The sequence below is a fragment of the Rhizobium sp. 25PS6 genome (assembly GCF_032464655.1).
Classification (GTDB): Bacteria; Pseudomonadota; Alphaproteobacteria; order Rhizobiales; family Rhizobiaceae; genus Rhizobium; species Rhizobium laguerreae.
In genome coordinates, this window is record NZ_JAWDIV010000015.1 from 54,210 (window position 1) to 111,880 (window position 57,671).

At 61.6% G+C, this 57,671-nt stretch carries 49 protein-coding genes and 1 other RNA gene (1 of these 50 only partly in view); 35 read left to right on the top strand and 15 right to left on the bottom strand.

Annotated features, from left to right (window positions below):
- Nucleotides 1-111: 111 nt before the first annotated feature.
- From RWK44_RS21650 to RWK44_RS21670, 5 genes are all read left to right on the top strand, one after another.
- The gene (locus RWK44_RS21650; protein WP_131666315.1) at nt 112-1,662 is read left to right on the top strand and encodes an amino acid permease; all 1,551 of its coding nucleotides are present in this window, start codon (nt 112-114) and stop codon (nt 1,660-1,662) included.
- Between the two features lie 145 nt (nt 1,663-1,807).
- Complete coding sequence (locus RWK44_RS21655; protein ID WP_168284622.1) at nt 1,808-3,172, top strand: glutamine synthetase family protein; 1,365 nt, start codon at nt 1,808-1,810, stop codon at nt 3,170-3,172.
- Nucleotides 3,173-3,413: 241 nt separating this feature from the next.
- Nucleotides 3,414-4,799, top strand: a complete 1,386-nt coding sequence (locus RWK44_RS21660) for an aldehyde dehydrogenase family protein (protein ID WP_316029363.1) — start codon at nt 3,414-3,416, stop codon at nt 4,797-4,799.
- Nucleotides 4,796-5,947, top strand: coding sequence for an iron-containing alcohol dehydrogenase (locus RWK44_RS21665; RefSeq protein ID WP_077978819.1), 1,152 nt, complete (start codon nt 4,796-4,798; stop codon nt 5,945-5,947). Before RWK44_RS21660 ends, RWK44_RS21665 begins: the two co-directional genes overlap by 4 nt.
- Nucleotides 5,948-6,176: 229 nt before the next feature.
- Complete coding sequence (locus RWK44_RS21670; protein WP_221999376.1) at nt 6,177-6,890, top strand: ParA family protein; 714 nt, start codon at nt 6,177-6,179, stop codon at nt 6,888-6,890.
- A gap of 73 nt (nt 6,891-6,963) precedes the next feature.
- Here RWK44_RS21670 and RWK44_RS21675 read toward each other — a convergent pair whose 3' ends face one another.
- A complete protein-coding gene (locus tag RWK44_RS21675; RefSeq protein WP_221999375.1) occupies nt 6,964-8,364 on the bottom strand; it encodes a L,D-transpeptidase in 1,401 nt (466 codons plus the stop codon).
- A gap of 362 nt (nt 8,365-8,726) precedes the next feature.
- Here RWK44_RS21675 and RWK44_RS21680 point away from each other — a divergent pair, with 362 nt between their 5' ends.
- From RWK44_RS21680 to RWK44_RS21690, 3 genes are all read left to right on the top strand, one after another.
- Entirely contained in the window at nt 8,727-9,566 is an 840-nt protein-coding gene (locus RWK44_RS21680) for an aldose 1-epimerase family protein (protein ID WP_221999374.1), read from the top strand.
- Between the two features lie 71 nt (nt 9,567-9,637).
- Nucleotides 9,638-9,976 carry a TIGR01244 family sulfur transferase gene (locus RWK44_RS21685; RefSeq protein WP_017961334.1) on the top strand — a complete coding sequence of 113 codons (339 nt, stop codon included), beginning with the start codon at nt 9,638-9,640 and terminating at the stop codon, nt 9,974-9,976.
- Between the two features lie 73 nt (nt 9,977-10,049).
- Nucleotides 10,050-10,394 carry a RidA family protein gene (locus RWK44_RS21690; RefSeq protein ID WP_168284626.1) on the top strand — a complete coding sequence of 115 codons (345 nt, stop codon included), beginning with the start codon at nt 10,050-10,052 and terminating at the stop codon, nt 10,392-10,394.
- Nucleotides 10,395-10,433: 39 nt separating this feature from the next.
- Here RWK44_RS21690 and RWK44_RS21695 read toward each other — a convergent pair whose 3' ends face one another.
- The 4 genes from RWK44_RS21695 to RWK44_RS21710 are packed head-to-tail and all read right to left on the bottom strand — an operon-like array spanning nt 10,434 to nt 15,269.
- On the bottom strand, nt 10,434-12,092 hold the full coding sequence (locus tag RWK44_RS21695) for a thiamine pyrophosphate-binding protein (protein WP_221999373.1): 1,659 nt from the start codon (nt 12,090-12,092) through the stop codon (nt 10,434-10,436).
- 13 nt (nt 12,093-12,105) lie between these two features.
- Entirely contained in the window at nt 12,106-13,308 is a 1,203-nt protein-coding gene (locus RWK44_RS21700) for a CaiB/BaiF CoA transferase family protein (protein WP_168284628.1), read from the bottom strand.
- 26 nt (nt 13,309-13,334) lie between these two features.
- Nucleotides 13,335-14,291 (bottom strand): DMT family transporter, encoded by a 957-nt coding sequence (locus RWK44_RS21705; protein WP_316029364.1) that lies wholly within the window; start codon nt 14,289-14,291, stop codon nt 13,335-13,337.
- A 48-nt stretch (nt 14,292-14,339) separates the two neighbouring features.
- The gene (locus tag RWK44_RS21710; RefSeq protein ID WP_027664231.1) at nt 14,340-15,269 is read right to left on the bottom strand and encodes an alpha/beta fold hydrolase; all 930 of its coding nucleotides are present in this window, start codon (nt 15,267-15,269) and stop codon (nt 14,340-14,342) included.
- A 158-nt stretch (nt 15,270-15,427) separates the two neighbouring features.
- Between RWK44_RS21710 and RWK44_RS21715 the strand changes: the two genes are divergently transcribed.
- The 4 genes from RWK44_RS21715 to metF all read left to right on the top strand — a co-directional run bounded on the left by RWK44_RS21715 (nt 15,428) and on the right by metF (nt 20,012).
- Entirely contained in the window at nt 15,428-16,168 is a 741-nt protein-coding gene (locus tag RWK44_RS21715; protein WP_168284630.1) for a ribonuclease T2 family protein, read from the top strand.
- Between the two features lie 98 nt (nt 16,169-16,266).
- Nucleotides 16,267-17,916, top strand: coding sequence for an energy-dependent translational throttle protein EttA (gene ettA / locus RWK44_RS21720; RefSeq protein ID WP_011652822.1), 1,650 nt, complete (start codon nt 16,267-16,269; stop codon nt 17,914-17,916).
- Nucleotides 17,917-18,079: 163 nt separating this feature from the next.
- Nucleotides 18,080-19,105, top strand: coding sequence for an ArsR/SmtB family transcription factor (locus tag RWK44_RS21725; protein WP_168284631.1), 1,026 nt, complete (start codon nt 18,080-18,082; stop codon nt 19,103-19,105).
- A 1-nt stretch (nt 19,106) separates the two neighbouring features.
- On the top strand, nt 19,107-20,012 hold the full coding sequence (gene metF / locus RWK44_RS21730) for a methylenetetrahydrofolate reductase [NAD(P)H] (protein ID WP_221942387.1): 906 nt from the start codon (nt 19,107-19,109) through the stop codon (nt 20,010-20,012).
- Nucleotides 20,013-20,525: 513 nt separating this feature from the next.
- On the opposite strand, the gene RWK44_RS21735 is transcribed toward metF, so the two are convergent.
- The 5 genes from RWK44_RS21735 to RWK44_RS21755 form a co-directional block, all read right to left on the bottom strand.
- The gene (locus tag RWK44_RS21735; RefSeq protein ID WP_077979246.1) at nt 20,526-21,431 is read right to left on the bottom strand and encodes a DMT family transporter; all 906 of its coding nucleotides are present in this window, start codon (nt 21,429-21,431) and stop codon (nt 20,526-20,528) included.
- A 122-nt stretch (nt 21,432-21,553) separates the two neighbouring features.
- Entirely contained in the window at nt 21,554-22,771 is a 1,218-nt protein-coding gene (locus tag RWK44_RS21740; RefSeq protein ID WP_131666305.1) for a lytic murein transglycosylase, read from the bottom strand.
- A gap of 81 nt (nt 22,772-22,852) precedes the next feature.
- The gene (locus RWK44_RS21745) at nt 22,853-23,650 is read right to left on the bottom strand and encodes a glycoside hydrolase family 25 protein (protein ID WP_168272121.1); all 798 of its coding nucleotides are present in this window, start codon (nt 23,648-23,650) and stop codon (nt 22,853-22,855) included.
- Between the two features lie 125 nt (nt 23,651-23,775).
- Nucleotides 23,776-24,450 carry a class I SAM-dependent methyltransferase gene (locus RWK44_RS21750; protein WP_316029365.1) on the bottom strand — a complete coding sequence of 225 codons (675 nt, stop codon included), beginning with the start codon at nt 24,448-24,450 and terminating at the stop codon, nt 23,776-23,778.
- A complete protein-coding gene (locus RWK44_RS21755) occupies nt 24,447-25,691 on the bottom strand; it encodes a DUF3419 family protein (RefSeq protein WP_316029366.1) in 1,245 nt (414 codons plus the stop codon). Before RWK44_RS21755 ends, RWK44_RS21750 begins: the two co-directional genes overlap by 4 nt.
- 193 nt (nt 25,692-25,884) lie before the next feature.
- Between RWK44_RS21755 and RWK44_RS21760 the strand changes: the two genes are divergently transcribed.
- Nucleotides 25,885-27,303 (top strand): serine hydrolase domain-containing protein, encoded by a 1,419-nt coding sequence (locus tag RWK44_RS21760; RefSeq protein ID WP_316029367.1) that lies wholly within the window; start codon nt 25,885-25,887, stop codon nt 27,301-27,303.
- Between the two features lie 50 nt (nt 27,304-27,353).
- On the opposite strand, the gene RWK44_RS21765 is transcribed toward RWK44_RS21760, so the two are convergent.
- From RWK44_RS21765 to RWK44_RS21775, 3 genes are all read right to left on the bottom strand, one after another.
- Complete coding sequence (locus RWK44_RS21765; protein WP_316029368.1) at nt 27,354-28,295, bottom strand: transglycosylase SLT domain-containing protein; 942 nt, start codon at nt 28,293-28,295, stop codon at nt 27,354-27,356.
- A gap of 125 nt (nt 28,296-28,420) precedes the next feature.
- The gene (locus tag RWK44_RS21770; RefSeq protein WP_131666299.1) at nt 28,421-29,056 is read right to left on the bottom strand and encodes a LysE family translocator; all 636 of its coding nucleotides are present in this window, start codon (nt 29,054-29,056) and stop codon (nt 28,421-28,423) included.
- 57 nt (nt 29,057-29,113) lie between these two features.
- Nucleotides 29,114-30,325 carry a pyrophosphate--fructose-6-phosphate 1-phosphotransferase gene (locus tag RWK44_RS21775; protein WP_168284636.1) on the bottom strand — a complete coding sequence of 404 codons (1,212 nt, stop codon included), beginning with the start codon at nt 30,323-30,325 and terminating at the stop codon, nt 29,114-29,116.
- Nucleotides 30,326-30,735: 410 nt separating this feature from the next.
- On the opposite strand from RWK44_RS21775, the gene RWK44_RS21780 reads away from it, so the two are divergent.
- The 17 genes from RWK44_RS21780 (at nt 30,736) to murB (ending at nt 49,120) form a co-directional block, all read left to right on the top strand.
- On the top strand, nt 30,736-31,443 hold the full coding sequence (locus RWK44_RS21780; RefSeq protein ID WP_017961314.1) for a J domain-containing protein: 708 nt from the start codon (nt 30,736-30,738) through the stop codon (nt 31,441-31,443).
- Nucleotides 31,440-32,201 (top strand): N-acetylmuramoyl-L-alanine amidase, encoded by a 762-nt coding sequence (locus RWK44_RS21785; RefSeq protein ID WP_168284637.1) that lies wholly within the window; start codon nt 31,440-31,442, stop codon nt 32,199-32,201. Before RWK44_RS21780 ends, RWK44_RS21785 begins: the two co-directional genes overlap by 4 nt.
- Nucleotides 32,202-32,463: 262 nt before the next feature.
- A complete protein-coding gene (locus RWK44_RS21790; RefSeq protein WP_062945306.1) occupies nt 32,464-33,084 on the top strand; it encodes a lytic transglycosylase domain-containing protein in 621 nt (206 codons plus the stop codon).
- A gap of 81 nt (nt 33,085-33,165) precedes the next feature.
- Nucleotides 33,166-34,341, top strand: a complete 1,176-nt coding sequence (locus RWK44_RS21795) for an NAD(P)/FAD-dependent oxidoreductase (protein WP_316029369.1) — start codon at nt 33,166-33,168, stop codon at nt 34,339-34,341.
- A gap of 53 nt (nt 34,342-34,394) precedes the next feature.
- Nucleotides 34,395-34,792, top strand: an RNA gene (gene rnpB / locus RWK44_RS21800) — RNase P RNA component class A.
- Between the two features lie 415 nt (nt 34,793-35,207).
- Nucleotides 35,208-35,645, top strand: coding sequence for a division/cell wall cluster transcriptional repressor MraZ (gene mraZ, locus RWK44_RS21805; protein WP_025395324.1), 438 nt, complete (start codon nt 35,208-35,210; stop codon nt 35,643-35,645).
- Between the two features lie 17 nt (nt 35,646-35,662).
- On the top strand, nt 35,663-36,688 hold the full coding sequence (gene rsmH, locus RWK44_RS21810; RefSeq protein ID WP_168284639.1) for a 16S rRNA (cytosine(1402)-N(4))-methyltransferase RsmH: 1,026 nt from the start codon (nt 35,663-35,665) through the stop codon (nt 36,686-36,688).
- Nucleotide 36,689: 1 nt separating this feature from the next.
- Nucleotides 36,690-37,190 carry a cell division protein FtsL gene (gene ftsL / locus RWK44_RS21815; protein ID WP_168284640.1) on the top strand — a complete coding sequence of 167 codons (501 nt, stop codon included), beginning with the start codon at nt 36,690-36,692 and terminating at the stop codon, nt 37,188-37,190.
- On the top strand, nt 37,190-38,950 hold the full coding sequence (locus RWK44_RS21820; RefSeq protein ID WP_316029370.1) for a peptidoglycan D,D-transpeptidase FtsI family protein: 1,761 nt from the start codon (nt 37,190-37,192) through the stop codon (nt 38,948-38,950). The genes ftsL and RWK44_RS21820 overlap by 1 nt, the downstream gene beginning before the upstream one ends.
- A gap of 6 nt (nt 38,951-38,956) precedes the next feature.
- On the top strand, nt 38,957-40,477 hold the full coding sequence (locus tag RWK44_RS21825; protein ID WP_222060627.1) for a UDP-N-acetylmuramoyl-L-alanyl-D-glutamate--2,6-diaminopimelate ligase: 1,521 nt from the start codon (nt 38,957-38,959) through the stop codon (nt 40,475-40,477).
- Nucleotides 40,474-41,907, top strand: coding sequence for a UDP-N-acetylmuramoylalanyl-D-glutamyl-2,6-diaminopimelate--D-alanyl-D-alanine ligase (locus RWK44_RS21830; RefSeq protein ID WP_222060628.1), 1,434 nt, complete (start codon nt 40,474-40,476; stop codon nt 41,905-41,907). The genes RWK44_RS21825 and RWK44_RS21830 overlap by 4 nt, the downstream gene beginning before the upstream one ends.
- Before the next feature lie 22 nt (nt 41,908-41,929).
- Nucleotides 41,930-43,030, top strand: a complete 1,101-nt coding sequence (mraY, locus tag RWK44_RS21835) for a phospho-N-acetylmuramoyl-pentapeptide-transferase (protein ID WP_131666291.1) — start codon at nt 41,930-41,932, stop codon at nt 43,028-43,030.
- A 7-nt stretch (nt 43,031-43,037) separates the two neighbouring features.
- Nucleotides 43,038-44,450, top strand: a complete 1,413-nt coding sequence (gene murD, locus RWK44_RS21840) for a UDP-N-acetylmuramoyl-L-alanine--D-glutamate ligase (RefSeq protein ID WP_316029371.1) — start codon at nt 43,038-43,040, stop codon at nt 44,448-44,450.
- Between the two features lies 1 nt (nt 44,451).
- On the top strand, nt 44,452-45,606 hold the full coding sequence (gene ftsW / locus RWK44_RS21845) for a putative lipid II flippase FtsW (protein WP_168288037.1): 1,155 nt from the start codon (nt 44,452-44,454) through the stop codon (nt 45,604-45,606).
- A gap of 6 nt (nt 45,607-45,612) precedes the next feature.
- Nucleotides 45,613-46,737, top strand: a complete 1,125-nt coding sequence (murG, locus tag RWK44_RS21850; RefSeq protein ID WP_222060630.1) for an undecaprenyldiphospho-muramoylpentapeptide beta-N-acetylglucosaminyltransferase — start codon at nt 45,613-45,615, stop codon at nt 46,735-46,737.
- Complete coding sequence (gene murC / locus RWK44_RS21855) at nt 46,734-48,149, top strand: UDP-N-acetylmuramate--L-alanine ligase (RefSeq protein WP_077978792.1); 1,416 nt, start codon at nt 46,734-46,736, stop codon at nt 48,147-48,149. The genes murG and murC overlap by 4 nt, the downstream gene beginning before the upstream one ends.
- Entirely contained in the window at nt 48,146-49,120 is a 975-nt protein-coding gene (gene murB, locus RWK44_RS21860; RefSeq protein WP_168287799.1) for a UDP-N-acetylmuramate dehydrogenase, read from the top strand. The genes murC and murB overlap by 4 nt, the downstream gene beginning before the upstream one ends.
- A gap of 4 nt (nt 49,121-49,124) precedes the next feature.
- Here the strand turns inward: murB and RWK44_RS21865 are convergent, their stop codons facing one another.
- Both RWK44_RS21865 and RWK44_RS21870 read right to left on the bottom strand, forming a co-directional pair.
- Nucleotides 49,125-50,054, bottom strand: coding sequence for a UDP-glucose 4-epimerase family protein (locus RWK44_RS21865; RefSeq protein ID WP_168287798.1), 930 nt, complete (start codon nt 50,052-50,054; stop codon nt 49,125-49,127).
- A 154-nt stretch (nt 50,055-50,208) separates the two neighbouring features.
- Nucleotides 50,209-51,522, bottom strand: a complete 1,314-nt coding sequence (locus RWK44_RS21870; RefSeq protein WP_168284650.1) for an MFS transporter — start codon at nt 51,520-51,522, stop codon at nt 50,209-50,211.
- 200 nt (nt 51,523-51,722) lie between these two features.
- On the opposite strand from RWK44_RS21870, the gene aqpZ reads away from it, so the two are divergent.
- The 5 genes from aqpZ to ftsZ all read left to right on the top strand — a co-directional run.
- Complete coding sequence (aqpZ, locus tag RWK44_RS21875) at nt 51,723-52,430, top strand: aquaporin Z (protein WP_348647226.1); 708 nt, start codon at nt 51,723-51,725, stop codon at nt 52,428-52,430.
- A 273-nt stretch (nt 52,431-52,703) separates the two neighbouring features.
- A complete protein-coding gene (locus tag RWK44_RS21880) occupies nt 52,704-53,630 on the top strand; it encodes a D-alanine--D-alanine ligase (RefSeq protein WP_017961294.1) in 927 nt (308 codons plus the stop codon).
- Complete coding sequence (locus RWK44_RS21885; protein ID WP_131628500.1) at nt 53,618-54,550, top strand: cell division protein FtsQ/DivIB; 933 nt, start codon at nt 53,618-53,620, stop codon at nt 54,548-54,550. The genes RWK44_RS21880 and RWK44_RS21885 overlap by 13 nt, the downstream gene beginning before the upstream one ends.
- Entirely contained in the window at nt 54,547-55,878 is a 1,332-nt protein-coding gene (gene ftsA, locus RWK44_RS21890; protein WP_003561012.1) for a cell division protein FtsA, read from the top strand. Before RWK44_RS21885 ends, ftsA begins: the two co-directional genes overlap by 4 nt.
- Nucleotides 55,879-55,933: 55 nt before the next feature.
- Nucleotides 55,934-57,671: the 5' portion of a cell division protein FtsZ gene (gene ftsZ, locus RWK44_RS21895; RefSeq protein WP_168323546.1), read on the top strand. It continues 5 nt past the right edge of the window; the window shows 1,738 of its 1,743 coding nt (coding positions 1-1,738); the start codon lies at nt 55,934-55,936; its stop codon lies beyond the right edge, outside the window.

A 57,671-nucleotide genomic window follows, 5' to 3' on the forward strand; every position in this document is an offset into this window, starting at 1 on the left:
AAGACCCGAGGGAGCAGTTTAACTGCGAACGTCTGCATGGCGCAAATGCCGCGGGCAATTGGCACTGAATCGGCCCGCAATCCCGCGGCCGATCGTGAACAGGGGGAAGTCATGTCGGACTATACCGAACTGGACAAGAAGCAGGATGTGCACATCCTGCATTCCATGGGTTATGCCCAGGAACTCGAACGACGCATGAGCTCGTTCTCGAACTTCGCAATCTCGTTTTCGATCATTTGCATCCTTTCCGGCGGCATCAATTCGCTCGGGCAGGCGACTTCGGGCGCCGGTGGTGCTGCGATCGGTATCGGCTGGCCGCTCGGCTGCCTAATATCGTTCATCTTCGCCCTCGGCCTCGCACAGATCGGCTCCGCTTATCCGACGGCCGGCGGGCTTTATCACTGGGGCTCGATCCTCGGCAATCGCTTCACCGGCTGGCTGTCTGCCTGGCTCAACCTGCTCGGTCTCGTCACCGTGCTCGGTGCCATCAATGTCGGCACTTTCTACTTCTTCTTCGGCGCCTTCGGTCCGCAGTTTGGCATCGAGGACACGCTTCTTCACCGAGTCGTCTTCGTGGCGATCATCACGGCGCTGCAGGCCGGCATCAACCATTTCGGCATTGGTCTCACCGCCAAGCTCACCGATTTTTCCGGGTATCTGATCTTCGCGACGGCGCTGCTGCTGACGATCGTCTGCCTGGCGGCTGCTCCTAGCTGGGATATTTCGCGCCTGTTCACCTTTGCTAATTATACCGGCACCGAAGGCGCATCGCTGGTTTGGCCGGGCACCGTCTCGACCGGCATGGCATTCCTGCTCGGCCTGCTGCTGCCGATCTACACCATCACCGGCTACGATGCCTCGGCGCATACCTCGGAAGAGACCGTCAAGGCCGCCGTCTCCGTACCGCGCGGCATGGTTTCGGCGGTACTCTGGTCGGCGCTTTTCGGTTACATCATGTTGTGCGCCTTCGTGCTGATGATCCCGAACATGGACGATGCGGCAAAGCAGGGCTGGAACGTGTTCTTCTGGGCGATGGACGCGCAGACGAACCCAGCGATCAAGAGCATCCTCTACTTCCTGATCTTCGTCTCGCAGTTCCTCTGCGGGCTTGCGACCGTCACCTCGGTTTCGCGCATGATCTTCGCCTTCTCGCGCGACAAGGGCCTTCCGGCATCGTCTGCCCTCGCCAAGGTCAGCCCAAATTTCCGCACGCCGGTCGCCGCCATCTGGACGGGCTCGATCCTTTCGGTCCTCTTCGTTTGGTTCACCTCGGCAATCACCATTGCCGGCACGCCGGCCTATTCGATCGTCGTGTCGTGCACGGTCATCTTCCTGTTCCTGTCCTTCGCGGTGCCGATTGCGCTCGGCCTTGTTTCGATCGGAACGGCGAAATGGCCGACGATGGGGCCGTGGAATATGGGAATCGGGCTGTACAAGGTGATCGCAGTTCTTGCCATTATTTCGATGATCTTGATCTTTTATATCGGTATCCAGCCGCCGAACGACTGGGCGCTGGAGATTACCGTCGGCTTCCTCGTGCTGACAGGCATCGTCTGGTTCGCATTTGAAAACCGCCGCTTCAAGGGCCCGCCGATCGGCGCCGATATCGCGAAGCGTCAGGCTGAAATCGCCGCGGCTGAAGCGGCGGTCGGCGAAGCCTGAGAAACAAGCTTCCCTCTCAAATGGCGGGGCCGCATCCTGCGGCCCCATCACCGGTTCAACGAAAAGGCATCGGGCCGCAAAGTCCGGCCGAGCGCATGCGATTTCGTTGCCCCGATTTTTCAATCCCAGTTCAGGCGGATCAATCATGAGCAGCTACACAATCGACGATCTCAGAAAGGATGTTGCCGAAGGGCGCATCGACACGGTTCTGGCCTGCCAGGTGGATATGCAGGGCCGGCTGATGGGCAAGCGTTTCCAGGCGGAATATTTCGTCGAGAGTGCGTGGAAGGAAACGCACAGCTGCAACTACCTGATCGCCACCGACATGGAGATGGAGACCGTTTCCGGCTACAAGGCGACGAGCTGGGAGAAGGGTTACGGCGACTACACGATGAAGCCGGATCTTTCGACGTTGCGTCGCATTCCCTGGCTCGAAGGCACGGCGCTGGTGCTGTGCGACATGCTCGATCATCACACGCATGAGGAGGTCGCCCATTCTCCACGCGCGATCCTGAAGAAGCAGGTGAAGCGCCTCGAGGATATGGGCATGAAGGCCTATATGGCCTCCGAGCTCGAATTCTTCCTGTTCGACCAGACTTACGAGTCGGCGCAGGCTTCTGGCTACCGCAATCTTAAGCTCGCCAGCGCCTATAATGAGGACTACCACATCTTCCAGACCACCAAGGAGGAAGAGGTGATGCGGGCGATCCGCACCGGGCTGCAGGGCGCCGGCATTCCGGTCGAGAACTCCAAGGGCGAGGCTTCGGCCGGCCAGGAGGAGATCAACGTGCGCTACGCCGATGCGCTGGCCATGGCCGACCGGCACGCGATCATCAAGAACGGCTGCAAGGAGATTGCCTGGTCGAAGGGCAAGGCCATCACATTCCTCGCCAAGTGGAATTACAATGCCGCTGGCAGTTCCTCGCATATCCACCAGTCGCTCTGGAGCCTGGAGGAAAAGCCGCTATTCTTCGATCATACCGGCAAATACGGCATGTCGCCGCTGATGCACAATTACGTCGCCGGACTTCTCGCCCATGCGAGCGAGATCACCTATTTCCTTGCGCCCTACATCAATTCTTACAAACGCTTCATGGCCGGCACGTTTGCGCCGACCAAGGCGATCTGGAGCAAAGACAACCGCACTGCCGGCTACCGGCTCTGCGGCGAGGAGACCAAGGGAATCCGTATCGAGTGCCGCGTCGGCGGTTCCGATCTCAATCCCTATCTCGCCTTCGCCGCGCTGCTTGCCGCCGGCATTGACGGGATCGAAAACAAGCTCGAACTCGAAGCGCCCTTCGTCGGCGACGCCTATGGCGGCAAGGGCGTTCGCGAGATCCCGCGCACGCTACGCGCGGCCACGACTGAAATGACGGAATCGGCAATGCTGCGCAAAGCCTTTGGCGACGACGTGATCGACCATTACACCCGCGCCGCCGAATGGGAGCAGGAAGAATACGACCGCCGCATCACCGACTGGGAAGTGGCGCGCGGTTTCGAAAGAGCTTAATAGGCATTTGCGATTTGCTTGCCCCTCACCCTAACCTTGCCGGGGTCGAGCCACTGGTCTCGACCCGTCCTACGGACCCCCGTAAAAACGGGGAGAGGGGACGTGCCAAACGCAGCGTCGATGTTGGGAAAGCCGGTGCGGCATATCCCCTTCGCCCCGTTTACGGGGAGAAGGTGCCGGCAGGCGGATGAGGGGCCACGGCCTCACTCAAATTTTGAAGATACGAGGACAGGAACAGATCATGGCAATGATCCAATGCATTTCACCGGTTGACGGGTCGGTCTATGCCGAGCGCGCAGCCCTTTCTCTCGATGCCGCCAAGGATGTCGTGGCGCGCGCCCGCAAGGCGCAGAAGGCCTGGGCGAAACGGCCGCTCGAAGGGCGTGTGCAGCTGGTGCTGAAGGGTGCTGCGCGGCTGAACGAAATGTCCGACGTCGTCGTGCCGGAGCTTGGCTGGCAGATGGGCCGGCCGGTCAAGTATGGCGGCGAATACAAGGGCTTCAACGAGCGTTCCAACTATGTCGCTTCGATCGCGGCGGATGCGCTGGCGCCTGTTGTCGTCGAGGAGAGCGATCGTTTCGAGCGGCGCATCGAGCGCGAAGCGCATGGCGTCGTCTTCGTCGTCGCGCCGTGGAACTATCCGTATATGACGGCGATCAATACGATCGCGCCGGCACTGATGGCCGGCAATACGGTGGTGCTGAAACATGCCTCGCAGACGCTGCTGGTCGGCGAGCGGCTGGTGCAGGCCTTCACCGAGGCCGGCGTTCCCGAGGATGTGTTCCAGAACGTCTTCCTCGATCATGAAACGACATCGGCGCTGATTGCCGCCGGCAGCTTCAATTTCGTCAACTTCACCGGATCGGTCGAGGGCGGGCGCTCGATGGAGCGGGCGGCTGCCGGCACCTTCACCGGCCTCGGCCTCGAACTTGGCGGCAAGGATCCGGGTTATGTCATGGAGGACGCCGATCTCGAGGCGGCCGTCGACACGCTGATGGACGGCGCGACCTATAATTCCGGCCAGTGCTGCTGCGGCATCGAGCGCATCTACGTGCATGAATCGCTCTATGACGCCTTCGTCGAAAAATCGGTTGCCTGGGTGTCGAACTACAAGCTCGGCAATCCGCTCGATCCGGAAACCTCGCTCGGGCCGATGGCGCATAAGCGCTTCGCGAAGGTGGTGCGCGAGCAGATCGCCGATGCGATTTCGAAGGGCGCCAAAGCGCTTGTCGATCCCAAACTTTTCCCCCAGGATGACGGCGGCGCCTATCTCGCACCGCAGATTCTTGTCGATGTCGACCATTCCATGGCCTTCATGCGCGAAGAGACTTTCGGTCCGGCGGTCGGCATCATGAAGGTGAAGAGCGACGAGGAGGCACTCGCTTTGATGAACGACAGCCAGTACGGGCTGACGGCCTCGCTATGGACCAGGGATGCCGAGCGGGCAGGGCGGCTCGGCCGCGAGATCGAAACCGGCACCGTTTTCATGAACCGCGCCGACTATCTCGACCCGGCGCTGTGCTGGACCGGTGTCAAGGAAACCGGCCGCGGTGGCTCGCTGTCGATCATCGGCTTCCACAATCTGACGCGTCCGAAATCCTTCCATCTGAAGAAAGTCACAGCATGAGCAGCAACATCACCGCAAACTGGAGCTATCCGACATCGGTCAAGCTCGGTCGGGGCCGCATCGCGGAAGTGGCCGACGCCTGCAAAAGCCTCGGCATCAAGAAGCCGCTGCTCGTCACTGACCGTGGCCTTGCCTCGATGGCGATCACCAAGACTGCGCTCGATATCCTCGAAGATGCCGGTCTCGGCCGCGCAATCTTTGCCGATGTCGATCCGAACCCGAACGAGAAGAACCTCGAAGCCGGCGTCAGGGCCTTCAAGGACGGCGGCCATGACGGCGTCGTCGCCTTCGGCGGCGGCTCCGGCCTCGATCTCGGCAAGTGCGTCGCCTTCATGGCCGGCCAGACGCGGCCGGTCTGGGACTTCGAAGATATCGGCGACTGGTGGACACGTGCGAGCCTTGAGGGCATCGCCCCGATCGTGGCGGTGCCGACAACGGCAGGCACCGGTTCGGAAGTCGGGCGCGCCAGCGTCATCACCAATTCCGAAACGCATGTGAAGAAGATCATCTTCCATCCGAGGTTCCTGCCTGGTGTCGTCATTTCAGATCCGGAACTGACGGTCGGCATGCCGAAGATCATCACCGCCGGCACCGGCATGGATGCCTTCGCCCATTGCCTGGAGGCCTATTCCTCGCCCTTCTATCACCCGATGTCAGCCGGCATCGCGCTGGAAGGCATGCGGCTCGTGAAGGAATTCCTGCCGCGCGCCTATCGGGAAGGCACAGATCTCGAAGCCCGGGCCAACATGATGGCGGCGGCTGCCATGGGCGCGGTCGCCTTCCAGAAGGGGCTCGGCGCCATTCACGCGCTGTCGCACCCGATCGGCGCGGTCTACAACACCCATCACGGCATGACCAATGCGGTGGTGATGCCGGCGGTGCTGCGTTTTAACCGGAAGGCGATCGAGGAGAAGATCGGCCGTGCCGCGGCCTATCTCGGCATTTCGGGCGGTTTTGACGGGTTCTACGATTATGTGCTGAAGCTCCGCTCCGAACTCGGCGTGCCGGAGACGCTGTCGGCGATGGGAATCGCTGACGACCGCATCGACGAATTGTCGGCCATGGCGATCGAAGATCCGAGCGCCGGCGGCAACCCGGTTGCAATGACACTCGAAAATACCAAGGCCCTGTTCAGGGATTGTTTCTGACAACATAAGAGCGGACCTACAGACTGGCCCGGAAAACCATGGTTTTCCGGGCTTTTTACGTTTCGGTGGCATCCCTATTTTTAGGGATGTGAAAAATACCGGCTGCAATTTCGCCGCGCGTGTTTCGAATTTGTTAACCATGATTAGAAAGGATGCATTAACCGCACGATGCTCCGACGGTGCGTAAAAGAGCGATTCCAGCTCGCACCATCCCTTCTGAGGACCGAACATGCCTGTCATCACATTCGCAAATACCAAGGGCGGCGCCGGCAAAACGACCGCTGTTCTGCTGCTCGCGACCGAGCTTGCCCGCAAAGGTTATCGCGTCACCATTCTCGACGCCGACCCGCAGCACTGGATTTCACGCTGGCACGAAATATCAGGTCATGTGCTCAATGTTTCGGTGATCGATTTCGTGACGACTGCGTCGCTGCCGCTGCATATCAGCGAGAACAAGCACAATACCGACTATTTCATCGTCGACCTGCCGGGTGCGCGCAATCCGCTGCTTGCCACCGCCGTCGGCCTTTCCGACCATGTGCTGATCCCCATTCAGGGCTGTGCGATGGATGCGCGCGGCGGCGCGCAGGTACTCGAACTGCTGCAGTATCTGGACGAGAAGGCTGGCATCAAGATCGGCCATTCGGTGGTGCTCACCCGCGTCAATTCGATGGTAACGACGCGGGCGCTGCAAGTCGTCAAGTCACTACTCAGCGAGCGGCATGTGCCGGTGCTCGATACCGCTATTATCGAACGCTCCGCCTTCCGCGACATCTTCGACTGTGGCGGTACGCTGCACACGATCGATCCCACACGCGTCAGCAATCTCGACAAGGCCCGGGAAAACGCTACCTGTTTTGCCGAGGAAATGATGCGCAAGCTGCCGGTGAGGCTGACGGCATCCGCCCGCGTGACGAGCCCGATGGTCCGCTCCGCCGCCTGAATATATTCCGTATGAAACGACAAGGCCGCCGGAGCGATTCGGCGGCCTTGTCGTTGTTATCGCGAGAATGACTTCAGTCGACGAATTCGACCGTCACTCCCGGCTTGACCATCTTGGCAAGCTCTGTCGCATCCCAGTTGGTCAGACGGATGCAGCCGTGGCTCTGGGTGCGGCCGATCTTCGAGGGCTCGGGCGTGCCATGGATGCCGTAGGTCGGCCTGGAAAGCGCCATCCAGACGGTGCCGACGGGACCGTTCGGGCCGGGCGGAATATTGAGGATCTTGTCATTGGCGCCCTGCTGGAAATTGATCTTCGGATTGTAGGTGTAGCCGGGATTGAATGCGACCCGCTCGACGTTGACCGTGCCTGACGGAGAGGGGGTATCGGTGGAGCCGATCGACGCCGGATAGGCGGCAAGCAGATTGCCGGCGCCGTCATAAGCGAAGACCTGCTTACGGCCCTTGTCGGCGATGATGCGAGCGACTGCGCCGCTCTTCGGCTCGCCTGGATTGACGACCTTGATGACGGTGCCGGGAACGGTGAAGTCGGCGCCGGGGTTCATCTCCTTAAGGAAAGCCTCATCCATGTGGAAACGCTCGGCGAGCATCTCGGTGGTCGAGGTGTAAGCCAGCGACGGCAGCAGCGCCTTATGCGAATAGTCTTCCGGAATCGCGGCGACGAAGGGGCCGGCCGCATCGGCCGGCGTGATCGTATAGCTGACGACGGGCAGCCCGCCGGTCATGCGCAGCTCTTCCAGAATGGCGTCGGTGTTGTTCGGATCGAGCTTCGAGCCGGTCATCTGATCGTAGGCTAAGATCGCCTTGGTGACGTTCGAACCCATATGGCCGTCGATGACGCCGGGGGAGACGCCGGCGCGGTCGAGGAAGACCTGCAATGCGACGATCTCCGGCTTCGATTTGTTGTTCAGCGTGATGACAGGTTCATCGGGTGGGGCCATCGGCTGATCGGCGGGCGGGATCTGCTGGTCGGGATCGATCGAGGCATAATCGTCGCCGGGCTGCGGATTGCCGATGCTGTTATCCTCGGGATAGGGCTGGTCGCCGAGCGGCTGGCGCTCGATCGCGGCATCGCGCGGTATGCCGCCGGTGACAGCGCCGCGCTCGGAATAACGCGTATCGCCATAGGGATTGTTGTCGGAATAATAGGGGTCGTTGCCGTACTGGTCATTATAGACCTCGCGCGGGCCGGGCCGCGGCGGATAGTAGCCGCGGGCGCGCATCTCGGTGGCGACGACGTTGCCATAGTCGTCGATCAACACACGATTGCCGCTACGGTCGCGTGCGTAGATATAACCGGCTGGAATATAGTCGAGGATTTCGCCGCTCGGCGTCACAAGCACGATATCGCTCTGGCGGCGATCGCGGAACTGCTGCGCGCCTGCCTCTGGCGCGGTAACCGCAATGGCGGCCACGACGGCCGCGAGGCAAAATGCCGACTTCAAAAAGCGATCCACGTATCATACCTCGAACAGTGACTGGGCAGACACACACCTGCGAATTTTGACGCTAGTGTGGAATTTATGAAAGCGTGCTGAACAAAATATGAAAATCACTAAGATTTCCTTTTACTCATAAACGTTTGCGTCCTTGTGTCAGTTCCGCAAAGTCCACGGTTGCGGCAAAAACACAAGATGCGGGCGACGCGGATTGACGAATGGCGGCGCGAAACCTAACGCTAGCGCATCATGCATTTCGAAAGGCGGAATCGATTTTCGGAAAGCAAGATGCGTCAATTCAAAGTGTTAGAGCGTCCTTTTGTGCGTCCGAAAGTACGCACGGCGCTCTAAGGGGCCGACAGTTCCCCGAGGAGATCGTGATGATCGAATTTGCCGCCGCAAGCGGGCCGCGCCTGATGCTGGACGAAACATCGGTACTGGATATCGGCGGATGCATCGTCGAAGGCGTCGACATCGCTCCGAAACGCGCCATTCCCGACGATGGCGATCCGCGAATCGATCACTCGCTCGAAGGCTTCCTGTTCACCTGCGGGCCGGACCATATCCGCCACCGCCAGCCGATCCCCGGCCGAGACGACGGTAAGGTCTATCCGCTGCACGGATCGGCCTCCGGTCATGCGGCAAAGGTGCTGTGGACGAAGTTCGAGAACGGCAATGCCGAATGCCGGGCCGATATCGACATCACCACCGTCGAGGGACTGCCGCGGCGCATCGAGCGGCTGTGGCGGATCGATGGGGCAACCGGCGAAGTGCGGCTCGAGGACCGGGTCGTCAATACGAGCGATCGGACGGTTCCGACCTTCCTGATGTACCACATGAACACCGGCGGCAAATGGCTGGACGACGGCACGCGGCTCGAAGGCCGGATGCTGGAAAGTGGCGGTTTCCCCTGGGCCTTCGGCGAGGAGCCGGGCGGCATCTTCTGCGTCGCGGCGCCGGCGACGGAGGAGGGGTTCGCGGAGATCCGCCTCGGACCGATCGCCGCAATCGGCGGCAGGACGCTGCGGGTGCGTTTCCGTGCCGACACGCTGCCCCATCTGCAGGTCTGGCGGAACCAGAAGGCGCCCGCCCATATCATCGGCATCGAGCCGGTTTCGCATCGCTGGATATCGCGCGACGAGCTTGAGGCAGCTGGTGAGTTCAACATGCTGGCGCCCGGCGAGAGCCGCCGCTATGCGCTGACCTTTGCCTTCCTGTGAGCGAAGTGTTGTTGACGCTGGCAGACCTCCGTCGTAGACCTTCAGCCCAAGATTTTTGAGGAGACAAGACGATGGATATTCGCCAGATCGACGATGAATATTCGGTTTCGGGCCAGATCACGCTTGAGGAGCTCGACGAGATCAAGGCGCTGGGCTTCAAATCGATCGTCTGCCACCGTCCCGACCACGAAAGTCCCGACCAGACGTCGTTCTCCGTCATCGAGGCGCGCGCGAGGGAGCTAGGTCTCGAAATTGCCCATGTGCCTGTTGGGCCGATGGGCGTGACCGAGGAAGCCGTGCAGGGCATGGTCGACGCGCTCGACGAATTTCCGCGGCCGATGCTTGGCTATTGCCGTTCCGGCGCACGCTCGACGGCGATCTACCAGAAGACACACCACATCCGCAATTGAGCCCCGTTCCAGGTGCAAATTTTCCGGCGCTGAACCTCAGCGCCGCCACCTTCCATTCACTCAGGAGACTATGATGAGCATCAAGCGTATCGACGTCGGCGCGCGCATGAGCGGCGCCGTCATTCACGGCAATACAGTCTATCTCGCGGGCCAGGTCGGCGAGGGCGAAAGCGTCACCGATCAGTGCAAGTCCTCGCTTGCCGAAGTCGACCGCCTGCTGGCTGCATCAGGCAGCAGCAAGTCGAAGATCCTGCAGACGATCATCTACCTCGCCGATATCGCCGATTTCGCCGAGATGAACGCCGTCTGGGAAGGCTGGATCGATCCGGCCAATCCGCCGGCCCGCGCCACCAGCGAAGCCAAGCTTGCTGCGCCGAAATACAAGGTCGAGTTCATCATCACGGCCGCACTCGATTAAGGTCGCAGCGTCCCTATCCTTCAAGGCCGGTGAGTTTTCTCACCGGCTTTTTGTTTGCGCGATTTCCGAGAGCGTGCGCGTCGGCGTAATCGCTTCGGGATCGAGCTTGATTTCGATGATCGCAGGTTTGCCACTGGCGCGCGCCCGCTCGAAGGCCGGGGAGAAATCCGCCGTCGTCTCCACCGTCTCGCCGTGGCCGCCATAGGCGCGGGCAAGGGCTGCGAAGTCGGGATTGGTCAGATCGGTGCTGCTGACGCGGCCTGGATACTCGCGCTCCTGATGCATGCGGATCGTGCCGTAGATGCCGTTGTTGACGACGACCGCGATGATCGGCAGGCCGTAGCGGATGGCGGTGGCGAATTCCTGGCCGTGCATCAGGAAGCAGCCGTCGCCGGCAAAGCAGATGACCTCGCGCTCGGGAAAGAGCCGCTTGGCAGCGACCGCTGCCGGCAGGCCGTAACCCATCGAGCCGGAGGTGGGGGCGGCTTGGGTGTTGAAGCGGCGGAAACGATGGAAGCGGTGCACCCAGGTGGCGTAGTTGCCCGCACCATTGGTGAAGATCGTCTGCGGTCCGGTATTGGCCTCCAGCCATTCCATGATCGGCCCCATATGGACGGCGCCCGGACCTGTCGATGGTGGCGTCGACCAGGCGAGATAGCCTTGGTGCAGTCGCGCGGTGCGCTCGGTCCAGTGCGGTTCGGCCGGCGCTTCCAGATCGGCGAGTGCTGCGACGAAATCGGCAGGTGCCGCGCAGATGGCAAGATCCGGGCGATAGATGCGGCCGAGCTCCGAAGGGTCGGGATAGATGTGCACCAGCGATTGCTGGGGGTAGGGGATGTCGATCAGCGTATAGAACGAGGACGGCATTTCCGACATGCGGCTGCCAAGCAGGATCAGCAGGTCGCTCTCCTTGATCTCCTTTGCTAGTGCCGGATTGATGCCGATGCCGACATCGCCGGCATAGCAGGGATGGAGATGATCGAACAGCATCTGCCGGCGGAAGGAGCAGCCGACGGGGAGCTGGAAACGCTCGGCGAAGCTCTGAAAATCGGCGACGGCATCAGCATCCCAGCGTGTGCCGCCAAGGATTACCATCGGCCGCTCGGCTTTTAGCAGGCGGAGATAGAAATCGTCGATCTGGCGGCGGCCGGGATGGGCCTCGACATTGGCATAGTGCCTGGCGCGGGGTGCCTCGACCTCATCGCGCAGCATGTCCTCAGGCAGCGTTAGCACGACAGGGCCGGGACGGCCGGAGGTTGCGACCGCAAAGGCGCGGGTGACGAACTCGGGAATGCGGGCGGCATCGTCGATCTCGCCCACCCATTTGGCGAATTCGGTGAAGGCGCGGCGGAACTCGACTTCCTGGAAGGCCTCGCGCTCACGCGCTTCCCGCTGTACCTGGCCGATGAACAGGATCATCGGTATCGAGTCCTGCTTGGCGATATGCAGGCCGGCGGAGGCGTTGGTGGCGCCGGGGCCACGGGTCACCATGCAAATGCCGGGTTCGCCGGTCAGCCTGCCCCAGCAATCCGCCATCATCGCCGCTCCGCCCTCCTGGCGGCAGACGAGGACGTCGATATCGCTGTCGCGCAACGCGTCGAGCACGGCGAGGAAGCTCTCGCCGGGCACGCAGGAGAGACGCTTGACGCCGTTCGCCTTCAGCGCCTCGACGATCAGTTCCCCGCCAGTCTTCTTCATGACAATGCCTTCTTCATGACGATGCCTTCCTCTCGCGCTCGGCGAGTTCCGCCAGAATTTCTGCCTGGTGTTCGCCGAGACGCGGGCTCGGCCTGATATAACGCAGCGGCGTCTCCGACAGCACCACAGGCGTCCTGACACCGGGGATCACGGTGCCGGCGGCATCCGCAAGGTCAATGCGCAGGCCGCGAGCCTGTACCTGCGGATGGGCGAACATTTCCTCAATCGTGTTGATTGCGCCCGATGGAACCGCGTTCTCTTCACAGGCCTTTAGCAGATCCGCCTTCTGCCATTTCAACGTCTCGGTCGAGACGAGGCGGCGCACTTCGCCGCGATTGCCGACGCGGGCCTTGTTGGTGGCGAAACGCTCGTCGCCGGCGATCGCCTCCAGGCCGAGGAGGGTGCAGAGGCGACGGAACTGGCCGTCGTTGCCAACCGCGAGAATGAGGTACCCGTCCGCCGTCGGTACGACCTCATAGGGCGAGATATTGGGATGGGCATTGCCGAGGCGGGTCGGTGCCTCACCGGAAACCAGGTAATTCATGTTCTGATTGGCGAGCACGGCCGATTGTACATCGAGCAGGGCCATGTCGACCAACTGGCCTTCGCCTGACTTCAGGGCGTGGATCAGGGCGGCTTCGATCGCCGAGACGGCATAGATGCCGGTGAAGATATCGGCGATGGCGACGCCTGCCTTCATCGGCTGGCCGTCCGGCTCACCGGTGATCGACATGAAGCCGGACATGCCCTGGACGATATAATCGTAGCCGGCGAGGCTGGCATAAGGGCCGTTCTGGCCGAAGCCGGTGATCGAGCAATAGACGAGCTTCGGGTTGACCTTGCGTAGGCTGTCATAATCGAGCCCGTATTTGACGAGGCCGCCGAGCTTGAAATTCTCGATGACCACGTCGGCGGTGGAGACGAGGCGGCGAACGAGATCCTGGCCTTCGGCGCTCTTCAGGTCGGCGGTGACGGAGCGCTTGCCGCGATTGGCGGCGTGATAATAGGCAGCCGAGAGATTCTCGCCGTCGGCGCCCTCGACGAAGGGTGGCCCCCACTGGCGTGTATCGTCGCCGCCGTCGGGATTTTCGACCTTGATGACGTCGGCGCCGAGATCGGCGAGCATCTGTCCCGCCCAAGGGCCGGCGAGCACACGGGCAAGCTCGATCACACGGATGCCGGCCAGCGGCGGTTTTTTCGTCACGGTCTCCGTCATGTTCCTCCGGGCTCTCGTTCTTATATCTAGGGCGCCAGCGTCGCCTCTGATGTACCGGATACCGGTTTCGATGCAAAGCGGCGCTCGCGCCAAACAATGTAGAAGCCCGACGCCATGATAATCATGATGCCGAGCCATTTGATCGCATCCGGGAAGTCGCCGAAGACCAGCCAGGCGAAGATCGTCGCCGAGACGATCTCGAAATATTGCAGCGGTGCGAGCGTCGAGGCTGGTGCTGCGCGATAGGCATAGACGCCGAGGATGCCCGATATCGCGGCCATGGCGCCGACGCCGGCGACATAGAACCAGGCGCGGCCATTCGGCATGACCGGATCGAAGAGATCGGAGCCGGTTCCCTGGCCCAGGAAAAGCAGGACGGCGCAGAAGAGCAGGCCCCAGATGCTCATCTGGAATTGCATCGCCCAAGGGTCCTCCCTGTGCGAGAGGACGCGGGTCATCAGCACGAAGATGGCGATGCAGAGCGCGCTGACGACGGGCAGAAGCGCGATGTAGCCGACCTCTTCGAAACTCGGCTGGATGATCAGCATCGCCCCGAAAAAGCCGACGCCGCAGGCGCTATAACGCCGCCAGCCAATCGTCTCCTTCAGGAAAATGCCGCCGAGGATCGTCAGCATGATCGGCTCGACGAAGAAGATCGCAATCGCGTCGGCGACCGCCATGTATTTCAGAGTGGTGACGAAGGAGATCATCGAGACGGTGATGATCGCGCCGCGGATGGCATGGAACAGGTTCTGGCGCCAGGAAAAATCGGCGAAGCTGCGCCGCCATATTACAATCGGCAGCATGCAGACGGCCTGTACGGCGAAGCGGCCGGCGGTGATCTCCGCGGACGGGACTGTGACGATGGCAAGCTTGGCGAAAATATCGATGAGCGGCGAGAACATCACCGAGATAAACATCAGCACAAGCCCCATCGTCACGTCGGAGGCGGACGAAACGGGGCGGGCGGACGTGCTGTTCATGATGAAATCCCCGTACTCAGGATATTGGTCGCTCAGGATATTGGTCGCTCAGGATCTTGCGACGGCCCTGTCGCACCAGTCCGCAAAGGCTGCGATCGCCGCATCCGCGCCGATCTCATTCAGTGTTTCGTGCCGCATGTCCTGATATATCTCAGTGCTGATACGGGAGAAGCCTTGACCTTTCAAATGGTTTGACAGCCAGAGCACGGCTTTTCCACGTTCCGTCGCCGGGTCCTCTCCGCCACCGACGAGACGGATCGGCATGTCCCGGGGCAGCCGGTCGAGGTGGATTTTGTGTGGCGCGCGGAAAGTCAGTTCGAAGAGATCGAGCCAGAGAGAGATCGAGGCGTCGAAGCCGCAGAGCGGATCGGCGACATATTTGTCGACTTCATCAGGTCTGCGCGACAGCCAGTCGAACTCGGTGCGGCAGCCGGGAATGGATTTGCCCCAGGCGCCGAAGGTGAGCTTCGGCAGCAAGCCGCTCGGCACGTCGGAGCCCTTCAACATGCGCTCGGCAAGCAGGATCGCCTGGGCGGCGCGGCCGGCAAGGCCGACGGCGAAATTCGAATTCCAGACGGCGACGGCGTCGAAATCGGCCGGAGCCGTGACGGCAGCGTTGAGGGCGATGAGGCCGCCCATCGAATGGCCGAAAAGGATCACCGGCAAGCCGGGATGGCGGGAGGCCGCATGGCCGCGCATGGCGACGACGTCGCCGATCACCCTTTCGACGCCACTGCGTCGGGCGAAGCGGCCGATCGGCGCATCGGGCGCCGTCGTCTCGCCGTGGCCGCGGTGATCATGGGCGTAGACGTAATAACCGCGTGCCGCCATGGCCTCGGCAAAGGAGCGGTATCGTTTCGAATGTTCGGCCAAGCCATGGGATATCAACAGGATGCCGCGTGGAGGGGTGATGGCCTCAGCATGGTGATAGGCCAACGATGCCCCTGGCACGGCGAGCCTTTGCGTTTCAGAAAACATGTGGGTCCTCCCGGCGGCAACAGACCAGATCGCCGGGTAATTGCAACATGGTCATTTGATTATCCGATAACAAATTGCGGCCGTGTTGCGATTCAGGGTTGCGGTCTTTTGATTTTGATGCTTATTTGTTCCTGTATTGTTCTTTTTTGGGGGTTGAAATGAGCAGCATGCAGTTGCGTACCTTGACGTTTGCCGTGTCGATGATTGTTGCCGGCGCCGGCGTGGCGCAGGAGGCCGGCGGGCGCACCCGCTTCATTCTGGCGGCGAGCTGGCAGCCGGCCTTTTGCCAGACGAACCAGAAGAAGGCCGAGTGTGCGAGCCAGACCGGCGAGCGCCCGGACGCGACGAACTTTTCGTTGCACGGACTTTGGCCGATGCGGCAAGATTATTGCGGCGTGAGCGCCGAGCAGAAGGCCGCCGACAAGGATGGCGACTGGAACAAGCTGCCTGAGGTCACCCTTGCGGCCGAGACGAAGACGGCGCTGGCAAAGGCGATGCCCGGCACGCAATCCGGCCTGGAACGGCATGAATGGGTGAAGCATGGCACCTGCACGAAGATGAGCGCCGACGACTATTTCGGCGTCGGTGTGCATCTCGTGGGCGCGCTCAACGCGTCGGCGGTACGCGATCTCTTCGCTGCCAATATCGGCAAGCCGGTCAAAGCCGACGCGATCAAGGCGGCTTTCGACAAGAGCTTCGGGCCGGGTGCCGGCGACCGCATCAAGATGAGCTGCCGGCGGGCCGGCAATGTCAGGATGATCAGCGAGCTGACGATCGGGCTTTCGGAAGCCGCCGGGACAGCATCGGCGAAAAGTGCCGGCCTCGCCGATCTGATCCAGGGCGCTGGAAAAACGTCGTTCGGTTGTGACGAGGGCGTCGTCGACGCTGCGGGCTTTTGACCGGAAATCCTGAGTAAACCGGGTTTCGGCGTTGCCCGCAGGCGCTGTTTCGCCTACATAGCGGCACAATCGAAGTTTCCCGCCCGGAGCAGCGCAGCATGGCACGTCAGTTCATCTATCATATGTCCGGCCTCAACAAGGCCTATGGCAACAAGAAGATCCTGGAGAATATCCACCTTTCGTTCTACCCGGATGCCAAGATCGGTATCCTTGGTCCGAACGGCGCGGGTAAATCCACCGTGCTGCGCATCATCGCAGGCCAGGACAAGGAGTATACCGGCGAAGCCTGGCTCGCCGAAGGTGCGACGGTCGGCTATCTGGAGCAGGAGCCGCATCTCGATCCCAACAAGACGGTGTTCGAGAATGTCATGGAAGGTGTCGCCTCGAAGACGGCCGTCCTCGATCGTTACAATGAATTGATGATGAACTATTCCGATGAGACGGCGGAAGAGGGTGCCAAGCTTCAAGACGTCATCGACAGCCAGAACCTCTGGGATCTGGAAAGCCAGGTCGAGATGGCGATGGAAGCCCTGCGCTGCCCGCCGCGCGACGCCGAAGTCACCAGCCTTTCCGGTGGTGAGCGCCGCCGTGTCGCGCTCTGCCGCCTGCTGCTTTCGCAGCCGGATCTGCTGCTGCTCGACGAACCGACCAACCACCTGGACGCTGAAACCATCGCCTGGCTCGAAAAACATCTGCGCGACTATCCGGGCGCCGTGATGATGATTACCCACGATCGCTACTTCCTGGACAACGTCACCGGCTGGATCCTCGAACTCGACCGCGGCCGTGGCATCCCCTACGAAGGCAACTATTCGGCCTACCTGCAGGCGAAAGCCAAGCGTATGCTGCAGGAAAGCCGCGAAGACGCATCGCGCCAGAAGGCGATCAGCCGCGAACAGGAATGGATCGCTTCCAGCCCGAAGGCCCGTCAGGCCAAATCCAAGGCGCGTATCAAATCCTATGAGCAACTGGTGGATGCCGCCGAGAAGCAGCGTCCCGGCGACGCGCAGATTATCATCCCGGTCAGCGAGCGCCTCGGCCAGGTGGTCATCGAGATGGACGGTATTACCAAGGGCTTCGAGGGCCGCACGCTGATCAACGACTTGTCGATCAAGCTGCCGCCGGGCGGCATTGTCGGCATCATCGGCCCGAACGGCGCCGGTAAGACGACGCTATTCAGGATGATCACCGGCCAGGAAACGCCGGATGGCGGTTCGATCCGCATCGGCGAGACCGTGCATCTCGGTTATGTCGACCAGAGCCGTGACACCCTTGCGGCCGACAAGACGGTCTGGGAGGAAATCTCCGGCGGCGCCGAAATTATCAAGCTTGGCAAGTTCGACATGAACTCCCGTGCCTATTGCGGCGCCTTCAACTTCAAGGGTGGCGATCAGCAGCAGAAGGTCGGCAATCTCTCTGGTGGTCAGCGCAACCGTGTTCACCTTGCCAAGATGCTGAAGGCCGGCGGCAATGTTTTGCTGCTCGACGAACCGACCAACGACCTCGATACGGAAACGCTGGGTGCCTTGGAGAACGCGCTGGAGAACTTCGCTGGCTGCGCCATCATCATCAGCCACGATCGCATGTTCCTCGACCGCCTGGCGACGCACATCCTCGCTTTCGAAGGCGACGGCCATGTCGAATGGTTCGAAGGCAACTTCGAGGATTATGAACAGGACAAGGTGCGCCGCCTCGGCCCCGATGCCCTCAACCCGGGTAGCCAGGCCCATAAGCGCCTGACACGCTGATTTCACTCATTGTTGCTTGCGGAAGCCCCGGTTCGGCCGGGGCTTTTTCATATCACGCCTTTGTCGCAATCTGAGCAGCCAATTTCGCGGAGAGTGCGAATTGCCGCTTGCCACCGCTTTTCAAATCACATAAAGATATCTTTATATCTTGATTGGATCAAAGATGAGCGAACCCTTGAAGCTTGGACTGGATGCGCTGGTGGACGTCTTGAAGGCGGCCGGCGAGCCCACGCGCCTGCGTCTTCTGGCGCTTCTTGACGGCGGCGATCTGACGGTGACCGATCTTACCGAAATTCTCGGCCAATCCCAACCCCGCATCTCCCGCCACCTGAAGCTGCTCGGCGAGGCCGAACTGATCGAACGCTACCAGGAGGGCGCTTGGGCCTATTTCCGCCTCAAGCAGGACGGTAAGGCCGCCATGCTGGTGCGGGCGTTGCTGAAGCATGTTTCCGAGAACGATCCGACCATCCTTCGTGACGGCGAGCGGCTGTCGCAGGTCAAACGCCAGCGCGCCGAGCGGGCACAGGCCTATTTCAGCCGCAACGCGGCCGAATGGGACGAGCTTCGCCGCCTGCATGCGGCCGATGAAGAGGTCGATGCCGCCGTCATCCGGCTGCTCGGCAGCCAGCCGATCGACTCGCTGCTCGATCTCGGCACCGGCACCGGCCGCATCCTCGAACTCCTGTCCGGGCTCTACCGCCGGGCGACCGGCGTCGATGCCAGCCGCGACATGCTGAGTGTGGCGCGCGCCAATCTCGACAAGTCCCGCATCACCAAGGCCACCGTGCGCCACGCCGATATCCTGAACCTGCCTTTCGAGGGACAGGATTTCGATCTGGTGACGATCCATCAGGTGCTGCATTTCTTCGATCAGCCGGAGATTGCGATCGCGGAAGCGGCGCGCATGCTCCGGCCGGGCGGCCGGCTCGTGGTCATCGACCTTGCGCCGCACACGCTCGAATATCTCCGCGACGAGCATGCGCATGTCCGTCTCGGTTTTTCGCACCAGGCGATGTCCGACTGGTTGCGCAAAGCCAGGCTCGACGTCGAGCAGGTTGTCGATCTTCATCCGGGTCAGCAAAGCGGGCAGGGGTTGACGGTCACCGTCTGGCTCGCGCGCGATCCGAGGCGCCTCATGGCTTCGCAGACGAGCGAAGGCGCCGAACCTACATTTGCCGGGAGGGTATGACATGGCTTTGAAAAACGAAGCACGCGGCCGCAACGACATTAGAGTCTCTTTCGAATTCTTCCCGCCGAAATCGGAGGAGATGGAAGGCCAGCTCTGGCACGCCGTCGGCCAGTTGCAGGATTGGGACCCGGATTTCGTCTCGGTGACCTATGGCGCCGGCGGCACCACCAAGGCACCGACACTCTCCACCGTTACGCGCTTCCTCTCGCAGACGCCGCTTGCCACCGCTTCGCATCTCACCTGCGTCGGTGCAACGAAGGAGGAGACCCATCAGGTGGTCGACACCTTCCGCAAGGCCGGCGTGACGCATTTCGTGGCGCTGCGCGGCGATGCGCCCGGCGGTGCCGGCGCGCCCTACCAGCCGCATCCCGGCGGTTATGCCAATGCAGCGGAGCTGGTGGCCGGCCTCAAAGAAATCGGCGATTTCGAGATTTCGGTTTCCGCCTATCCGGAAAAACACCCGGAAAGCCGTGATACGGCGGCTGATATCGACATGCTGAAGCGCAAGGCCGACAATGGCGCCGACCGGGCACTGACGCAGTTCTTCTTCGATAACGACAATTTCGAGCGCTACCTGGAACGGGTGCGCGGCGCCGGCATCTCGATCCCTGTCGTGCCCGGCATTATGCCGATCCAGAACCTGACGCAGCTGAAGCGTTTCGCCGGGGCCTGCGGCACTGTTATCCCCGCCTTCCTCGATGAGCGCTTCGCAGGCTTCGACGACAAGCCCGAGGAGCGGGCGAAGGTCGCCGCCGAAGTCGCCGCCGAACAGATCGAAGATCTCGTCCGGCGCGGTATCCACGACTTCCATCTCTATACAATGAACCGTGCGCCGCTGGTTTCCGCCGTGCTCGACAATCTCGGCTTCTCTCGCCGGGCGGCAAAAAGTGCGGGCGCGGCCGCCTGATCCTTTCAGCCAATCAACGCGTCTACAGCGCCCTTTGCGGCTCTCGAAAAGACGCGCGGCGCTGCAAAAGTGAAAAGCGCATGTCGGGCGGGACATGCGCTTTTTCGTTGGCGGATTGATCAGCTATTCAGGAGTTTAGGCACTATCAGTCATTACACTTTCGTCGGCCAACTCAGATGAAGAGCATGGACAAGACGAAAGCAAACGCTGCACTGACCAACAGAACATTCAAGGATTGCGTGAGTCCCATGTCTGTCTCCTCGCGTTAACCGGCCAATAATATGTCTGAAATATGTCGGTTGGGAAGCAGATCTTATGCTGCGCTGCAGAAGGGTTCAGTGGATAAGTCGAATAGCGTTTCGGCAAACGTTTGAAATTATTTGTTAATTCTCAACAAATTTTTGTTCACAGATTTTATCATGCCGTTAAATCGGGCGATTGCGCATTTACCTATGCGCCCAAAACATGGCGGGATCGCAACCGGTTGAAAACATGTGGAATTCGCAACCAGTTTCAGGCGGCCTTGGCCAGCAGGCGATAGGCGCGGCCATCGAGAATGACGAGGCCGAAACCGATCAGCGCCATGCCGGCAAACTCGCTCAGTGCCAGCCTTTCTCCGAGGAAGAGCACGCCGAGAAGGATGGCGCTCGGCGGCACCAGCAGGGTGACGAGCGAGGCATTGGTGGCGCCGGCCGTCGCCATGATCCGGAAATAGAGGATGTAGCCGAAGGCGGTCGACAGCAGCGCCAATGCCAGGATGGCGAGGAGGGCATCGAGCGGCGGTGCGGCAAGCGCCCAAGGACGATCGGCCAGCAGCGACAGCGGCAGTGCAATCAGCGAAGAGGCGGTCAACTGGCCGGCTGCGGTAACAGGGGCGGGAACATTCTTGAAGCGTTTTCCGTAAGTGGCGGCGAAACCATAGGAGATGGCAGCAAGCACGGGAAGAAGCAGCGCCCAGAGCGGGGCTTCGCGACCGGCCGAAATGCCGGGGCCGATCAGCACGATCGTTCCGGCCAGGCCGACGAGGCAGCCGGCGATCTTTGCCGGCGACAGCTTTTCGTCTGAGGTGAAGTAGTTGGCGATCAGCACGGTCCAGATCGGTGTCGTCGCATTCAGGATCGCCGCAAGACCGGCGCCGATGCGGGTCTGGCCGAAGAAGATCAGCGCATGCGGCAGGGCATTGTTGATGAGGCCGAGGATCAGGAACTCACGCCAGCGGGCCTTGAAGATCGCATAGAAATCGAAACGGCCGGCGATATAGATATGCAGCGCCAGCGCCGCGAGCAGCAGCCTGAAGAAGACCAGGGTCAGCGGCGGCACGTGCTGGACGGCAATGCGGGCAAAGAAGAAGGAGCCGCCCCAGATCAGGCCGAGCAGGACCAGCAGAGCCCAGGTCCAGGCATTCATTCTGCTGTCCATGCCGATTCCTCCACCGCAAGCCGTTTTGCCGAAAACAGTTTTCGGTTTCATGCTTTAGCGCAGGCGGCGGATCGCGCCACCCGTTTCTTGCGAAGCGGATGGCGGTGCAATGTTAGCAGGGATCAAAGGGCGTTAAGAAGGGCAGGCGTTGCCCAGCCGTCGGCCGGCATGCCGAGGCGCTTCTGTTCCTTCTGGATCGCGACTCGCGTGCCGGAGCCGAGGATGCCGTCGATCTCGCCGACATCATGGCCGAGCGACTGCAGCTTGGTCTGCAGCGCCTTCATCTGGTCGCTGGCAAGCCCCTGTTCCGGCACACCCTTGAGGTACGGCTCGGCGCCCGAAAGGCGCGTTCCGAAATAGGCGGCCGAGGTCGTGTAGATGAACGACTTGTTCCATTCGAGATAGATCTTGAAATTGGGATAGGCGATGAAAGCGGGTCCCATGCGGCCCTGCGGCAGCACGAGGTCTCCTTCCAGGTTACCGAAGGCGGTATTGCCGTCGCGCGGTTTGACGCCGAGCGCGAACCATTCGGCGGCCTTCATCGTGCCGCCAAGTCCGGATTTTTCGAAGGGCAGGTTATCCGGCAGGGTCACTTCCTGCAGCCAGGGCTGGCCGCGCTCGAAGCCGAGATGCTGGATGAATTTCGCCGCCGTCAGGATGGCGTCCGGGCTGCTTTGCTTCAGGCGGACATGGCCGTCGCCGTCGCCGTCCATGCCATAGGCGATGATGTCGCGCGGCAGCATCTGCACCTGGCCGATCTCGCCGGCCCAGGCGCCGGTATTGGTGGCGGGGTCGAGGTCGCCATGCTCGACCATCTCAATAAGGGCGATCAGCTGCGGGCGGAAGAGTTCCGGGCGGCGGCAGTCATGCGACAGCGTCACCAGAGCGTTGCGGGTGTTGAAATCGCCCTGGACGGCGCCGAAATCGGTTTCCATCGCCCAGAAGGCGGTGATGACGCCTGGGGGCACGCCGAATTCCTGCTCGGCGCGAGCAAAGACGTCGGCATATTGCTTCATCTTCTGGCGGCCGATGTCGAGGCGGGCCTGGCTGACGGTGCGCTGGGAGAATTCGAGGAAGGTTTGCTTGAAGACGCCCTGCGCGCGATCGCGACTCAGGACCTTGGGATCGATCTCGGCGCCGGCGAAGGCCTCGTCGGCGGCTGCCGCACTGGCGCCGGCTGCGACAGCATCTTTCTTGACGCCTTCGAGGAAGGCGGACAGATCGCCGCCACAGGGCGCTGCCGGGGCTGCGCCCGGCGCCTGCTGGGCGGCCGCGCCGCCTGCGAGGGCGAAGGCAAACAGAAGGGCGAGTGCAGAGCGGCTTGCGAGCGAGCGGTGCATGGATGCGGTCCTTATATCAAACAGATTTCCGTCGCTTTCACAGACGAATGTGACGGAAGCAAGAAACATCGCAAGACGTTACTAAGAATTTCTATCCTTGGAAACGGTGGCGACCCAATTGTTCCAGTTCTTTGCGCTGCCGCCAAAGACATTGATGTCGGTCGGCCCACTAATGCCAGGAATAACGCCGGTCGAGGTATATTGCCAGAAGGCCCAGCGGCGGTCGGAATAGGTCGCCTCGGGGTGTTTTGCCACCGAACGGACCCAGAAATGATAATCCTGGAAGTAGCCGACGAGATTTTCGCGGTGGAAATCGACCGAGGTGTAGATGATCGGGCGCTTGCCGTAATAGGCCTCCAGCCGGTCCATGAAACGCTGCATTTCGGCGCGCACCGTTTCAGCGTCGGGACGGTAGCGGCAGGTCTTCGATTCGCCGTTCCATTCGACGTCAAGCACCGGCGGCAGCCGCATGGCCGCCTTCGGCACGTTGCGGATGAACCAGTCGGCCTGCTGATCGGCGGAGGAGCAGAAATAGTAGAAATGATAGGGAGCGTGCGGGATGCCGGCGGCGCCAGCCTCTCGCCAGTATTCGTCGAAGCGCGGATCGACCCTGTCCTTGCCTTCGGTGGCTTTGATGAAGGCGAAGGAGACGCCTGAATTCTTCACCGTGCCCCAGTCGATATCGCCCTGCCATTTGGAAATATCGATGCCGTGCACCGGATTCTGCTGCGGATGCTTTGCTCCGAAATCCTGGGGATCGGTGTCCTTGAAGCGCGTCTTCGGCTTGATCGACGCCGTTTCGAGATAGTCATAACCCGAGGAACTGCAGCCGGCCAAAAGGACGGCCAAGGGCAAAACGCAAAACAATAGCCGGCGCATGGGCGTCCCGTCGTAGCTCGAATGATCTCTTTGCCCCACAACCTGACCTTCGAAAAAGACGAGTCAGCAGAGGATAACCCTCTATTCGCCATATCAACGTAAAAAATCGGTTAGTTTCAAGCGAATTATGAGCGCTCGCTGATAATAGCTGCCCGCCAGGCATAACCGCCGCCGACGGTATCGAACAACAATGTCGCGTTGTTTTCATGGGCTTGCGCTTCCAGGACCTCGCGCAGATCGGGGCGCGGGGTGACGTGGAATTTTGCAAGCCAGGACTGCAGCATGCGCCGGGACCAGCCCGGCAAGCCTTCCTGCTGGCCGAAATCGACGATGTGCAGCTGGCCGCCGGGATTGAGGGCGGCAATCGATGCATCAACGGCGCGCTGCCAGTCCGGGATCATCGACAGGGCATAGGAAATCAGGATGCGATCGAAGCCGCTGACGCCGAATTCGCGCGGTGTGAACGCCGTGGCGTCGGCGACGCGGAACTCCGGGATCGTCGCCTTGGTGGCAAAGGTCTTGCGCGCCGAAATCAGCATCTCCTGGGAAATGTCGAGGCCGAACAGCTTGGCGGTCGGGAAATGTCTGTGGGCGAAAGCCATGTTGCGCCCCGTGCCGCAGCCGACTTCAAGCAGCGTGCCGCCTTCGGGCACGTCGAGATTGCGGATCGTGCTGTCGCGGCCGAGAAGATAATATTTGCGGGTCAGGTCGTAGATATGGCGCTGATAGCGGTACATGCCATCCATGAGGCTGGCATGTTCATCGCTCTGTCCTGCCGTCTCGGTGCCGACCTTACTCACGCCTTCTTCCCGTAAATGTGGAAGCCGCCGTAGATTGCCGAGCGATCGAGCGCAGTCAGTTCACGCGACTTCTCTTCGAAATAATCCCATTGGTCGCGGATCGCCGGAGCCAGGCGGCCTTCGATGATGCTTTTTTCGGCGGCGGTGCGGAAGATCACGCGGGCGCCTTCGCGCGCCGTGCGGGTGATTTCCGTCCAGACGTCGTTCAACTGCTCGTCCGTCATCCAGTCCTGCGCGTCGAGCAGGATGTAGCGGTCGCGTGAGGCGGCCGGCTCGCGGGCCAGAAGCTCGGTGAAGCTTGCGTGGTGAACGTTGACGCGATCGACATTGGCGCGGATTACCTGATAGTGGTCCGACCTCAGATAGGTCGGCAGCGGGCCTTCCGCTTCGGTGCCGTAGCGGCGGCCGAAGGCCTGCCAGGCAAAATAGTTGTCGCTCATCGGGAAATGACAGGCAAGCTTTTCCAAGCGGTGCTTCAGCACTGGCGCGATCGAATGATCGGCGGCAAGGCTTGCAAGTTCGTCATATTGCTGCGGCGGAATGCCGAGGCCAAAGAGCGAACTCTTGCGGCCGGTGATCCAGCGCACGACCGGCTTTTCGAAGAGCGGCGCGATCTGCTCGTCGAAGAACTGGCGCTGCTCGCGGATCGAGCGGGTCTTGGTCATCTCGTGCAGCTTGACGCCATGCAGGCGGGCAAGAAGGTGGGCGGCGCCGATGAAGCGACCGAGCAGGCCCGTTTCGTAAATGTTGCGGTCGAAGACTGTGACGCGGCGACGGCCGAACTTACGGCCGTTCCAGTAGCTGCGGGTCGCCTCATCGAGACGGGCGGCGAGATGCTGGTCGTAGGCGCGGCTGTTCGACTTCTCGTTCGGGATTGCCAGGAAGCGGACGAGATCGGCATGGCCGGGAAGGTGCTTGAAGGCGGCAAGCTTCAGGCGGTTCAGCGCGATGTGGTGCGGGTTGAGATCGACGACGTCGATCGAGGCCGGCGCTTTGGAGAGATAGGCGAGCATGTTGCAGCCGCCGGAGCCGATGGTGACGATGCGATGGTTCGGCTTCAGTTCCATCGCCTGCATGTCGAGATCCGGATCCTCCCAGATCTGCGGATAGACGAGGCCGGAGAAGAGAAGGCCGAAGAGACGCTCGGAAAAGCCATCCTTCGAAAAAGCCTTATGGCGAAGAAGGGCGTCCTTGAGTTTCCGGTTCTTGCGGAAGCCGGCATCCGGTGCAAATTCTGACATGAGTCTGTCACCTTTTTAGCGTTCAGGGCGTGTAGCGCGCCACTGCTACAGTTTGATGACGCGGGCTGTGGGCGCGCGCCGTTCGAAAACATCAAGCTCCTCGGAAAGTGATCGAGGCGACGGATCTTCTTCGCGCCGCCCCCTTTCCGGCAGACGCAATTCCTGCTTCTCTCCGGGCATTCGGAGGAATGCCATGCGATTTGTCCTGCGTGTCTTGAAGGCGCTTGCTCTCCTTCTCGTTCTCTTCGTCGTTGCCGGCGCCGCCTGGTTGTTCGTCAGTCCGCCGGAGCTCCTGCGTGTCGGGGACGGCTATGCCGCCAAGATTGTCTGTTCCAACGTCTTCATCGCCGGGCGCAACGCCGAGGACGTGCTGGAGGACGATGTGCAGGCGCCGGGAAACCCGCTGCTGCGGCTTGTGCGCGTCAGTGTCGACCGTGACAATGGCCGAGTGACGGCTCGCTTCATGGGGCTGTTTGCATCGAGTTATGCGCTCTATCGCGGTGGGCTCGGCTGCACGAGTGTGCCGGATGGCGATTTCGAGGCGGCAGCGAATGCCGTCCCCTTCGACGCGCCGGCCAAGATGGAAACGAACCCTGCTTTATGGCCGCAGGGCGAGGACGTCGGCGATCCCGACACGAAAGTTGCCGCTGTGCTGGCCGATTCCGGGCTTGCCGGCCCGGCCATGCGAGCGGTCGTGGTAGTGCGGGATGGTCGCATCGTCGCGGAGGCCTATGCCCCCGGATTCTCGGCGAAGACGCCGCTGATCGGATGGTCGATGACGAAGACCGTGAATGCGGCGATCCTCGGTCGCCTGATGCTCGACGGCAAGATCTCCTTCGACGACGATCATCTGCTGGCGCAGTGGAAGGACGATGCTCGCGCCAAAATAAAGGTTTCCGACCTGCTTGGCATGGAAAGCGGCCTTGCCTTCAACGAGAACTATGGCGATGTCGCCGACGTAACGCGCATGCTCTATCTCGATCCCGACATGGTATCGCTGCCGGCCAATGCGCCGATGGAGGCGGCCCCCGGCAAGCGATTCCGCTATTCGAGTGGCACGGCGGTGCTTTTGTCGCGCATCTGGATGGACAGGGTCGGCAATGCTCAGGCGGCTTTTTCCTATCCGCGCGACGCGTTGTTTTCCCCGCTCGGCATGACGAGCGCCGTGTTCGAACTCGATGCGCGCGGCACGTTCGCCGGAAGCTCCTATCTTTATGCGACTGCACATGACTGGGCGCGCTTCGGGCAGTTCCTGCTGCAGGATGGCGTGTGGAACGGCCAGCGTCTATTGCCGGAGGGTTTTGTCGGCGCCATGCGCACCCCGACGGCTGCTTCGAACGGCCGGTACACGCAGGGCCAGGCCTGGCTTGCCCCCGGCGGCGGCTCGAGCGCCGCGTTTGGGCTGCCGGAGGATACGTTCTGGCTGACGGGGCATGACGGGCAGAGCATGGCGATCGTGCCGTCCGCCAATCTGGTCGTGGTTCGGTTCGGACTGACGCCGAGCTGGTTCGGCTACCAGCCGCGGACGCTTCTCAAGGCGATCCTGGCGGCTTTGCCGCAATCGGGAGCGCCGGAGCAGCAGGCCGGATCGCAACGGCAAGCCCAGCCGTAGCCATAGGCCACCGTTTCACCCGTCATCCCTGTTTCAACAATTGCCGGGTTTCAGTAGTTACCGTGGGCGATGTCGGTCATGCCCTTGCGCTTGGCGTCGTAATAATAGCCGCGGGCGTAGAGGCGAACGGCATCGTCTTCCTTGCTGTCGGAGACGAGCCAGGCGCCGCGCAGATATTTCGCAGCATATTTGATGTTGGTTTCGGCATCGAAGAGGCCGCCCGGGGCACCGTCATAGCCCATCGACTTGGCGGTGTTGTACTTGATCTGCATGAGGCCGAAATAGCCGCGCTTGTTGTAGGCCTTCGCATTATAGCGGCTCTCGCGATGGACGACGCGATGGAGCAGGGTCTCGGGAATTTCGTAGATTTTCGAATATTTCTGGATGAGCTTGGTGACAAAGCTCTTCTCGACGGTCGGCGCATCGTTTTTGTCGTCGTCGCTGAACATCGGGGGGGCGGTCGGGGGATCGATTGGCCTGGATTCGTCGAAACCGTAGTCCATGCTGGCACGCGGCGTGGTGTCGACTGCGGCAAGTGCTGCAAGCGCGCTGTTTTGCGGTGTCGCGGCAAAGGCAAGCTGCGTCGTCGGCTGTGCCGGCGTTCCCGGACGCGGCGTCGGTACCACGGACTGAATCGCCGTCATCTCGGGCGTCAGCGGGATCTGCGCATAGGCTGCCGGCTGCATGCCTGCCTGTATGGTAAGATCGCCAGGCTGGGAGGCTGTCACGGCCGGCATCGCCGTTGCGGTCAGGGAGGGGGATGTCTGTGGAATGGTGGCGCCTGAAAACGACTGACCGGCTGCGCCTTCGGCTGTCGGGATCGCGGCGAGTGTTGCATCTTCGCCGGGTTTCGGCATGGGCACGACGGTCTGGGCGGCTGTCAGTTCGGCCTGGGACGTGTATTCGACGCTCGTACATCCCGTCATCACGCCGCAGAGTATCGTCGAGACGACAAGACTGCGTTTCAGGCCGGATAATCCGATCGCTACCATTCCGCCACTTTCGTGAAATCGCGCCGCCCCGGCAGCGTATAAAAGTTACCAAAAGCCTTAAGCCCTGGTGACCCCATTAACCTATTCGTGACATTCCGGCAACCACGGAATATTTCGGAATATTTCTACGCTGCAATACGGCGATACCCGGCCGTTACGGCGCCTGCAGCGATCAGCAGAGTGCCTCCGGTTCGGTTTACGGCGCGCTGGATGCTCGCCTTGCGAATCAGTCCGCGTGCGCTATGGGCGAGAAAGGCGTAGGTGGAAGCGTTGAGGATCGCCAGCACGAGGAAGGTGGCTTCCATGATCGCCATCTGCCCGACGAAGGGCAGGGCCGGATTGAGGAACTGCGGCACGAAGGCGACGAAGAAGATGATGCTCTTCGGATTGAGGGCGGTGACGACATAGGCGTGGAGGAAGATCTTGACCGACTTTTCCTCCGGCAGGTTGTCGTTGTCGGCAATCGGTTCGCCGATGATGGGAGCCCGCCAGAGCTTGATTCCCAGCCAGATCAGGTAGGCGCCGCCGATCCACTTCAAGACGGTGAAGAGGGTCGCCGAGGCGGCCAGGACGGCGCCGAGACCGAAGAGAGAGGCCGTCATCGCCGTGAAGTCACCAAGCGCCACGCCGCCCACCGTCGCGAACGCCGTCCGGCGCCCATGACCGAGCGCATAGGAAACGACGAGCAGTATCGTCGGCCCCGGTATGGCCAGCATGATGGCGGATGCGGCCGCAAAAGCGAGCCAAGCTTCAAGTGACATGGTGTCTCCTCCTATTCCTCAGGAACAAGCAAAGACATCATATTAACCATCCGTCAATCACGCTTCTTTGTATTTCTGGCCTATATTGTCCATGACTTCGGCAAACCATGCCGTCGAAAGGTCAAAAGCCTTGCCGCCCTTGATGCGCGGGAATTCTATAGTGCGCAATTTACCGTTCTGGCTTTCATCATGGCCGGTGACGCCGGAGACTTTGTTGAGCGCGCTTTCGACGGCGAGATCGACCATGCTCTGGATCAGCCTGAGATCATCGCCGTTGGCGGGCGCCGAGCGGGCGAAATAACCTGATTTCTGCACCAGGGAACGCTCGGCGTCGAGCAGATTGGCGAACTGCTTCTGGAACCAGGCGCCGACATTGATCGTGTCGATTTTCACATGGCCGAAAGCATCGCGCTTGACGGTCTCGCCGGCGGCTTCGCGCTCGGCGACGATGGCATCGAGGCAGGCGCCTTCCGAGACGAAGACCGTGGCGTGGCCGTTGCGGTCCATGCTTTCCTTCAGCCGGGCGGCCTCGGCGTCGAGGTCGAAGGCCATCTCAGGCAGGTAGACGGCGTCGATACTCTTCAGGTGCGCGTCCATCATCAGGCCGTCGACATACTGGTTGCGGCTGGTGCGCTGCAGATAGGCGCGGGCGGTGGCGGCCGTCAGCCAGCCGCAATGGCGGCCCATGACTTCATGGATGACGAGGGTGCGGGGGGCGGCGGTCTGCTCGTTGCCGACATTGTCGAAGAAATGCGCGCCGACTTCGGCGGCCGTCCAGGCGCCGAGAGACTGGCGGATCGGCACGACGTCATTGTCGACAGTCTTCGGCAGGCCGACGACGGTGAGATCGTAGCCGTTGGCGGCGAGGTAGGCGGCAAGGTCGGCGGCCGTGGTGTTGGTGTCGTCGCCGCCGATCGTGTGGAGAATGGTGATGCCGTCATTGGCGAGGCGTTCGGCGGCGACCCGCAGCGGATTCTCGCCCTCCTTGACCAGGCCGCGCTTGACGCAGTCGGCGGCATTGGTGAGCTTGACGCGGCTGTTGCCGATCGGCGAGCCACCGTAGCGGTGCAGCAGCGGCGCCTTTTCGCGCATCGCGCGGCTGATCTCGATGCTGTCGCCGAGGAGCACACCCTGGTAGCCCGACTTGTAAGCGACGATTTCGAGTTCGGGCGCGACGTCGCTATAGCGTTCGATAAGGCCGCCGACGGCGGACGAAAGACAGGGCGCCAGGCCTCCGGCGGTCAGCATTGCGACTTTCTGTTTGGCCATGATCCCTCCTACGGTGTTTCGGTGCGGCAGCGTTAGCTAGCGCATGGATGCGGCAGGGAAAGGGCCCTGTAAAGTAAAGAATTTACGAAAAATGCACGTTTCTGCCATGTTGGACTGCAAAGGCGACGCGAAGTGCTGATATAATCGTTTCAACCAGGTCTGCGGTCGGGAACTGCCCGTGGAAATTTCCGCCGCGCGTTCCGGAATCCACGTGCCCTGGCAATGCCGGCGACCGCCGTCCATGCCCTCATGCGAGATGAAAGCGGGCGTGATGAATCGTTTGTTGCGGTGCGACAATTACCAAATCGTGAAAACTGTGTTCGGCCCTACGACGAATAGTCGCCTTGCAAAGGCTGCGATTCTTTGGTCAAGCTGTTTCTCTATAAGTTGACAAGTGTGTGAGATTTTCGATGTCCTTCTGGGAAAAACTGTTGAATGCCATTGGCAATACTGCAGGCAATGCGCTGTCTGCGGTGGTCGAGGCTATCCGCACGGTTTTTGAAGGCGATCCCGAGACCCGGCGTAAGGTGGCTTTCTCGGTGGCGATTATCGCGCTGTCGGCCAAGATGGCCAAGGCTGACGGCATCGTCAGCGAGAAGGAGGTCGAAGCCTTTCGCGAAATCTTCGAGTTTCCGCAGGATCAGGCGAAGAATGTCGCCAGGCTCTACAATCTCGCGCGCCAGGACGTCGCCGGCTACGAAGCCTATGCCGAACGGCTCTCGACGCTGTGCGTAACCTGTGCGGCCAATTGCCCGGTGCTGGAAGACGTGCTCGACGGCCTCTTCCACATCGCCAAGGCCGACGGGCTGATCCATGAGAAGGAACTGAATTTCCTGCGCCATATCGGCGAGATCTTCCAGATGAGCGAGATCCGCTTCGAGCAGATCGCCGCCCGCCACGTGTCGTCCGGCGGCGATCCCTACAAGGTGCTCGGCGTCTCGCCTTCCGATGATTTCCCGACCATCCGCCGCCGTTACCACGGCCTCGTCAGCGAACATCATCCCGACCGGCTGATTTCGCGCGGCGTGCCGAAGGAATTCCATGTGATCGCCAATGAGCGCATGGCGGCGCTGAACGCGGCCTATGAGGCGATCGAGAAGGAACGCCGCGCCGCATGACCTCTTTCGAGGCCGACTGCAGAAGCGCCCGCGTGCAACCTTCGCCGAACCATGGCGAACGGGCGGACGGGCGCCGTCCCGATATGATCCTGCTGCACTATACCGGCATGCCGACGGCAGATGGTGCGCTCGACTGGCTCTGTCGCGCCGAAAGTCAGGTTTCCAGCCATTATTTCGTGCATGAGAATGGCGAGGTCGTGCAGCTCGTGCCGGAAATGCGGCGTGCCTGGCATGCGGGAAAAAGCAGCTGGCACGGCGAGACCGATATCAATTCGCTGTCGATCGGCATCGAGATCGCCAATGCCGGCCATCCGGGCGGGCTTCCTGATTATCCGAAAGAGCAGATCGCCGCGGTGATCGAATTGTGTCGCGACTGTGTCAAACGTTGGTCGATCACGCCGGAACGGGTCCTCGGGCATTCCGATGTCGCTCCGATCCGCAAGGTCGATCCGGGCGAGAAATTCCCCTGGGCCGCGCTCCACCAAGCAGGCATCGGGCACTGGGTCGAGCCGGCAACGATCACCGGTGGGCGCTTCTTCCAACGCGGCGATACCGGTCAACCTGTGGAAGCGCTGCAGTCAATGCTGTCGCTTTATGGTTACGGCACTGAAATCACAGGCAAATTCTCGGAAAAAACGGCGGGTGACGTCGAAGCTTTCCAGCGCCATTTTCGGCCCGAACGGATAGATGGTATCGCCGATTTCTCGACGATCGACACGCTGCACCGGCTGCTGTCGGCTTTGCCGCATTATTCCTGATTCCTCGACAATTACTGAAACGCCGAATTTCGCACTGCAGCGCGAAATTCGGTCTGCCACATCATTTCCCTATTATCTCCTCATTGCGATGGTCTAAGAACCTCCGCCAAGCGGTGCTCGGGGTTGTTTTCGAGTTAAACCAAGGGCGTTATGTGAAACGATAAGAATTACCGTGAATCCCGATCGGTCCTTGATCTGGTATTCATTATGACAGCGAGGCGCGCCGTCCGGAAATTCTTTGGGTCGGAGTGTTCAAGACTACATGAGAAAACTGATTGTTGTTGCTGCAACATGCGTTGGCATGGTGCTGGCGGGAAATAGCTTTGCCTTTGCGAATGATTGGGGTGTGCGAGCCGATGCGCCGGTGAAGAAGGTCGAGCGTCCTTCGAAGAAGACAGAGCGTCCGTTGAAGAAAGCGGAGCGTTCGGTCAAGCCGGCGAAGCGTCCGCTCAAGACGGCGGAACGCCCGCTGAAGACGGTCGAGCGCCAGAGCGGTTATCCCGTCGCCAATGTTTCCGGCAATTCCTATTCCGCACTGATCAGCAAATATGCGAACCAATATGATGTACCGGTTGCGCTTGCGACCGCGGTCATCCGCATCGAAAGCAATTTCAATCCGAATGCGCGCGGCAGCCACGGTGAAATCGGCCTGATGCAGATAAAGCCTGCAACTGCCCGCATGATGGGCTATTCCGGCAGCGCCAAGGGCCTGTTCGATCCCGAAACCAACATCAAGTACGGCATGAAATATCTGGCTGCGGCCCATGATCTCGGTGGTGGCGAGACTTGCAACACCATCCTCAAATACAATGCCGGCCATGGCGCCACGCGCATGAACCCGGTGTCCAAGTCCTATTGCGGCAAGGTTCTGGCAATGCTCTGAGCCTGAAGCGCTTATCCCTGAAAAGAGCTGGATGATTCAAGACGATTGCCATGGTATCGCTGGCATTTAGCGAGGTGCGATATGGCAGTCGGTTTCAGGTTCATCGTTATCGGCCGCGGCATGATGGGTGCCGCGGCCGCAAAATATCTGGCACGCCAAGCGGACGGTGTCGCGGTGATTGGCCCGGACGAGCCTGTTGACCGCAAGACGCATCAGGGTGTCTTCGCCAGCCATTATGATGAGGGGCGCATCACTCGCACCATCGATCCCGACCGCAATTGGGCGCTGCTCGCCAACCGCTCGATCGACCGCTATGGTGAGATCGCCCGCGACAGCGGCATCGATTTCTATCGCGAAGTCGGCTGCGTCGTCGTCGCGCCGACCGGGGGCGATTATCTCGAGAAAACCCGACGGGCCGCCGTTTCGCTCGGCGTCGAGACCAGCCTGCTCGACGAGCAGGGGCTGAAAGCTGCCTTTCCCTTCTTCGCCTTTCCCGATGGGGGCGCGGGCGTCTTCGAGGCGAGGGGCGCCGGCCACATCAGTCCGCGAAAGCTTGTGAAAGCCCAATCGTTGCTGGCGGAACAGGCTGGTGCGGCCGTCATTCGCGATCATGTCGTTTCGATCCGCAGCGAAGGTGGATCGGCTGCCGTCGAGACATCAGGTGGCCTGATCTATCGTGCTGAAAAGGTGCTGCTGGCAGCAGGCGGATTTTCCATTTCGGAGAATCTGTTGCCGCAGCCCGTTGCCATGACGGTTTATGCCCGGACCGTGACGCTTTTCGAGGTAAGCGATGCCGACGCGGCACGCCTGGTCGCGATGCCATCGCTCATTCTCCGGGCGCCTGGCATCGATATCTACCTGCTGCCGCCGATCCGGTATCCCGACGGCAAATTCTACCTGAAGATCGGTGGCGATCCTGACGATCTGACGCTCAGCGACGACACGGAAATGCGCGCCTGGTTCAAGACCGAGGGGCGCGATACAGTGCGCGCGCATCTCAAGCGCATCGTTGAAGGTCTTGTGCCCGATATGGTGCCGCTTTCGATTTCGACGGCCGCCTGCGTCGTGTCGCATACGGAAAGCGGCTATCCGATGATTGGCTATAGCTCATCGCCCGAGATCGCGGTGTTGACGGGCTGCGCCGGGACGTCGGCCAAGAGCTCGGACGAAATCGGTCGGCTTGGGGCCGAGCTGCTTTTGTCAGGCGGAATCAGCGAACAGGGCTATTCCACGGATTTCACACCGCAATTTCGGTAAGTAAATTTTGATTTCGATAGCAATTGCGATCTCTCTCGTTTATGGGAGCCCTGCCAGTTGGCTGGGCAGCCGCGCTTTACCAATGCCGAAAGGCGGTAGGGTGAGGAAAGTCCGGGCTCCACGGAAACACGGTGCCGGATAACGTCCGGCGAGGGTGACCTCAGGGAAAGTGCCACAGAAAGCAAACCGCCTGTCATGACAGGTAAGGGTGAAAGGGTGGGGTAAGAGCCCACCGCATCTCCGGCAACGGAAATGGCACGGTAAACCCCACCGGGAGCAAGACCGAATAGGGATGACGCGGTAGGCCGAAAGGCCTTCCGGCTGGTTTCCAGGCCAGTCATCCGGGTGGGTTGCGTGAGGCAGCGTGCGAACGCTGTCCCAGAGGAATGGCTGCCACGTTCCGGTTCACGCCGGAGCCATACAGAACCCGGCTTACAGGCCAACTGGCGATTATCATCTTAACGGCGCGGCAGCCGGATTTTCAGCGTAAGTCGCTGAAACCGGCTGTTTTCAAGCAGATGTTTACGCATCCATCGGATGGATTTTTCCTGAAGGGATACCAATGCGTGTCATTTGTAAGATGACTCCGCTAACCCTTTGTTAAACTTAACGGCTTATAAATTTTTGATCATGCGTCTATTGCAAAATAGGCGTATCCCATTGACGCCCATATGGTCCCATGCTATCCCAAATGCGCACTGCATCAGGGCAATTATCTGCCCATTTATCGCAAAGCAAAGGCGTCTTCCTCTCCGGAAGCGTCGGAGGGGTTTTGGCTCATCCGGCTTGCGAAGCTGTGCCTGATATCGGGAGTTTCGGGCGTCTTTTGGTCGTCCGGATCCCTGCGGGAACGGATGTTTCGTGTCATGAGCCGCTTCCTTTCGAATGCGACCAACAGGATCGACGCCAAGGGCAGGGTTTCCGTGCCTTCGGCTTTCCGTTCCGTGCTGGCGCAGCGCAACGTCCAGGAGCTCTACTGCTTCCAGGACTTTGTGTTTCCGGCGATCAGCATCGGCGGTCCGGATCTTCTCGAAAGATTCGAACGGCAGATTGCTGCGGAGGATCCGTTTTCGCCGGATGCGAACGAGATGTCGCTTCTCATTCATGGAGGCGGGGTCTTCATGAAGCTCGACGCCGAGGGGCGGTTGATGGTCACGGATTTCATTCGTGGCTTTACCGGCATCTCGGACGAAGTGACCTTCGTCGGTCGGGCGGATCATTTTCAGCTCTGGCAGCCGCAGGCTTTTGTGGCCGCACAGGCGCAGGCACGAGGGGAGCGCAAGCTGGCGGGCAAGCGTTCCTGAAACAACGAGGGAACGGAATGGTGGCGAATCCTGGCGGAGGTTCAACTGATGCCGGTGGCGGACCGGTTCGTCACATTCCTGTTCTTCTCGCTGAAGTTCTTGCGGCATTGGCGCCCGCGCCCGGCAAACTCATCCTCGACGGTACGTTCGGCGCGGGCGGTTACAGTTCAGCCATCCTTGCTGCCGGCGCCGAGGTGATCGCGCTCGATCGTGATCCGACGGCGATTGCGGCCGGCCAAGCGATGGTTGCCGCCCATGGCGGTCGTCTCAGGCTCGTTCATTCGCAATTCTCGCATCTTGCCGATCATGCGCCGCAAGGCGGGCTCGATGGCGTCGTGCTCGATATCGGCGTCTCCTCCATGCAGATCGACGAGGCCGAACGTGGCTTCTCCTTCCAGAAGAACGGGCCGCTCGATATGCGCATGTCGGCCGAAGGCGTTTCGGCCGCCGATGTCGTCAACCGCGCCAAGGTCGCCGATCTCATCCGCATCTTCCATTTTCTCGGCGAGGAAAGCCAGGCACCGCGTATCGCCCATGCGATCGAGAAGCGACGCGAGGAAAAACCGTTCGAAACGACACGCGATCTCGCCGGTCTCATTGAAGTCGTCACGCCACGCAAGATGAAAGACAAGATCCATCCTGCAACGCGCGTCTTCCAGGCCTTGCGTATCTTCGTCAACGACGAGCTCGGCGAACTGGCGCAGGCGCTGTTTGCGGCGGAGACGGTACTGAAGCCCGGTGGGCGGCTTGTCGTCGTCACCTTTCATTCGCTCGAAGACCGCATCGTCAAGAAGTTCTTCTCCGATCGCGCCGGCAAGGCTTCGGGTTCGCGGCATCTGCCGGTCGCGCATGAGCGGGCGGCAACCTTTGCGGCGGTCGGCAAGCCATTGGTTTCGGCAAGCGAGGCGGAGGCGGAGATCAATCCGCGCGCCCGCTCCGCGAAGCTGCGCGCCGGTCTGAGGACGGACGCCGCCGCCGAAGCCGCGGATATGTCGCTCTTCGGGTTTCCCAATCTTGCCAGTCTCGGAAAACTTGGAGGTTGATATGCTGAAAACGTTCGATCTCGTGCTCATCGGCGTCATGACGGCCACCGCCACCGTGACCTACACGATCAAGCACCGCGCCGAATTGAAGGTCGAGGAGGTTCATCGCCTCGAAGCAGAGATCAAGCTTGAGAAGGACACGATTGACCTTCTCAAGGCCGACTGGGCACTGCAATCGCAGCCGAACCGGCTGGAGCGTCTGGTCAAGGCCTATAATGAAGAATTGAAGCTGCAGCCGACGGAATCGACGGCGCTCGTGCATGCCAAGGAATTGCCGATGCTGAAATCTGAGGTTCCCGTGCCTGACGTGACGGAGGCAAAGGTCAGCGCCAAAGGCGCGACCGTGGCCAGCGCCAAGAGCGCGACCGAGGCCAGCGCCAAGAGCGCGCCAGGCACCAAGGGCGCGCAAGCCACCGCCAAGGCGCAGCCCGTTCCGATGCCCGCGCCGCGCGGCGAGACTGAGGATGCAGACCAGATCGAAACCGGATCGGTGGAGGAATAATGTCGTTTCTTTCCCGCATCATGGTTTTGAAGAGCCAGGCGCATTTCTCCGCCGGCGTCTATAACCGGTTTGGCGGTCCTTCCCCCGCCGGCCTGGCGATCGAGGGGTCGCGCAAGAAGAAATCAGGGCAGGCAAAAAGCCGTGTCGGCCTGCTGATCCTTGGCTTCATGGGCGTCTACGCCGTCATCGGCGGCCGTCTCGTCGAATATGCGATGAAGGACCAGGAGGTCGTCTCCAGCATCCTGCCGCCCGACCGGCTGATGGCCTCGCGCCCCGACATTCTCGACCGCAACGGCGAGGTGCTGGCGACCGACATCCGCACCGTCTCGCTGTTTGCCGAGCCGAACAAGATCGTCGACGCCGACGAGGCGGTCGAGAAGCTTGCAACGGTGCTGCCCGAGCTCGACGTCAGAGACAGTTATAAGAAGCTCTCGGTCAAGACCTCGCATTTCGCCTGGCTGCGCCGGCAACTGACGCCGAAGCAGCAGAGCCAGATCCTGGCGCTCGGCATTCCCGGCATCGGCTTCCGGCCGGAGAAGCGCCGCTTCTATCCGGGCGGGGCGACCGCCGCGCACATCCTCGGTTACGTCAACATCGACAACCGCGGTGTCGCCGGCATGGAGAAATTTATCGACGACCAGGGGCTTGCCGATCTCGCCTCCGTCGGCATGACCAGCGACCAGCCGCTCGAGCCGGTGCGCCTTTCGATCGACCTGCGCGTGCAGAACATCGTTCGGGACGTGGTCGTCAACGCTGTCAACAACTTCCAGGCCAAAGGCGCCGGCGCCGCGATCATCGATGTGCATACGGGAGAAGTGCTGGCGATGGCATCGGCGCCGGATTTCGATCCGAACGATCCGCAGGAAGGCGCCAAGGAGGGTTGGCTCAACCGGATGACCAACGGCACCTTCGAAATGGGTTCTACCTTCAAGACCTTTTCGCTGGCCATGGCGCTTGATAGCGGCAAGGTGAAGATGACCGACAGTTTCGATGCCAGCAAATCGATCTATATCGGCGGTTTCACCATCCACGATTTTCACGGGCAGCGCCGCTGGCTGACCGTTCCCGAGATTTTCCAGTATTCTTCGAATATCGGTACGGCGCGCGTCATCGATATCGTCGGCATCGACGCTCAGAAGGACTATCTCACCAAGTTAGGCCTCTTGACGAAGATGCAGACCGAGCTGCCCGAAGTGAAGATGCCGAGCCAGCCGCGCGTCTGGAAGAAGATCAATTCGATCACGATTTCCTTCGGCCATGGCGTCTCGACGACGGCGCTGCAGACAGGGGTGGCGGCTGCCGCACTCGTCAACGGCGGCAAGCTGATCGAGCCGACATTCCTGCCGCGCACACGCGAACAGGCCGATCAGATCGCCAAGCAAGTTCTTAAGAAGTCGACTAGCGACGAAGTGCGCCATCTCCTCGATTTCAACGGTTACAAGGGATCGGGGCGGGTCGCCCGCGTGCCGGGTTTTGCCGTCGGCAGCAAGACCGGCACGGCGGACAAGGTGGTGAATGGGCGTTACTCCTCGACGCTGAACTTCAACTCCTTCATCTCCGCTTTCCCGATCGATAATCCCCGATATGCCGTTATCACCTTCTGCGACGAGCCAAAAACGGGCGAAAAGCAATATGGCGGAACGCTCTCCGCAGGTACCGCCGGTCCGATCGCCCGCGACATCATCAGCCGCGCGGCCCCTATTCTCGGCATCGAGCCGAAATTCGGGGAGGGCGGATCGGCCTTGCTGGTGTCTTATTGAGTGTGAATGAATATCGACGCCGATTCGCGAGGGGTGAACCGGCTTCAAGAGAGAAAAGTGCATTCGATGAAATTGCGAGACCTGGCCGGAGATCAGTTTCCGGAACTTGAAGCACAGCTCGAAGGCCCGGCAGGCCTGCTTGATATTTCAGGCCTATCTTCGGATAGCCGCAAGGTGGCGCCGGGCAATGTCTTCGTCGCGGTCGCCGGCACCAGGGCTGATGGCGCGGGCTTCATCGTGGATGCCGCCGGCCGCGGCGCTGCCGTCGCGATCGCCGCCCAAGCCGTCGATGCTTCGATCCCCGTGCTGGCGGTCAAGGAGCCGCGTCGTTTCCTTTCCATCGCCGCCGCGCGTTTCCACGGCAGGCAGCCCGACACCATGGTCGCCGTCACCGGCACGGCGGGCAAAACCTCCGTCGCTTCTTTCACCCGGCAGATCTGGGCGTATGCCGGCCACGCGGCCGCGATGATTGGCACGACGGGCGTCGTCTCGCCGACGCGCAACGAATATGGCTCGCTGACGACGCCCGATCCGGTGTCGCTACATGCGCTGCTGGCGGAACTTGCCGGAGAAGGCGTGACACATGCCGCGATGGAGGCCTCCAGCCACGGTCTCGACCAGTGCCGGCTCGACGGCGTCAGGCTTGCGGCTGCCGCCTTCACCAATCTCGGCCGCGACCACATGGATTATCATCCCACGATCGAAGCCTACATGGCCGCCAAGATGCGGCTTTTCGATACGCTGCTGCCGAAGGGATCGCCCGCGGTGATCTTTGCCGACGATCCGTGGTCGGCGCAGGCGATTAAGGCCGCGACCGATGCCGGTCACGACATCCGTACCGTCGGGCGGAAGGGCGATTATCTCTCGTTGAAGCGCGTCGAGCACTTCCGCCACAAGCAGATGGCCGAGATCCATATCGGCGGCGAGATCTTCGAGGTGGACATTCCGCTGGCGGGCGATTTCCAGGTGGCCAACGCGCTGGTTGCAGCAGGGCTTGCCATGTCGACCGGCGTTGAGGCGAAGGTTGCAATGGCCGCGCTCGAGAAGCTCGTCGGCGCGTCCGGCCGTCTCGAACTCGTCGGCCATACAAAAGACGGCGCGCTCGCCTATGTCGACTACGCCCACAAGCCGGATGCGCTGGAAAATGTGCTGGGCTCGGTCAGACCCTTCACTACCGGTCGCGTCATCGTCGTTTTCGGCTGCGGCGGCGACCGTGACCGCGGCAAACGGCCGATCATGGGCGAAATCGCCTGCCGACTTGCCGACGTCGTTATCGTCACCGACGATAATCCGCGTTCGGAGGAGCCGGCCTCGATCCGGGCGGAGATCATGGCGGCAGCAAGCTGCGCCGTGGAAATCGCCGATCGCGCCATGGCGATTCGCGAGGCGGTCGGCATGCTGAGATCCGGCGATACTCTGATCGTCGCCGGCAAGGGGCATGAGGAAGGGCAGACGATCGGCGGCATTACCCTGCCGTTCTCCGATCATGCGGAGGTGCGCAAGGCCTTGGAGGAGTTGAAATCTTGAGCTGGCTCTGGACGACGGAAGACATGATCGCAGCGATGGCGGGGCGCCCTTTCGGCACGCTGCCCGAGGGCATCACCGGCATTTCCATCGACAGCCGCTCGATTACTCCAGGCCAAGCCTTCTTCGCGATCAAGGGCGACCGTGTCGACGGTCACGACTACGCCTCGATGGCGATGGCGAACGGCGCTTCCCTTCTCGTCGTCAGCGAGGCGAGGCTTCCCGCCATGGGCCGCCTGACGGTGCCGATGATCGTCGTGGAAGACGTGCTCGCGGCACTTGGCCGGCTCGGCCTTGCCTCGCGTGAGCGCTCGCGGGCCCGGATCATCGCGGTGACGGGATCTGTGGGAAAGACGACCACCAAGGAAATGCTGCGGCATGTGCTGTCGCCCTCCGGCAAGGTGCACGCCTCCGTCGCCTCCTTCAACAATCATTGGGGCGTGCCGCTGACGCTGGCGCGCATGCCTGAGGATACGGATTACGGCGTCTTCGAAGTCGGCATGAATCATCCCGGCGAGATTCGGCCGCTGGTGGCGATGATCCGTCCCGATGTCGCCATCATCACGACGATCGCGCCGGCGCATCTCGGCAATTTCAAGAACATCAAGGAAATCGCCGCCGCCAAGGCCGAGATCTTCGAGGGGCTCGAACCCGGTGGCCATGTCGTGCTCAACCGCGACAACGACCAGTTCAATTTCCTCGACCGCACGGCGCAGTCGCTCGGCATCGAGCATATCCATTCTTTCGGCCAGCATGCCAAGGCCGAATTCCGGCTCGCAGAATTCAACGGCTCCGACGAGAATTCGACGCTGTGGCTGACGATCGGCGGCGAGACGCTGGAGGTCGCGCTCGGCGCGCCGGGCCGCCATATCGCTGAGAATGCGCTCGCAGCGCTCGGGGTCGTCAGGATCGTCGACGCAGATATGCAGAATGCGATCGAAGCGCTTGCGACGCTGAGGCCGGAAAAGGGCAGGGGCAAACGCCACCGGCTTTCGATCGGCGGCGGCAGCTTCACGCTGATCGACGAGAGCTACAATGCCAATCCGGCCTCGATGCGCGCGGCGATCGCGCTGCTGGCAGCCTCCGAGCCGACCGGCCGCGGACGCCGTATCGCCGTGCTCGGCGACATGCTTGAGATGGGCGAGTATGCGCAAAAGGTCCATACCGACCTTACCGTGCCGCTGCTTGCTGCCGGCATCGAACATGTCTGGCTCGCAGGAGCCGAGATGGCTGCGCTCAAGGAATCGTTGCCGGAAAGCGTCCATGTCGAATATCGCGAGAACACGGACGAATTGACGGATTATGTATTGAACTCGGTCGCGCCAGGCGACGTGTTGATGGTGAAATCGTCTCTGGGCATCGGTTTCGGCAAGATCGTCGCCGCGCTCCTTGACAAGTTCCCGCCATTTGCCGACACGCAACGCGAATTTTGATCGGGTAAACAAGGGGCCCTGAATGCTGATCTGGCTTGTCGAACTGTCGGAATATTTCAAATTTCTGAACCTGTTCAGATATATTACCTTCCGCACGGGGGCTGCTCTCTTCACCTCAGCACTGATCGTCTTCCTGTTCGGGCCGATGATCATCAATTCGCTGCGCATCCGGCAGGGCAAGGGCCAGCCGATCCGCGCCGACGGGCCGCAGACGCATTTCAAGAAGGCCGGCACGCCAACCATGGGCGGGCTGATGATCCTCGCCGGCATCGTCGGCGCGTCGCTGCTCTGGGCCGATCTTTCCAACGTCTATGTCGTCGCCACGCTGCTGGTGACGCTGGGCTTCGGTGCGATCGGCTTCTACGACGATTATCTCAAGGTAACGAAGCAGAGCCACATGGGCTTTTCCGGTAAGGCGCGGCTCGGTATCGAATTTGTCATCGCCGGCATCGCCGTCTATTTCATGATGCGCACCGCCCTTGCCTCGGGGATTGCCGGCTCGACCTTCGGCTCCTCGATCGCCTTTCCCTTCTTCAAGGACTTCATGATCAATATCGGCATCATGTTCGTCGTCTTCGGCGGCTTCGTCATCGTCGGCGCCGGCAATGCCGTCAATCTGACTGACGGTCTCGACGGGCTTGCCATCGTGCCTGTGATGATCGCCGCCGCCTCCTTCGGCGTCATCGCCTATCTCGCCGGCAACGTGGTGTTTGCGAACTACCTGCAGATCAATTTCGTGCCCGGCACCGGCGAACTCGCCGTCGTGCTTGGCGCCGTCATCGGCGCCGGCCTCGGCTTTCTCTGGTTCAACGCGCCGCCCGCCGCCATCTTCATGGGCGACACGGGGTCGCTGGCACTCGGCGGCACGATCGGCACCGTCGCCGTCGCCACCAAGCACGAGATCGTCATGGCAATCATCGGCGGCCTCTTCGTTATCGAGACGCTGTCGGTCATCATCCAGGTCGGTTTCTTCAAGATGACCGGCCGGCGTGTCTTCCTGATGGCGCCGATCCATCATCACTTCGAGAAGAAGGGCTGGACCGAGAGCCAGGTGGTGATCCGCTTCTGGATCGTCGCCGTCGGCCTTGCGATGCTCGGCCTTTCGACGCTGAAGCTCCGGTGAGGCAGCGATGATCCCGGTCACGACGCTCAAAGACAGGAAGGTCGCGCTCTTCGGGCTCGGAGGCTCCGGCTTTGCCACCGCCCGGGCGCTGATATCAGGCGGTGCCGAGGTGACCGCCTGGGACGACAATCCCGACAGTGTCGCCAAGGCCGCTGCCGAAGGCATCAGGACCGAAGACCTGCACAACATCGACTGGAGCCAGCAGGCGCTGTTCGTGCTGTCGCCCGGCGTGCCGCTCACCCATCCGAAACCACACTGGACCGTCGATCTTGCCCGGGCGGCGGGCGTCGATATCGTCGGCGACGTCGAACTCTTCGTGCGCGAGCGCCGTGCCCATGCGCCGGATTGCCCTTTCATCGCCATAACCGGCACCAACGGCAAGTCGACCACGACGGCGCTGATCGCCCATATCCTGAAATCATCAGGCTACGACACGCAGCTCGGCGGCAATATCGGCACGGCGGTGCTGACACTCGATCCGCCGAAGGCCGAGCGTTATTACGTCGTCGAATGCTCCTCCTACCAGATCGATCTGGCGCCGACACTGGACCCGTCTGCCGGCATCCTGCTCAACCTGACGCCCGATCATCTCGACCGTCACGGCACGATGCAGCATTATGCCGATATCAAGGAAAGGCTGGTCGCCGGCAGCGATGTCGCGATCGTCGGCGTCGACGACAGCCATTCGGCGCTGATTGCCGACCGTGTCGAGCGGGCAGGCGTCAAGGTGGTCCGTATTTCGCGCCGCAACGTGCTGGCCGACGGCATCTATGCCGAGGGCACCAAACTCATCCAGGCCGCCGGCGGCGCCATGCTGCCCTTCGCCGATCTCGACGGCATCCAGACGCTGCGTGGCAGCCATAATGCGCAGAACGCCGCCGCCGCCGTTGCCGCCTGCCTCGCGGTCGGGATTTCCGCCGACGACATCCGCACCGGTCTTGCCTCGTTTCCTGGCCTCAAGCACCGCATGCAGCCGGTCGGGCAGCGTCGCCGCGTCGTTTTCGTCAACGATTCCAAGGCGACCAATGCCGATGCCGCAGCGCCGGCTCTTTCGAGCTATGATCGCATCTATTGGATCGCCGGAGGCTTGCCGAAAGCTGGCGGGATCACGACTCTTGCTCCCTATTTTCCCCGCATCGCCAAGGCCTATCTGATCGGTGAGGCGGCGGCGGAATTCGCTGCGACGCTCGGCGAGGCCGTGCCTTACGAGATCTCGGGCACGCTGGAGCGCGCCGTCGCGCATGCGGCCGCCGATGCCGAACGCGACGAAAGCGCTGCTTCGGCCGTGATGTTATCCCCGGCTTGCGCAAGCTTCGACCAGTATAAGAACTTCGAAGTCAGGGGTGAAGCCTTCGTCGGCCACGTGGCAGCGCTTGACGGGATTACGATGCTGATCGGTCCGGCAACAGGAGAGAAATGACATGGTAAGCCGCGCGGAACGTGGGCCTCTGGCCGATTGGTTCTGGACTATCGATCGCTTCTTCCTGGCAATGTTCATCTTCCTGATGGGCATCGGCTTCATGCTGTCGTTTGCGGCATCTCCTGCGGTCGCCGAGCGCATTGGGCTCGAGCCCTTCCACTTCGTCAAGCGCCATGCGGCCTTCATGATCCCTTCCATCGGCGTCATGCTCGGGCTGTCGTTCCTGACGCCACGCCAGGTGCGGCGAACCGCGATCCTGATCCTGATCATCTCGGTCGCCATGATGGTGCTGGTGCTGTTCGTCGGGCAGGAGGTCAAGGGTGGCCGGCGCTGGATCTGGATCGCCGGTCTTTCCATCCAGCCATCGGAATTCATGAAGCCTGCCTTCGTCGTGGTCTGCGCCTGGCTGTTTGCCGAACATGCGCGCCAGCCGGAGATCCCCGGCAATCTCTTTGCCATCATTCTGTTCGGCATCGTCGCGGCCCTTCTCGTCGCGCAGCCGGACCTCGGCCAGACCATCCTGACCACGGCCGTCTGGGGCGGGATGTTCTTCATGGCCGGCATGCCATGGATCTGGATCATGCTGCTCGGCATCGGCGGTGCCGGCGGCCTGCTCAGCGCCTACTACGTCTTCCCGCACGTCGCCGGCCGAATAGACAAGTTCATGACCGGCGAGGGTGATACTTTCCAGATCGACACCGCGCGCGAGGCGATCATTCGCGGCAGCTGGTTCGGCCAGGGACCGGGCGAGGGCATTGTCAAGCGCATCATCCCGGATGCGCATACCGACTTCATCTTTTCGGTCGCGGCCGAAGAGTTCGGCATCGTGTTCTGCATGGCGCTCGTGGCGCTGTTTACCATGCTGGTGCTGCGCGGCCTCTCGCATGCTTATCGCGAGCGCAACGACTTCAACCGTTTCGCTGTCGCCGGCCTGGTGCTGCAGATGGGCATCCAGTCGATCATCAATATCGGTGTCAATCTCGAACTGCTGCCGGCAAAGGGCATGACGCTGCCGCTGATTTCCTATGGCGGCTCGTCTATGGTGGCGATCTGCGTCACCGCCGGCTTCATCCTGGCGCTGACGCGCCATCGACCGGAAAAACGTGCGCAGGACCGGAGCCTCTTCCGCGTCCCGCACGGTTTGCCGGCGGAGTAGAAGACTATGAGCAAAGGCATCGTGCTGCTTGCCGCCGGAGGGACCGGCGGCCATGTGTTCCCGGCGGAAGCGCTGGCCTTCAAGCTGAAGGAGCGCGGCTATTCGGTGCATCTCGTCACGGACAGCCGGGCCGAGCGCTATGCCGGCAAGTTCCCGGCCGAGGAGATCCATATCGTGCCGTCGGCGACGATCGGCTCGAAGAACCCGCTTGCCGTCGCCCGCTCGCTATGGACGCTCTGGAGCGGCATGCGGGCGGCAAAGAAGCTGATCCAGCGGCTGCAGCCGGTCGTCGTCGTCGGTTTCGGGGGTTATCCCACCGTGCCGCCGCTGCTTGCCGCCACCCGGCTCGGCGTGCCCTCGATGATCCACGAGCAGAATGCCGTGATGGGACGCGCCAACAAGGCCTTGGCAACTCGCGTGCAAGCCATTGCCGGCGGTTTCCTGCCGGAGGGAGGCGCTGCCTTTCCGGACAAGACGATGACGACCGGCAATCCCGTCCGCCCGGCAATCATCGCCGCGGCCGAGGTGCCTTACACGCCGTCGCATCCAGGCGAGGCCTTCAACCTCGTCGTCTTCGGCGGCAGCCAGGGCGCGCAATATTTCTCTAAGACGCTGCCGACGGCGATCAGTCTGCTCGACGACGCGTTTCGCGTGCGTCTGCGCATCACTCAGCAGGTGCGTCCCGAGGACATGGAGATGGTCAGCGGCTGCGTCGCCAGACTGGAGATGGATGCCGATATCGCCCCCTTCTTCACCGACATGGCCGAGAGGTTGGCGAGGGCGCATCTCGTCATCTGCCGTTCGGGCGCCTCGACGGTTTCGGAAATCTCCGTCATCGGCCGGCCTGCCATCCTTGTGCCTTACCCGCACGCTCTCGATCACGACCAGGCGGCGAATGCGGCGGCACTCGCTGCGGCCGGTGGGGCGAAGGTGATCGCCCAGTCGGAGCTTTCGCCGGAGAAGATTGCGGCGATCCTGACGGCTGTTATGAACGATCCGGAAAAGCTTGCGCATATGGCGGCGGCGGCGAAACTCGCCGGGAAACCCGATGCAGCGAACTTGCTTGCCGACATGGTTGAGGCTATTGCCGCCAGACGGACAATAGCGGAATTCAAGAGGACACGCGCATGAAACTGCCGAAGACGATCGGTCTCGTCCATTTCATCGGCATCGGCGGCATCGGCATGAGCGGCATTGCCGAAGTGCTGCACAATCTCGGCCACAAGGTGCAGGGATCGGACCAGGCCGACAGCGCCAATGTCCAACGCCTGCGTGACAAGGGCATCGAGGTGTTCGTCGGTCACCGAGCTGAAAACCTGGGTGAGGCCGAAGTCGTCGTCGTCTCGACGGCGATCAAGAAGAGCAATCCGGAGCTCATCGCCGCGCGCGAAAAGCTGCTGCCGGTGGTGCGCCGCGCCGAAATGCTCGCCGAGCTGATGCGCTTCCGCAATGCGATCGCCATCGGCGGCACGCATGGCAAAACGACGACCACCTCGCTGGTCGCCGCGCTGCTCGAAGCCGGTGGGCTCGACCCGACCGTCATCAATGGCGGCATCATCAATGCCTACGGCACCAATGCCCGCATGGGCGAGGGCGAGTGGATGGTGGTCGAGGCCGACGAATCGGACGGCACATTCCTGAAGCTTCCGGCCGATGTCGCCGTCATCACCAATATCGACCCGGAACATCTCGACCATTACGGCAATTTCGACGCCGTGCGCGCCGCCTTCCGGCAGTTCGTCGAGAACGTGCCGTTCTACGGCTTCGGCGTCATGTGCCTCGACCATCCCGAGGTGCAGTCGCTGGTCGGCCGCATCGAAGATCGCAAGATCATCACCTATGGCGAGAACCCGCAGGCCGACGTGCGCTTCAAGAATGTGCGCATCGACGGCACGCGCTCGATCTTCGACGTCGAAATCCGCCGCCGCCGCACCGGCCAGGTGATCGAACTCAAGGGGCTGGTCATGCCGATGCCCGGACGGCATAATATCTCCAACGCGACGGCGGCGATTGCCGTTGCCAACCGGCTCGGCATATCGAGCGCCGATATCGCCAAGGGGCTTGCTTCCTTCGGCGGCGTCAAGCGCCGCTTCACGCTGACCGGCGAGTGGAACGGAGTGCAGATCTTCGACGATTACGGCCATCATCCGGTCGAGATCAAGGCGGTGCTGCGCGCCGCCCGAGAATCCTGCAAGGGCCGCGTCATTGCGGTCCATCAGCCGCACCGCTTTAGCCGTCTTGCGAGCCTGTTCGAGGAATTCGCCGCCTGCTTCAACGATGCCGACAGCATCTTCCTGGCACCGGTCTATGCGGCGGGGGAGGATCCGATCGAGGGTATCGATTCCGTGTCGCTAGTCTCGCGCATAAAATCCGGCGGCCATCGCGACGCCCGCTTTCTAACTTCGGCGGAGCTTCTGCCGCAGATGGTCGCGGAGGTTGCAAAGCCTGGCGATTTCGTGGTTCTGTTGGGGGCTGGGAGCATTACATCCTGGGCAGCGGCACTGCCCAAGCAACTGGAAGGCCTATCGGGAAAGTCCGTATGAAACAGGTGAATGGGGAAAAGCTTCTCGCGTCTCTCGGAGACGGTGTAAAGGATATCCGCGGCCGTATCACGCCGGATGCTCCGATGGACCGCGTCACCTGGTTCAGGGCCGGTGGCCTGGCCGAGCTGATGTTCCAGCCGCATGACGTCGACGATCTCGTCGCCTTCCTGAAGATATTGCCGGAAGAGGTGCCGCTGACGGTGGTCGGCGTCGGCTCCAACATCCTGGTGCGCGACGGCGGCATTCCCGGCGTCGTGCTGCGCCTGTCGGCCAAGGGGTTCGGCTTCGTCGAGCTTGCCGGCGAAAACCGGATTCTCGCCGGCGCCATCTGCCCTGATAAACATGTAGCGGCGATGGCGATGGACAATGGCATCGGCGGCTTCCATTTCTTATACGGTATTCCCGGCGGCATCGGTGGCGCGGCGCGCATGAATGCCGGCGCCAACGGTGTGGAGACGCGGGAGCGGCTGATCGAGGTCCATGCGGTCGACCGCAAGGGCGACAAGCATGTGCTTTCCAATGCCGAGATGGGCTATTCCTATCGTCATTCGACCGCATCCACAGATCTAATCTTTACCTCCGTGCTGTTCGAGGGCTATCCGGAAGAGCGCGCGCAGATCCGCGCCGAGATGGACGCCGTGCGCAACCATCGCGAGACGGTGCAGCCGGTACGCGAAAAGACCGGCGGCTCGACCTTCAAGAACCCGGCTGGTCATTCGGCCTGGAAACTGATTGATGAGGCAGGCTGCCGCGGTCTCGTCATCGGCGGAGCGCAGATGTCGTCGCTTCACTGCAATTTCATGATCAACATGGGGCAGGCAACCGGCTATGATCTCGAATATCTGGGCGAACAGGTGCGTCGCGAGGTCTTCGAAAAAGACGGCATCAAACTCGAGTGGGAAATCAAACGCCTCGGCGTCTTCATGCCCGGCCGTGAGGTGCGTCCGTTCCACGGTGTAACGAGCGAATAACGGTTTACGTCACCGCAAGCTTCAGGCCTTCGCGCGGCGTGACGAGAGGCGACCAGCCGAGCACGTCTCGGGCATGGGATATATCGACCTGCAGGGAACCGCAAAGACGCTGGTAGACTGCGCTCTTTCCCGTGACTCTCGCGCCCATCTGCAACAGCGTTGGGGGGAAGGGGAGCAGCATCGGTTTGACACCTAGCCCTGCGGCAATCCCTTCGATAAGCCCGGGAGTCGAAAGATCTTCTCCATCGCCTGCGAGAAAGGTCTGGCCGGCTGCGCTGGGATGCTTCATCCCGGCGATGATCAGATCGACGAGATTTGGAAGCGCGACTAGTGTCCGTCGGTTCTTCAGCGACGCGAAAGGGAGCGGCATTTTCTTCCGGACAAGTCCGACGAGCAGGGCGAAATTGCCCCGCGCGCCGGGTCCATAAACGAGCGGCGGGCGAATGACCACGACCTCCATGCCTGTTCGGGCGGCGATTTCATGCAGCCCGATTTCAGTTTCCAGCTTCGAGATGCCATAGGGATCGATCGGCATTGGCGTATCGTCATGCCGGAAGGGCCGATCGTTCTCCTCGCCATTGACCTTGATACTGCTGATGAAGACGAACCTTTTTACGCCTGCGCGGGCGGCCTGTGCGGCGAGGTTCAACGTGGCGGCGGTGTTGATCCGGCGAAATTCCGCAAGCGGATCGGCTGCGCGGTCGTTCATGATGTGAACACGAGCGGCGAGATGGACGATGACATCGATACCCTCGAGAACTGCCGCCCAATCGGTTTCGCTCGTTATCTCGATGGGGAAATGCCGCACAGATGTCGGGAAGCTGGCGGCTGCAGATCGCGTCGTCACCGCAAGCTCGGATATCCGCTCTCCATGCAGTCTTTCGACGAGAGGCCCACCGACAAAGCCGGCTGCGCCGGTAATGAGGCATCGCATGATCTGTTCCCCGTTTTGCCGTGAGTGTTCCGGTTACCCGGAAGTGCCCACGGCATCAATAAAAAGCCGCGACGTTAGAGCGCCGTGCGTCCTTCCGGACGCACAAAGGACGCTCTAACACTTTCAATCCTCGCATTTACTTACTGCTCGAGGCTCAGACTTCCTCGCGGCCCGACAGCCGGATGCAGACCAGCGAGATCACTGCCGAGGCGGCGAGGTAGTAGCCGACATAGTCCAGACTATAATGGGTGGCGAGCCAGGTTGCGATATAAGGGGCGAGCGAAGCGCCGAAGATGCCGCCGAGGTTGAAGGTCATCGAGGCGCCGGTATAGCGCACCGTGGTCGGAAAGGGGGCGGCAAGGGCAGCGCCGATCGGACCATAGGTGAAGCCCATCAAGGCGAGGCCGATGATCGAGCACAGGAAGGCGCCTGTGAGACCGCTTGTCAACAGCGTCGCGTAGAAGAAGCCGAAGATGGTGATGGCAATCGTCGTCAGCGTCAGGATGATGCGGCGCGAATAGAGATCGGAGAGCCAGCCGGAGAGTGGGATCGTCAGGCCGAAGAAGACGACGCCGACAAGCTGGACGACCAGGAACTGCTCGCGGGAGTAACCGAGCCCACCCTTTTCCAGAGGTGTCGTACCCCAGGAGAGCGTGAAGACCGTCATCAGGTAGAACAGCACGAAGGTCGCGACGGCGATGAAGGTGCCGAGGATCAGGCTGCGCAGATGGTTACGGAAGACGACCTCGATCGGCACAGCGACGCGTTCGTGCTTTTCGACGGCTTTGCGGAATTCCGGCGTCTCGGCAATCTTCAGGCGGACATAGAGGCCGACGGCGACGAGGGCGAGGCTGGCGATGAAGGGAATGCGCCATCCGTAGTCTAGGAAATCCTCGTTGCTCATCGTTTCCGTCAGGATGAGGAAGAAGCCGGAGGAGAGGATGAAGCCGATCGGTGCGCCGAGCTGCGGGAACATGGCATACCAGCTGCGCTTGCCGGGAGGAGCGTTTTCGGTGGCAAGCAGGACGGCGCCACCCCATTCGCCGCCGAGGCCGAGGCCCTGACCGAAGCGGCAAAGCGCCAGCAACAAGGGTGCTGCGATGCCGATCGCATCATAGCCGGGCAGCATGCCGATCAGCATGGTCGAAAGCCCCATCGTCATCAGCGCGGCGACGAGCGTCGCCTTGCGGCCGATGCGGTCGCCGAAATGACCGAAAATCACGGCGCCGATGGGGCGGGCGAAAAAGGCGATCGAGAAGGTGACCAGCGACTGCAGCGTTGCGGCGTTCGTATCGCTTGCCGGGAAGAAGAGATGCGGGAAGACGAGGACGGCTGCCGTCGCGTAGACGTAGAAGTCGAAGAATTCGATGGTGGTGCCGACAAGGCTGGCGATGAGGACGCGAGCCGGAGAATTGACTTGCGTGCTGTTCGAGACAGGAGTCGGCGATGCGGAGACCGCGTCAGTCATTTTCATTCCAATCAATATTTTTATGAGTCGCCTTGGGAGGCTTGGCGGGTCTTAACGCAATTTCAGGTCTGAGAAAACGTCTCCTCGCGCCGCACGTACCGCATCTCCACCCGTTTCTCGATCCTTGCGTGAAGCTTGCCGCGGCAATGGCCGCGCGCTTGACCGGAATCAAATTGTAACGGATTCATTTAAACTCTTGGTTGAGGTTAAAGGAGGCGAGCATGCAAAAGAGTCTAGTTGCTGAGTTTCTCGGCACGTTCTGGCTGGTGTTCGGCGGATGCGGCAGTGCCGTGCTGGCCGCGGCCTATCCCGAGCTTGGAATTGGTTTTGTTGGCGTGGCCTTTGCGTTCGGTCTGACCGTGCTCACCATGGCCTATGCCGTGGGCGGCATTTCGGGCGGTCATTTCAACCCCGCCGTCTCGCTTGGCCTTACGGTTGCCGGACGGTTTCCGGCGGCGCGTCTCGTTCCCTATATCGTCGTGCAGGTTGTCGGCGCCATCGCCGCGGCGGCGCTGCTTTATCTCATCGCCAGCGGCAAGGCGGGTTTCGAACTCGGCGGATTTGCCGCCAACGGATATGGCGATCATTCCCCGGGCGGTTATTCACTGCTTTCGGCGCTGCTGATCGAAGTGCTGCTGACCATGTTCTTCCTGATCATCATCTTGGGGTCGACCAGCAGTCGGGTGCCTGCGGGCTTCGCGCCGCTTGCGATCGGCCTCGGGCTGACGCTGATCCATCTCGTTTCTATCCCCGTGACGAATACCTCGGTCAATCCGGCGCGTTCCACCGGCCAGGCGCTTTTCGTCGGCGGCTGGGCGCTGCAGCAGCTCTGGCTGTTCTGGATTGCGCCGCTTGCGGGTGGGGCGCTCGGCGGGCTTGTGTGGAAGTTCCTCGACGACGCCGACTGACTGCAAGAAACTAATCTATCCCATTGAGCCCGCGCGGTTTTTCCGTGCGGGTTTTTCTATTTTCGCGGATCGGCGACATCTTCGATCTGGCAATCGCGAAGAAGAGAAGGTTAAAAAATCAGGGGCGCGGCAAGACGAAGTTAACGAAAGTAAACACTTCATTAACCATAATGATGCTCTAATGCACCCAGGTCGGACAAAGGCCCGAAACGGCGCAGACAGCTTCGCGCAAGCGTCGATTTCGAAAATAGAAGTTATTTTTTGGGGGTGTTGATGAGTCGCAAGCATGTCGCTGTCCTGATGGGCGGATTTTCCTCGGAAAGGCCTGTCAGCCTTTCCTCGGGAAAGGCTTGCGCAGAAGCTCTCGAAGCGGAGGGCTTCGACGTGACGCGCATCGACGTGGCGCGCGACGTTTCCGAGAAACTCGCCGCGCTGAAGCCCGATGTCGTCTTCAATGCGCTTCACGGCCCGTTCGGCGAGGACGGCACCATTCAGGGCATCCTCGAATATCTCGAAATCCCCTATACGCATTCGGGCGTGCTTGCCTCGGCGCTGGCGATGGACAAGGACAAAGCGAAGCTCGTTGCCGCCGCCGCCGGCATTCCGGTGGCCGAATCGCAGGTGGTAAACCGTTTCGCCTTTCCCTCGACGCATCCAATGAAGCCGCCCTATGTGGTGAAGCCCGTCCGCGAAGGGTCGAGCTTCGGCGTCGTCATCGTCACGGAAGATCAGGCGCATCCGCCACAGATCGTCAGCTCGCCTGAATGGCGTTACGGCGAGGAGGTGATCGTCGAGCGCTATGTTTACGGTCGCGAACTCACCTGCGGCGTCATGGGTGAAACTCCCCTCGGTGTCACGGAAGTGGTGCCGCAGGGACACAATTTCTATGATTACGACTCCAAGTACGCGGCAGGTGGTTCAAAACACGTCATCCCCGCGAAAATTTCACCGAATATTTACCAAAAAATACAAACATTGTCCCTAAGGGCGCATCAGGCAATCGGTTGTCGCGGCGTCAGTCGGTCCGACTTTCGTTACGACGATCGTTTCTCCGAAGACGGCGAAATCATCTGGCTGGAGGTCAATACCCAGCCAGGCATGACTCCAACCTCGCTCGTGCCCGAAATGGCCGGTCATGCCGGCTATTCATTTGGTCAGTTTCTCCGGTGGATGGTGGAGGACGCGTCTTGTTTGCGTTGACGGTCAAGAGGATTGGGCGCCCCAGCCATCATGCCGTGCTTCCGATTGTGGAAGCCGAAGAGCGGTTCGTGCTGCCGCGCCCGCTGCGCCGGGTCACGCGCTTCCTGATCAGCCTCTGCAGTGGCCGAATCTACATTCCCGTTCATACGGGCACGGTCTCGGCGCTCGCTTTCTTAGGCGCGACGGGGCTTTACGGCATGTCGCTCGGCGGCCACACGGAAGCCGTGGCGCAGGCGACGACGACGGCCGCGGGTTTTGCGATCGAGGACGTCAAGGTCTCCGGCAATTCGGAGACCTCCGAAATCGAGATACTGCAGTTGATCGGCCTTGACGGCACGACCTCGCTGGTCGCCCTTGACGTCGATGCCGCCCGCAGGAAGATCGCGCATCTTCCCTGGGTCGAAAATGTCGAGGTCCGCAAGATTTATCCGAAGACGATCGAGGTGAAGCTCAAGGAACGTCAGGCCTATGCGATCTGGCAGCACGGGCAGGAGCTTTCCCTGATCGAGAAGAACGGCAGCGTCATTGCGCCGCTGCGCGACAACAAGTTTTCGGCGCTGCCGCTCGTCGTCGGCCGCGATGCCGAAACGGCGGCGGCTTCGCTCGACGAAGCCTTCTCGAAGTGGCCCGACGTGAAGGCCCGCGTGAAGGCCTATGTCTGGATATCCGGCCGTCGCTGGGACCTGCATATGGACAACGGCGTCGTCGTCAAGCTGCCGGAAGACGGTATCGACCAGGCACTGGCGACGCTTTCGAAGTTCGACAGGGAGCATCAGCTCCTGGAGCGGGACATTGCCGCAGTCGATCTCAGGCTGGCCGACAGAACCGCGATCCAGCTGACGCCGGAGGCGGCGATCCGCAGGCAGACGGCAGTGACGGAGCGTACGAAAGAATTGAAGAAGGCGGGGCAGAATATATGAGCTTGTTCGGTTCATCCCATTTCGGATTGCCGCGCCTGAAGCCGCTTTCGTCGAAGCGGTCACATGTCGTTTCGGTGCTCGACATCGGTTCGACCAAGGTAGTCTGCATGATCGGCCGGCTGACGCCGCGCGAGGAAAGCCAGATCCTGCCGGGCCGCACGCACAATATCGAGATCATCGGCATCGGCCACCAGCGTTCCCGCGGCATCAAGACCGGCGTCATCGCCGATCTCGACGCGTTGGAAGGCGTCATCCGCCTTGCGGTCGACGCGGCCGAGCGCATGGCCGGGCTGACCGTCGAAAGCCTGATCGTCAACCTGACGGCCGGCCGTCTCGGCAGCGATATCTACACCGCGACAATCGATCTTGGCGGCCAGGAAGTCGAGCTCAACGATCTGAAGAAGGTGCTGTCGGCCGCCTGCCAGCAGTCGCTGCGCCAGGACCGTTCGGTGCTGCACTCGCTGGCGACCGGCTTCTCGCTCGACGGCGAACGCGGCATCCGCGATCCGCTGGCGATGTATGGCGATGCGCTCGGCGTCGACATGCATGTCGTCACCGCGGAGCGCTCGGCGCTGAAGAACCTCGAGCTTAGCGTCAATCGTGCGCATCTGTCGGTCGAGGGCATCGTTGCTACGCCCTATGCATCGGGCCTTGCGGCTCTCGTCGACGACGAGGTCGAGCTCGGCTGTGCGGCGATCGATATGGGCGGCGGCACGACGACGATCTCGGTGTTTGCCGAAGGCAAGCTCGTCCATACGGATGCAGTCGGCCTCGGCGGCCATCACGTCACCACCGACCTGGCGCGCGGCCTTTCGACCCGCATCGAGGATGCGGAGCGTCTGAAGGTCGTGCATGCCTCGGCGCTTTCGAATTCCTCCGACGAGCGCGAGTTGATCTCGATCCCGCCGATCGGCGAGGACGATCGCGACCAGCCGTCGCAGGTTCCGCGGGCGCTGGTCTCGCGCATCGTATCGGCCCGTATCGAGGAGACGATGGAACTGATCCGCGACCGTATCCAGCGCTCCGGTTTCAGCCCGATCGTCGGCAAGCGCGTCGTGCTGACCGGCGGGGCGAGCCAGCTGACCGGCCTTGCCGACGTGGCGCGGCGCATTCTTGCCCGCAACGTCCGCATCGGCCGCCCGATGGGCGTCTCGGGGCTGCCGACGGCGGCCAAGGGCCCGGCCTTTTCGACGGCCGTCGGCCTGATGATCTATCCGCAGGTAGCGGACATGGAGACACATGCGTCACAGAGCGGTCTGCTCATGTCGCTTGGGGGAAATAACAGTCGCATAGCCCGCATGGGCCAGTGGCTGAAGGAAAGCTTCTGAAATTGCGTAATTGGCCGGCGTGGCGATGCGGCCAGAGAGAGAAGGAACAGGTACCATGACCATCAAGCTGCAAAAGCCTGACATCACAGAGCTGAAGCCGCGCATCACCGTGTTCGGCGTTGGCGGCGGTGGCGGCAATGCCGTCAACAACATGATTACCGCCGGCCTCCAGGGCGTCGACTTCGTCGTCGCCAACACGGATGCGCAGGCGCTGACGATGACGAAGGCCGAGCGCATCATTCAGCTCGGCGTCAACGTCACCGAAGGCCTCGGTGCCGGCTCGCAGCCGGAAGTTGGCCGCGCGGCCGCCGAGGAGTGCATCGACGAGATCGTCGATCACCTGAACGGCACGCATATGTGCTTCGTCACCGCCGGCATGGGCGGCGGCACCGGCACAGGTGCTGCCCCGGTTGTCGCACAGGCGGCCCGCAACAAGGGCATCCTGACGGTCGGCGTCGTCACCAAGCCGTTCCATTTCGAAGGCGGGCGCCGTATGCGCCTGGCCGAGATGGGCATCCAGGAACTGCAGAAGTCTGTCGATACGCTGATCGTCATTCCGAACCAGAACCTCTTCCGCATTGCCAACGACAAGACGACGTTCGCCGATGCCTTCGCCATGGCTGACCAGGTTCTCTATTCGGGCGTTGCCTGCATTACCGACCTGATGGTCAAGGAAGGCCTCATCAACCTCGACTTCGCCGACGTCCGCTCGGTGATGCGCGAGATGGGCCGCGCGATGATGGGCACCGGCGAAGCTTCCGGCTCCGGCCGCGCGCTGCAGGCCGCAGAGGCTGCGATCGCCAACCCGCTGCTCGACGAAACCTCGATGAAGGGCGCTCAAGGGTTGCTGATCTCCATTACCGGCGGTCGCGACCTCACGCTCTTCGAAGTCGACGAAGCCGCGACCCGCATCCGCGAGGAAGTCGATCCTGACGCCAACATCATCCTCGGCGCCACCTTCGACGAATCGCTCGAAGGCATCATCCGCGTCTCGGTCGTCGCAACCGGCATCGATCGGGCGATGAACGAAGCCGCCGAGCGGAACTTCCAGCCGACCGCAAGGCCTGCTATCCGTTCCTCCGCGGCTGTTGCTCCGGCAGCGGCCGCAGTTCAGCCTGCCCCCGTCATGCAGGCACCGAAGGCCATGGATCCGATCGCGCAGACCATCCGCGAAGCCGAGATGGAACGCGAGCTCGAAATTCCGGCCCCGCGTGCTGCCGCACCGCTGCAGCAGCCGGCGGCACAGCAGGAAACCTTCCGTCCGCAGAGCAAGATCTTCGCACCTGCACCGGAAGCTCCGGCAATGCGTCCTCAGGTGCAGCAGCAGGCTCCGGCGCCGGTGATGAGCCAGCCGATCCAGCAGCCCGTCCAGCAGCAGCCCGTCCAGCAGCAGCCGGTGCAGCAGCAGCCCGTCCGGCAGGAGCCGACCATCCGTCAGGCGCCCGAACCGATGCGCATGCCGAAGGTCGAGGATTTCCCGCCCGTCGTTCAGGCCGAACTCAACCACCGCACGCAGTCGGCGTCCGCGCATGCGGCGGAAGAGCGCGGTCCGATGGGGCTGCTCAAGCGAATCACCAATTCGCTTGGCCGCCGCGACGACGACGCCGTTGCCGCCGATATGACCGCCGCACCGCCGGCCGCTTCGCAGCAGCGCCGTCCGCTGTCGCCGGAGGCAAGCCTCTACGCACCGCGTCGCGGCAACCTCGACGACCAGGGCCGCGCGGTTCCGCAGGCCCGGATGATGCAGGAAGACGACCAGCTGGAAATCCCGGCATTCCTGCGTCGCCAGTCAA

Coding starts and splice junctions, on each gene's coding strand:
- RWK44_RS21650 (WP_131666315.1), top strand. CDS start 112: ATGTCGGACTATACCGAACTGGACAAGAAGCAGGATGTGCACATCCTG.
- RWK44_RS21655 (WP_168284622.1), top strand. CDS start 1,808: ATGAGCAGCTACACAATCGACGATCTCAGAAAGGATGTTGCCGAAGGG.
- RWK44_RS21660 (WP_316029363.1), top strand. CDS start 3,414: ATGGCAATGATCCAATGCATTTCACCGGTTGACGGGTCGGTCTATGCC.
- RWK44_RS21665 (WP_077978819.1), top strand. CDS start 4,796: ATGAGCAGCAACATCACCGCAAACTGGAGCTATCCGACATCGGTCAAG.
- RWK44_RS21670 (WP_221999376.1), top strand. CDS start 6,177: ATGCCTGTCATCACATTCGCAAATACCAAGGGCGGCGCCGGCAAAACG.
- RWK44_RS21680 (WP_221999374.1), top strand. CDS start 8,727: ATGATCGAATTTGCCGCCGCAAGCGGGCCGCGCCTGATGCTGGACGAA.
- RWK44_RS21685 (WP_017961334.1), top strand. CDS start 9,638: ATGGATATTCGCCAGATCGACGATGAATATTCGGTTTCGGGCCAGATC.
- RWK44_RS21690 (WP_168284626.1), top strand. CDS start 10,050: ATGAGCATCAAGCGTATCGACGTCGGCGCGCGCATGAGCGGCGCCGTC.
- RWK44_RS21695 (WP_221999373.1), bottom strand. CDS start 12,092: ATGAAGAAGACTGGCGGGGAACTGATCGTCGAGGCGCTGAAGGCGAAC.
- RWK44_RS21700 (WP_168284628.1), bottom strand. CDS start 13,308: ATGACGGAGACCGTGACGAAAAAACCGCCGCTGGCCGGCATCCGTGTG.
- RWK44_RS21705 (WP_316029364.1), bottom strand. CDS start 14,291: ATGAACAGCACGTCCGCCCGCCCCGTTTCGTCCGCCTCCGACGTGACG.
- RWK44_RS21710 (WP_027664231.1), bottom strand. CDS start 15,269: ATGTTTTCTGAAACGCAAAGGCTCGCCGTGCCAGGGGCATCGTTGGCC.
- RWK44_RS21715 (WP_168284630.1), top strand. CDS start 15,428: ATGAGCAGCATGCAGTTGCGTACCTTGACGTTTGCCGTGTCGATGATT.
- ettA (WP_011652822.1), top strand. CDS start 16,267: ATGGCACGTCAGTTCATCTATCATATGTCCGGCCTCAACAAGGCCTAT.
- RWK44_RS21725 (WP_168284631.1), top strand. CDS start 18,080: ATGAGCGAACCCTTGAAGCTTGGACTGGATGCGCTGGTGGACGTCTTG.
- metF (WP_221942387.1), top strand. CDS start 19,107: ATGGCTTTGAAAAACGAAGCACGCGGCCGCAACGACATTAGAGTCTCT.
- RWK44_RS21735 (WP_077979246.1), bottom strand. CDS start 21,431: ATGGACAGCAGAATGAATGCCTGGACCTGGGCTCTGCTGGTCCTGCTC.
- RWK44_RS21740 (WP_131666305.1), bottom strand. CDS start 22,771: ATGCACCGCTCGCTCGCAAGCCGCTCTGCACTCGCCCTTCTGTTTGCC.
- RWK44_RS21745 (WP_168272121.1), bottom strand. CDS start 23,650: ATGCGCCGGCTATTGTTTTGCGTTTTGCCCTTGGCCGTCCTTTTGGCC.
- RWK44_RS21755 (WP_316029366.1), bottom strand. CDS start 25,691: ATGTCAGAATTTGCACCGGATGCCGGCTTCCGCAAGAACCGGAAACTC.
- RWK44_RS21760 (WP_316029367.1), top strand. CDS start 25,885: ATGCGATTTGTCCTGCGTGTCTTGAAGGCGCTTGCTCTCCTTCTCGTT.
- RWK44_RS21765 (WP_316029368.1), bottom strand. CDS start 28,295: ATGGTAGCGATCGGATTATCCGGCCTGAAACGCAGTCTTGTCGTCTCG.
- RWK44_RS21770 (WP_131666299.1), bottom strand. CDS start 29,056: ATGTCACTTGAAGCTTGGCTCGCTTTTGCGGCCGCATCCGCCATCATG.
- RWK44_RS21775 (WP_168284636.1), bottom strand. CDS start 30,325: ATGGCCAAACAGAAAGTCGCAATGCTGACCGCCGGAGGCCTGGCGCCC.
- RWK44_RS21780 (WP_017961314.1), top strand. CDS start 30,736: ATGTCCTTCTGGGAAAAACTGTTGAATGCCATTGGCAATACTGCAGGC.
- RWK44_RS21785 (WP_168284637.1), top strand. CDS start 31,440: ATGACCTCTTTCGAGGCCGACTGCAGAAGCGCCCGCGTGCAACCTTCG.
- RWK44_RS21790 (WP_062945306.1), top strand. CDS start 32,464: ATGAGAAAACTGATTGTTGTTGCTGCAACATGCGTTGGCATGGTGCTG.
- RWK44_RS21795 (WP_316029369.1), top strand. CDS start 33,166: ATGGCAGTCGGTTTCAGGTTCATCGTTATCGGCCGCGGCATGATGGGT.
- mraZ (WP_025395324.1), top strand. CDS start 35,208: ATGAGCCGCTTCCTTTCGAATGCGACCAACAGGATCGACGCCAAGGGC.
- rsmH (WP_168284639.1), top strand. CDS start 35,663: ATGGTGGCGAATCCTGGCGGAGGTTCAACTGATGCCGGTGGCGGACCG.
- ftsL (WP_168284640.1), top strand. CDS start 36,690: ATGCTGAAAACGTTCGATCTCGTGCTCATCGGCGTCATGACGGCCACC.
- RWK44_RS21820 (WP_316029370.1), top strand. CDS start 37,190: ATGTCGTTTCTTTCCCGCATCATGGTTTTGAAGAGCCAGGCGCATTTC.
- RWK44_RS21825 (WP_222060627.1), top strand. CDS start 38,957: ATGAATATCGACGCCGATTCGCGAGGGGTGAACCGGCTTCAAGAGAGA.
- mraY (WP_131666291.1), top strand. CDS start 41,930: ATGCTGATCTGGCTTGTCGAACTGTCGGAATATTTCAAATTTCTGAAC.
- murD (WP_316029371.1), top strand. CDS start 43,038: ATGATCCCGGTCACGACGCTCAAAGACAGGAAGGTCGCGCTCTTCGGG.
- ftsW (WP_168288037.1), top strand. CDS start 44,452: ATGGTAAGCCGCGCGGAACGTGGGCCTCTGGCCGATTGGTTCTGGACT.
- murG (WP_222060630.1), top strand. CDS start 45,613: ATGAGCAAAGGCATCGTGCTGCTTGCCGCCGGAGGGACCGGCGGCCAT.
- murC (WP_077978792.1), top strand. CDS start 46,734: ATGAAACTGCCGAAGACGATCGGTCTCGTCCATTTCATCGGCATCGGC.
- murB (WP_168287799.1), top strand. CDS start 48,146: ATGAAACAGGTGAATGGGGAAAAGCTTCTCGCGTCTCTCGGAGACGGT.
- RWK44_RS21865 (WP_168287798.1), bottom strand. CDS start 50,054: ATGCGATGCCTCATTACCGGCGCAGCCGGCTTTGTCGGTGGGCCTCTC.
- RWK44_RS21870 (WP_168284650.1), bottom strand. CDS start 51,522: ATGACTGACGCGGTCTCCGCATCGCCGACTCCTGTCTCGAACAGCACG.
- RWK44_RS21880 (WP_017961294.1), top strand. CDS start 52,704: ATGAGTCGCAAGCATGTCGCTGTCCTGATGGGCGGATTTTCCTCGGAA.
- ftsA (WP_003561012.1), top strand. CDS start 54,547: ATGAGCTTGTTCGGTTCATCCCATTTCGGATTGCCGCGCCTGAAGCCG.